At 62.1% G+C, this 56,248-nt stretch carries 53 protein-coding genes and 1 pseudogene; 16 read left to right on the plus strand and 38 right to left on the minus strand.

The features are described from left to right. Positions 1-240: 240 nt before the first annotated feature. From ACQKP4_RS04930 to ACQKP4_RS05025, 20 genes are all read right to left on the minus strand, one after another. On the minus strand, positions 241-1,101 hold the full coding sequence (locus ACQKP4_RS04930; protein ID WP_427630962.1) for a CsgG/HfaB family protein: 861 nt from the start codon (positions 1,099-1,101) through the stop codon (positions 241-243). Between the two features lie 31 nt (positions 1,102-1,132). Further along, a complete protein-coding gene (locus tag ACQKP4_RS04935; RefSeq protein ID WP_427630964.1) occupies positions 1,133-1,552 on the minus strand; it encodes a curli assembly protein CsgF in 420 nt (139 codons plus the stop codon). Further along, positions 1,549-1,941 (minus strand): curli production assembly/transport protein CsgE, encoded by a 393-nt coding sequence (gene csgE / locus ACQKP4_RS04940; protein ID WP_427630966.1) that lies wholly within the window; start codon positions 1,939-1,941, stop codon positions 1,549-1,551. Before csgE ends, ACQKP4_RS04935 begins: the two co-directional genes overlap by 4 nt. After that, positions 1,938-2,477 (minus strand): type II secretion system protein, encoded by a 540-nt coding sequence (locus ACQKP4_RS04945; RefSeq protein WP_427630968.1) that lies wholly within the window; start codon positions 2,475-2,477, stop codon positions 1,938-1,940. The genes csgE and ACQKP4_RS04945 overlap by 4 nt, the downstream gene beginning before the upstream one ends. Then, positions 2,452-2,826, minus strand: a complete 375-nt coding sequence (locus tag ACQKP4_RS04950; RefSeq protein ID WP_427630969.1) for a type II secretion system protein — start codon at positions 2,824-2,826, stop codon at positions 2,452-2,454. The genes ACQKP4_RS04945 and ACQKP4_RS04950 overlap by 26 nt, the downstream gene beginning before the upstream one ends. 4 nt (positions 2,827-2,830) lie before the next feature. After that, positions 2,831-3,304, minus strand: a complete 474-nt coding sequence (locus ACQKP4_RS04955; protein ID WP_427630971.1) for a type II secretion system protein — start codon at positions 3,302-3,304, stop codon at positions 2,831-2,833. A gap of 5 nt (positions 3,305-3,309) precedes the next feature. Next, positions 3,310-5,133 carry a secretin N-terminal domain-containing protein gene (locus ACQKP4_RS04960; protein WP_427630973.1) on the minus strand — a complete coding sequence of 608 codons (1,824 nt, stop codon included), beginning with the start codon at positions 5,131-5,133 and terminating at the stop codon, positions 3,310-3,312. After that, complete coding sequence (locus tag ACQKP4_RS04965) at positions 5,130-5,648, minus strand: hypothetical protein (protein WP_427630975.1); 519 nt, start codon at positions 5,646-5,648, stop codon at positions 5,130-5,132. The genes ACQKP4_RS04960 and ACQKP4_RS04965 overlap by 4 nt, the downstream gene beginning before the upstream one ends. Continuing rightward, complete coding sequence (locus ACQKP4_RS04970) at positions 5,648-6,196, minus strand: GspMb/PilO family protein (RefSeq protein WP_427630976.1); 549 nt, start codon at positions 6,194-6,196, stop codon at positions 5,648-5,650. Before ACQKP4_RS04970 ends, ACQKP4_RS04965 begins: the two co-directional genes overlap by 1 nt. Next, a complete protein-coding gene (locus ACQKP4_RS04975) occupies positions 6,183-6,728 on the minus strand; it encodes a PilN domain-containing protein (RefSeq protein WP_427630978.1) in 546 nt (181 codons plus the stop codon). Before ACQKP4_RS04975 ends, ACQKP4_RS04970 begins: the two co-directional genes overlap by 14 nt. 1 nt (position 6,729) lies before the next feature. Beyond that, on the minus strand, positions 6,730-7,533 hold the full coding sequence (locus ACQKP4_RS04980) for a hypothetical protein (RefSeq protein ID WP_427630980.1): 804 nt from the start codon (positions 7,531-7,533) through the stop codon (positions 6,730-6,732). Then, entirely contained in the window at positions 7,514-9,220 is a 1,707-nt protein-coding gene (locus ACQKP4_RS04985; RefSeq protein WP_427630982.1) for a GspE/PulE family protein, read from the minus strand. Before ACQKP4_RS04985 ends, ACQKP4_RS04980 begins: the two co-directional genes overlap by 20 nt. Positions 9,221-9,304: 84 nt before the next feature. Then, complete coding sequence (locus ACQKP4_RS04990; RefSeq protein WP_427630984.1) at positions 9,305-9,838, minus strand: response regulator; 534 nt, start codon at positions 9,836-9,838, stop codon at positions 9,305-9,307. Between the two features lie 219 nt (positions 9,839-10,057). Continuing rightward, entirely contained in the window at positions 10,058-11,011 is a 954-nt protein-coding gene (locus ACQKP4_RS04995) for a foldase protein PrsA (protein WP_427630986.1), read from the minus strand. A gap of 19 nt (positions 11,012-11,030) precedes the next feature. After that, complete coding sequence (locus ACQKP4_RS05000; protein ID WP_427630988.1) at positions 11,031-12,578, minus strand: ABC transporter substrate-binding protein; 1,548 nt, start codon at positions 12,576-12,578, stop codon at positions 11,031-11,033. Positions 12,579-12,587: 9 nt separating this feature from the next. Then, a complete protein-coding gene (locus ACQKP4_RS05005; protein WP_427630990.1) occupies positions 12,588-13,208 on the minus strand; it encodes an SCO family protein in 621 nt (206 codons plus the stop codon). Next, positions 13,205-13,861, minus strand: coding sequence for an SCO family protein (locus tag ACQKP4_RS05010; RefSeq protein ID WP_427630992.1), 657 nt, complete (start codon positions 13,859-13,861; stop codon positions 13,205-13,207). The genes ACQKP4_RS05005 and ACQKP4_RS05010 overlap by 4 nt, the downstream gene beginning before the upstream one ends. A 13-nt stretch (positions 13,862-13,874) precedes the next feature. Next, positions 13,875-15,809, minus strand: a complete 1,935-nt coding sequence (locus ACQKP4_RS05015) for a YncE family protein (RefSeq protein ID WP_427630994.1) — start codon at positions 15,807-15,809, stop codon at positions 13,875-13,877. A gap of 61 nt (positions 15,810-15,870) precedes the next feature. Continuing rightward, positions 15,871-21,690, minus strand: coding sequence for a manganese-oxidizing multicopper oxidase MnxG (gene mnxG / locus ACQKP4_RS05020; protein WP_427630996.1), 5,820 nt, complete (start codon positions 21,688-21,690; stop codon positions 15,871-15,873). A 206-nt stretch (positions 21,691-21,896) separates the two neighbouring features. Beyond that, on the minus strand, positions 21,897-22,508 hold the full coding sequence (locus tag ACQKP4_RS05025) for a lytic transglycosylase domain-containing protein (protein ID WP_427630998.1): 612 nt from the start codon (positions 22,506-22,508) through the stop codon (positions 21,897-21,899). Between the two features lie 192 nt (positions 22,509-22,700). Here ACQKP4_RS05025 and gspG point away from each other — a divergent pair, with 192 nt between their 5' ends. From gspG to ACQKP4_RS05040, 3 genes are all read left to right on the plus strand, one after another. Then, complete coding sequence (gene gspG / locus ACQKP4_RS05030; protein WP_427631000.1) at positions 22,701-23,135, plus strand: type II secretion system major pseudopilin GspG; 435 nt, start codon at positions 22,701-22,703, stop codon at positions 23,133-23,135. A 12-nt stretch (positions 23,136-23,147) separates the two neighbouring features. Next, on the plus strand, positions 23,148-24,335 hold the full coding sequence (locus ACQKP4_RS05035; protein WP_427631002.1) for a type II secretion system F family protein: 1,188 nt from the start codon (positions 23,148-23,150) through the stop codon (positions 24,333-24,335). A 149-nt stretch (positions 24,336-24,484) separates the two neighbouring features. Beyond that, positions 24,485-25,150 (plus strand): hypothetical protein, encoded by a 666-nt coding sequence (locus tag ACQKP4_RS05040; RefSeq protein ID WP_427631003.1) that lies wholly within the window; start codon positions 24,485-24,487, stop codon positions 25,148-25,150. 203 nt (positions 25,151-25,353) lie between these two features. Here the strand turns inward: ACQKP4_RS05040 and ACQKP4_RS05045 are convergent, their stop codons facing one another. Then, positions 25,354-26,250, minus strand: a complete 897-nt coding sequence (locus ACQKP4_RS05045; protein ID WP_427631005.1) for a LysR family transcriptional regulator — start codon at positions 26,248-26,250, stop codon at positions 25,354-25,356. 158 nt (positions 26,251-26,408) lie between these two features. Between ACQKP4_RS05045 and ACQKP4_RS05050 the strand changes: the two genes are divergently transcribed. Beyond that, positions 26,409-27,428, plus strand: coding sequence for an alpha/beta hydrolase (locus ACQKP4_RS05050; protein ID WP_427631007.1), 1,020 nt, complete (start codon positions 26,409-26,411; stop codon positions 27,426-27,428). A gap of 102 nt (positions 27,429-27,530) precedes the next feature. After that, positions 27,531-28,967 carry a mechanosensitive ion channel domain-containing protein gene (locus tag ACQKP4_RS05055; protein ID WP_427631009.1) on the plus strand — a complete coding sequence of 479 codons (1,437 nt, stop codon included), beginning with the start codon at positions 27,531-27,533 and terminating at the stop codon, positions 28,965-28,967. Between the two features lie 118 nt (positions 28,968-29,085). Here the strand turns inward: ACQKP4_RS05055 and ycaC are convergent, their stop codons facing one another. The 4 genes from ycaC to ACQKP4_RS05075 all read right to left on the minus strand — a co-directional run bounded on the left by ycaC (position 29,086) and on the right by ACQKP4_RS05075 (position 32,638). Beyond that, positions 29,086-29,712 carry an isochorismate family cysteine hydrolase YcaC gene (ycaC, locus tag ACQKP4_RS05060; RefSeq protein WP_157714602.1) on the minus strand — a complete coding sequence of 209 codons (627 nt, stop codon included), beginning with the start codon at positions 29,710-29,712 and terminating at the stop codon, positions 29,086-29,088. Between the two features lie 67 nt (positions 29,713-29,779). Continuing rightward, positions 29,780-31,618 carry an amidohydrolase gene (locus ACQKP4_RS05065; RefSeq protein WP_427631011.1) on the minus strand — a complete coding sequence of 613 codons (1,839 nt, stop codon included), beginning with the start codon at positions 31,616-31,618 and terminating at the stop codon, positions 29,780-29,782. A gap of 14 nt (positions 31,619-31,632) precedes the next feature. Further along, positions 31,633-32,229 (minus strand): antibiotic biosynthesis monooxygenase, encoded by a 597-nt coding sequence (locus ACQKP4_RS05070; RefSeq protein WP_427631012.1) that lies wholly within the window; start codon positions 32,227-32,229, stop codon positions 31,633-31,635. Next, on the minus strand, positions 32,222-32,638 hold the full coding sequence (locus ACQKP4_RS05075) for a DoxX family protein (protein WP_427631014.1): 417 nt from the start codon (positions 32,636-32,638) through the stop codon (positions 32,222-32,224). Before ACQKP4_RS05075 ends, ACQKP4_RS05070 begins: the two co-directional genes overlap by 8 nt. A gap of 126 nt (positions 32,639-32,764) precedes the next feature. Between ACQKP4_RS05075 and ACQKP4_RS05080 the strand changes: the two are divergent. Continuing rightward, positions 32,765-32,854 (plus strand): annotated as a pseudogene (locus ACQKP4_RS05080) (hypothetical protein); the annotation flags it as partial. A 163-nt stretch (positions 32,855-33,017) separates the two neighbouring features. On the opposite strand, the gene ACQKP4_RS05085 reads toward ACQKP4_RS05080, so the two are convergent. Beyond that, a complete protein-coding gene (locus ACQKP4_RS05085) occupies positions 33,018-33,938 on the minus strand; it encodes a LysR substrate-binding domain-containing protein (protein WP_427631016.1) in 921 nt (306 codons plus the stop codon). Between the two features lie 296 nt (positions 33,939-34,234). Between ACQKP4_RS05085 and ACQKP4_RS05090 the strand changes: the two genes are divergently transcribed. After that, positions 34,235-34,666 (plus strand): helix-turn-helix domain-containing protein, encoded by a 432-nt coding sequence (locus ACQKP4_RS05090; RefSeq protein WP_427631018.1) that lies wholly within the window; start codon positions 34,235-34,237, stop codon positions 34,664-34,666. Positions 34,667-34,851: 185 nt separating this feature from the next. Here the strand turns inward: ACQKP4_RS05090 and ACQKP4_RS05095 are convergent, their stop codons facing one another. Then, complete coding sequence (locus tag ACQKP4_RS05095; protein WP_427631020.1) at positions 34,852-35,427, minus strand: flavodoxin family protein; 576 nt, start codon at positions 35,425-35,427, stop codon at positions 34,852-34,854. Between the two features lie 417 nt (positions 35,428-35,844). On the opposite strand from ACQKP4_RS05095, the gene ACQKP4_RS05100 reads away from it, so the two are divergent. After that, positions 35,845-38,697, plus strand: a complete 2,853-nt coding sequence (locus ACQKP4_RS05100) for an ATP-binding protein (protein WP_427631022.1) — start codon at positions 35,845-35,847, stop codon at positions 38,695-38,697. Here the strand turns inward: ACQKP4_RS05100 and ACQKP4_RS05105 are convergent. Then, positions 38,662-40,146, minus strand: coding sequence for an ATP-binding protein (locus ACQKP4_RS05105; RefSeq protein WP_427631023.1), 1,485 nt, complete (start codon positions 40,144-40,146; stop codon positions 38,662-38,664). The two genes, ACQKP4_RS05100 and ACQKP4_RS05105, sit on opposite strands and share 36 nt — an antisense overlap. 184 nt (positions 40,147-40,330) lie before the next feature. Continuing rightward, positions 40,331-41,281: a GlxA family transcriptional regulator gene (locus ACQKP4_RS05110; RefSeq protein WP_427631025.1), complete on the minus strand. Its 951-nt coding sequence runs from the start codon at positions 41,279-41,281 to the stop codon at positions 40,331-40,333. 342 nt (positions 41,282-41,623) lie between these two features. Here ACQKP4_RS05110 and ACQKP4_RS05115 point away from each other — a divergent pair, with 342 nt between their 5' ends. Beyond that, positions 41,624-42,346 (plus strand): pirin family protein, encoded by a 723-nt coding sequence (locus ACQKP4_RS05115; protein ID WP_427631027.1) that lies wholly within the window; start codon positions 41,624-41,626, stop codon positions 42,344-42,346. A gap of 228 nt (positions 42,347-42,574) precedes the next feature. On the opposite strand, the gene ACQKP4_RS05120 is transcribed toward ACQKP4_RS05115, so the two are convergent. Continuing rightward, positions 42,575-43,450: a LysR family transcriptional regulator gene (locus ACQKP4_RS05120; protein ID WP_427631029.1), complete on the minus strand. Its 876-nt coding sequence runs from the start codon at positions 43,448-43,450 to the stop codon at positions 42,575-42,577. Between the two features lie 113 nt (positions 43,451-43,563). On the opposite strand from ACQKP4_RS05120, the gene ACQKP4_RS05125 reads away from it, so the two are divergent. From ACQKP4_RS05125 to ACQKP4_RS05135, 3 genes are all read left to right on the plus strand, one after another. Next, positions 43,564-44,877, plus strand: a complete 1,314-nt coding sequence (locus tag ACQKP4_RS05125) for a YbfB/YjiJ family MFS transporter (RefSeq protein WP_427631031.1) — start codon at positions 43,564-43,566, stop codon at positions 44,875-44,877. A gap of 57 nt (positions 44,878-44,934) precedes the next feature. Next, positions 44,935-45,936: an NAD(P)H-quinone oxidoreductase gene (locus tag ACQKP4_RS05130; RefSeq protein WP_427631033.1), complete on the plus strand. Its 1,002-nt coding sequence runs from the start codon at positions 44,935-44,937 to the stop codon at positions 45,934-45,936. Between the two features lie 193 nt (positions 45,937-46,129). Next, on the plus strand, positions 46,130-47,083 hold the full coding sequence (locus tag ACQKP4_RS05135; RefSeq protein ID WP_427631035.1) for an alpha/beta hydrolase: 954 nt from the start codon (positions 46,130-46,132) through the stop codon (positions 47,081-47,083). Here the strand turns inward: ACQKP4_RS05135 and ACQKP4_RS05140 are convergent. Together ACQKP4_RS05140 and ACQKP4_RS05145 are read right to left on the minus strand one after the other, a co-directional pair. Further along, on the minus strand, positions 47,055-48,857 hold the full coding sequence (locus tag ACQKP4_RS05140) for an ABC transporter ATP-binding protein (protein ID WP_427631037.1): 1,803 nt from the start codon (positions 48,855-48,857) through the stop codon (positions 47,055-47,057). The two genes, ACQKP4_RS05135 and ACQKP4_RS05140, sit on opposite strands and share 29 nt — an antisense overlap. Further along, the gene (locus ACQKP4_RS05145; RefSeq protein WP_427631039.1) at positions 48,854-49,873 is read right to left on the minus strand and encodes an AraC family transcriptional regulator; all 1,020 of its coding nucleotides are present in this window, start codon (positions 49,871-49,873) and stop codon (positions 48,854-48,856) included. The genes ACQKP4_RS05140 and ACQKP4_RS05145 overlap by 4 nt, the downstream gene beginning before the upstream one ends. 165 nt (positions 49,874-50,038) lie before the next feature. On the opposite strand from ACQKP4_RS05145, the gene ACQKP4_RS05150 reads away from it, so the two are divergent. The 4 genes from ACQKP4_RS05150 (at position 50,039) to ACQKP4_RS05165 (ending at position 52,268) form a co-directional block, all read left to right on the plus strand. Continuing rightward, positions 50,039-50,890 carry a 3-hydroxybutyryl-CoA dehydrogenase gene (locus ACQKP4_RS05150; protein WP_427631041.1) on the plus strand — a complete coding sequence of 284 codons (852 nt, stop codon included), beginning with the start codon at positions 50,039-50,041 and terminating at the stop codon, positions 50,888-50,890. Beyond that, positions 50,877-51,482: a TetR/AcrR family transcriptional regulator gene (locus tag ACQKP4_RS05155; protein WP_427631043.1), complete on the plus strand. Its 606-nt coding sequence runs from the start codon at positions 50,877-50,879 to the stop codon at positions 51,480-51,482. The genes ACQKP4_RS05150 and ACQKP4_RS05155 overlap by 14 nt, the downstream gene beginning before the upstream one ends. A gap of 149 nt (positions 51,483-51,631) precedes the next feature. Continuing rightward, positions 51,632-52,045 carry a VOC family protein gene (locus tag ACQKP4_RS05160; protein ID WP_427631045.1) on the plus strand — a complete coding sequence of 138 codons (414 nt, stop codon included), beginning with the start codon at positions 51,632-51,634 and terminating at the stop codon, positions 52,043-52,045. Between the two features lie 46 nt (positions 52,046-52,091). After that, positions 52,092-52,268 carry a hypothetical protein gene (locus tag ACQKP4_RS05165; RefSeq protein WP_427631107.1) on the plus strand — a complete coding sequence of 59 codons (177 nt, stop codon included), beginning with the start codon at positions 52,092-52,094 and terminating at the stop codon, positions 52,266-52,268. Between the two features lie 32 nt (positions 52,269-52,300). Here the strand turns inward: ACQKP4_RS05165 and ACQKP4_RS05170 are convergent, their stop codons facing one another. The 6 genes from ACQKP4_RS05170 to ACQKP4_RS05195 form a co-directional block, all read right to left on the minus strand. Further along, positions 52,301-53,320 (minus strand): ABC transporter substrate-binding protein, encoded by a 1,020-nt coding sequence (locus ACQKP4_RS05170; protein ID WP_427631046.1) that lies wholly within the window; start codon positions 53,318-53,320, stop codon positions 52,301-52,303. Between the two features lie 87 nt (positions 53,321-53,407). After that, positions 53,408-53,623 (minus strand): TOBE domain-containing protein, encoded by a 216-nt coding sequence (locus ACQKP4_RS05175; protein ID WP_427631048.1) that lies wholly within the window; start codon positions 53,621-53,623, stop codon positions 53,408-53,410. 148 nt (positions 53,624-53,771) lie between these two features. Next, positions 53,772-53,972 (minus strand): hypothetical protein, encoded by a 201-nt coding sequence (locus ACQKP4_RS05180; RefSeq protein ID WP_427631050.1) that lies wholly within the window; start codon positions 53,970-53,972, stop codon positions 53,772-53,774. Between the two features lie 77 nt (positions 53,973-54,049). Beyond that, on the minus strand, positions 54,050-54,886 hold the full coding sequence (locus tag ACQKP4_RS05185; RefSeq protein ID WP_427631052.1) for an alpha/beta fold hydrolase: 837 nt from the start codon (positions 54,884-54,886) through the stop codon (positions 54,050-54,052). A 259-nt stretch (positions 54,887-55,145) separates the two neighbouring features. Beyond that, complete coding sequence (locus ACQKP4_RS05190) at positions 55,146-55,544, minus strand: hypothetical protein (protein WP_427631053.1); 399 nt, start codon at positions 55,542-55,544, stop codon at positions 55,146-55,148. Positions 55,545-55,615: 71 nt separating this feature from the next. After that, positions 55,616-56,104, minus strand: coding sequence for an Hcp family type VI secretion system effector (locus ACQKP4_RS05195; RefSeq protein ID WP_427631054.1), 489 nt, complete (start codon positions 56,102-56,104; stop codon positions 55,616-55,618). Positions 56,105-56,248: the final 144 nt, after the last annotated feature.

The raw sequence follows: 56,248 nt of genomic DNA on the forward strand, positions 1-56,248 counted from the left end.
ACGCCGAGCCTAAGCGAGGGGCCGGACGCCGGGGCGAGACTTTTTGGTTCCTTTTGTGGCGTTTGACAAAAGGGACTCGCCGTAAGGGCGAAACCCCAAGCCGCCGTTACCGCAGCAACGGATATGTACACCATCAAAAAATCCACCCCGCAAAACAGCCTTCGCGAGCAAGCCCGCTCCCACAGATGAATCGGGCCACACAAAGGAACCAGGTCGGCCCGAAGGCCGCCTCGGCCAAACCTACTCCCCCTCAGGAACAACCTTGTTCTGAGACAAATACCGATCCAGCGTCGCATTGTTATCCGGCGAAGAATTATCCCCCGCCACCTGCCACAAATGCCGCTCAATCCCCTGCGCCAACAAATGCCCCACCGCCGCCTCAATCGCCGACAACACACACAACTGCGCCGGCTCATTCGTCGTATACCCGACCTCAGCCTCAAGCAACTTCTTGAACTCAATAAACTTGAACACCCCGGCACTGCGCGCCACCGAATAAATCGTCTTACTGGTCATCACATTCGCCAACACCTGCCCACTGCGCACATCCACCGCCCGCAAATTCACCGTGACCTGATCCACCCGATACTCCCGAGAAAGATCAATCCCCAGATACCGCGCGCCCTCCCCACCACTGCGCACATTGGTGTCATAAGCGATGATCCCGCCCTCAAGCATCATGTTCGCCGCTTGCAGCGGTGGCAGCTCACCCTGAATGTTCACCGGCGTATTCGGCTTCTTCTGCGAAGCGCGGATGATCTTGCGCTCGGTCAGCAGGTTTTGCAGCCCTTCACGCTCCAGCACCACAAACCAGCCACTGGCCTGCAACGCATCCATCAACATGCTCGCCGCGCCCTGGGTCACGCTGGTCGAAAACGAACTGGCCGGCGTCGGCTTGTATTGCCCGGTCTGATCGCGAAAACCGTACACCACCGCCATCAACCGGCCCTTGGGCCGCGGCATGCTCAACAAGTCGTAATAGGTCGACGCCCGTGGTGTCAGGGTCGGGGTTTCGCTGTCCTGCTCGGCACCCATCGGCTCGCGCAGTCCACAGCCTTGCAACGTTGCCAACATCAGCCCTAGCGCTATTATTTTTTTCATGTCCTTCACTCCCCATCGACCCGAATCCCCGTTACGGGGCCAGGCCATTCACCTGGATTTCCGACACTTCACCGCTCGCGCGATCGGTCACTTCAATGGTCAGTGCACCCGAATCGTCGACCACGTTGACGATGAACGCGTCGGTGGAAAGGCTCCCCGTGTTGCCCGTGGAGATGTTGTCCAGCAATTGCCCCAGCAACCGCGATTGCAACTGACTGGTAAAGCGCTCCAGCGCCGAAGTGCCGGCCACCGTGGTGCGGTTTTTCAGATCGGGGTCGTCGTAGTCGTTTTGCGCCTGGGCGTTGTTCAGCAGCCAGGTGCCGTTCAACGGGTTGCCGCCGAACGAAGGGTTGATCGGCGTGTAGACCAGCTCCGTGGCCTGGACCAGGCTGCAACTGCCCAGCCCGATCAACCAGAGCCCGAGGTGGCGTGAGACTGTGTTGGTTTTCATAGTTCGTCCCTCTCAAGATCGGTTGTGTCCTGCAACAAGGTCTCCAGCTTGCGCTGGACAATCTGCCCGCGAACCCAGTCGGCGGCGTCGTAGGCGTCGTCCTTGAGGTCCACGGTGTTCGGCGGCAGGAAACGCCGATAAACCAGGCGCTGCTGATATTCCACGGTGACCAGGCTGCCCCAGCGCGCCGAAGGTCGTTCGCGCACCACCAGGTTGAAATCCATCGGGCTGGTGGCGCGCAGGCGTTCACTGAACGAGTAGTAAAAGTCGTGGCCGATGTGCGAGATCGTGTCATCGACGATAAAACCGAGCATTTCGTCCTCTTCGCCGGCGCTGGCCAAGGTCGCCACGCACGACAGCATCAACGCGCACAGCCATTGCCGGTTCATGGCTGCAACGCCTGAGGCAATGCCGACTGGCTTTTCGCCGGGCCCGACGCGCCATCGAGGAAGGCCTTCTCGGCGACGAATTGCCAATCCTTGTAGCTGGCCATGCCGGTGAAATCCGACCACTGACTGGGGAAGTCCGTCTGCTTCAACGGTGTGTCGGTCGACGGACTATTGAGGCCGGTGATGCGCCCGTCGAAACCGCGCATCAAGGTCCATTCACCCCCGCCGATCGGGTCCGGGTACAGCTGACGCAGGTGGTGTTTGGGCGTCGGAAAACGCTCGTCCTGCAACAGGTCTTCGAGGTCTTTGGGGTACTGCGCCAGGCCCGGCGAACTGCGGTAGTAACTGCGCAAGGCCTGGGCGTATTGCGTGCCGACCCAGAGCAATTGCCGTTCACGGTCACGGCGCGACGCGGTGGCCCATAACTCGCCGGCACTGGCCAGGCCCATGCCCATCAGCATGATCAGCAACAGCACGCCGAGGTAGGTGAACCCTGCCTCGGTGCCAGGCTTACCACTCGGAATAGAGGCTGCCATCGCGCGCCCTCCCGGTGGCTCCACTTTTGATATCGGCGACCCCGCCCGCCACGCCGTCTGGCGGCGCGACCAGCACCCAGGTGTCTTTGCGCTCGGCAATCGGGTCCATCGGCGAATTGCGCAGGTAACGCTGTTCGACCAGTTGATCGAGGGAATCGGGGTAGTGGCCGGTGTCGCCGTAATAGTGATCGAGCGCTTCACGCATGGCCGACAGGCTCTGGCGCAAGGTGGTTTCTTTCGACGCTTCGAGGCTATTGAAATAGCGCGGCAAGGCAATGGTCATCAGGGTCGCGATGATTGCCATGACCACCATCAGTTCCAGCAGGGTAAAACCCTTTTCCCGGCGCATAAGTTCACCACTCACGGTACGCGATGCCGTTGAGCCCTTTGCCCCGGGCCTTGGAGTAAACGTCGAAGATGTCTTCGCCTTCACGCGGGTTTTGCGCGGTGCTGTCATACGAGCGCAAGCCCCAACCGCCATTGTCGTCACGCTTGACCGAGGTCAACGGGTCGTGGGGCACGCGGCGCAAAAAGTAGAACTTGGCACCCTTGGCGCTGCGCACATCGCGCACGCCGTCCACCAGCACTTGCAGGTTGGGCGGGTAGCCGCTGCTGTTCAGCGATTTCTCGATGTAGCCGGCGTCGAAGGCGCGTTTGTAGGCGTCGATGGCGTCGCGGATCTGGTACAGCGATGCCCGCAGATCCTGCTCTTTGCCCCGGCGCACCACGGTCTCGGTCAGCGGTGCGGCCATGCCGGCCAGCAGGCCGATCAGGGCCAGCGTCACCACGACTTCGATCAGGGTAAAACCGCGCTGCGAGGCGTTCATGATCCCTACTTCCCGACGGTGACAGTGGTGGCAATCGGCGCGCTCATGCCTTCGGTCTGAACCGTGGTGCTCATGGAGCGGTCCGGTGCCTGGATGTGCATGCTGGTTTCGGTGCCGGTCGGGAACTCCATGTCCGACGGGCTCTGGTACGGCAGGTTGCGCACGATCCGTGGCGTGATCGACAGCACCAGTTCCGACTTGCCGACAGTGTCCTTGTTGCTGCCGAACAAGCGGCCCAGCCCCGGAATGTCGCCCAGGCCCGGAATCTTGTTGCCGGTAGCGCCGTGGTCGTTGCGCACCAGGCCGGCGAGGATCTGGGTTTCGCCGTCATGCAGGCGCAGGGTGGTCTGGGCGTTGCGGGTGTCGACCTGAACCGGAATCGTGCCCTGACGGGTCGGTTCCAGCGGCGTGGCGTTACTCACTTCCAGCGCGATCTTGATCGCGACTTCGTTGTTCAGGTGCACGATCGGCTGCACTTCGAGCTTCAGACCGACGTCGAGGTAGGTCACGCTCTCGGTAATCACCGGGCCCTGTGTCGACGGCACCGACGTGGCGCTGATGATCGGCACGCGCTGGCCGATGTGGATGCGCGCCTGTTCGCGGTTGCTGACGCGAATCACCGGGCTGGCCAGGGTGTTGATGTCGTTGTCCTGGGCGTTGATCTTGGCTTGCGGCGACGGCGAGATCGAGATGCGGCTGGAGTCGATGTGCTTCAACTGGTCGAGAATGGTCACCGCCGAACCGTCGGTGTTGATCACGCCGAAGGTGTTCGGCCATTGCAGCCCGAGGTCGAGAATCCGCTGGCGGGCGACTTCCATCACTTCCACTTCCAGCACCACTTCGGGGTTGGACTGGTCTTGGGATTGCAGAAGTTTTTCCGCCATGCGCACCGCGTCTTCGGTGTCGCGCATGGTCAAGGTGTTCAGGCGTTCATCGACGAACACGTCGCGGGTCTTGAGCATGGTTTTGATCATGTTCAGCGCGGTGTTGGAATCAATGCTGGTCAGGTAAAACGTGCGCATCACCAGCTCTTGGTAATCCTTGAGTTTTTGCGGCGAGTCCGGGTAGATCAGCAAGGTGTTTTCGTTCACCACTTTCTGGTGCAACTGATTTTGTTGGAGCAGCAATACCACGGCATCTTCGATGCGCACGTCGCGCACGAAAATCGTGGCTTTCATGTCCGGGCGCAGGTCCTTGTCGAAGATGAAATTCAGACCGGCCACCTGGGACAGCACTTCGAAAATGGTCTTGAGGTTGGCGTCGCGAAACTCCAGGGTCACCGGCCGGTCCAGCCGGGTGCGCAGCTGTGGATACGGCACCACGTTGCGGCTTTGCACCAAACGGATGCTGCCTTGCAACTCCAGCGCACCGTCATTCTTCGGGTCCAGTTCGAGGATCTGTTTGACCTGACGGTCGGCGCCGTAGATGTCGCCGCGCCGCAGGTCGCCACGGGCCAGTTCGAGTTTTTCATCCATGCTGCGCAGGTAGTCGAGTTGGCGCAGCGCGTCCTGGGCACGGCGGTTGTTCGGTTCGATGTTCAACACCCGACCGTAGGCCATGCGCGCCGAAGGAAAGTCACGCCGTGCGCGGTCCATGTCGCCCTCGCTCAATAAATTGGTTACCGCCAGCGCACGTCCGCTATTGAGGGCCAGGTGCAACTCGGTATCGCGAGGGTTTTCGCGCAACCCTTCCTCGATACGCGCCAGGCCGGCCTCGTACTGCCCCGACTCGATCAGCGCCGAGGCTTCCGTGTTCGCGACCTGCGCCGAACTGCACGCGGCCAGCGCGGCGACGATGCAGACGCTCAACAGCAAACGGGATCTGTTCATTGCGTACTCCCCACAGACAAAGTCTGCGACACATGCAAAGGCAGGTAGACAAAGCGGAGTTCCGCGTCGGAAATCCCCTCGATCCGCCAGGTGTCGTCGATCACGTCCCCTTTGCGCACGACGTATATTTTTTCGCCGTTCTGCAAAAACACTTGCAGGTCGGAACGGTCATCCAGCTTGCCGACAAACTGGAACGGCATCGGTGGCACGCTAGGGGCTTGCACCACCGCAATTCGGTTGACGGGTTGTTCCGTGACGCTGGCCAGCACCGGCGCGGCCTTCCAGCTGCGGGCGGCGAACAGGTCGCCAGCCGGGCTGAGATCCTTGATCACCACCGGGGTTTTGCCGGCGAGTGCCGCCGGTTGCGCCGTCGGGGCCAGGCCTTTTGCCGGGGCAGCGGCGACGACCACCGAGGTGTCAGCGTCGTCTGCGCTTTTGAAGTAGTCGGGGCCCCAGGTCAGCGCGGCCGCTACGCCGAAGAACGCCACCCAACCCGCTGCGCGTTTGCTCTTCATCATGACCTCGACAGGTAAAGGGTCATGCGGATCCGCCCGGTCAGGTCGGTGTCGGCGATCTTCTTGCGCTGAAACTCCACGTCCTCCACCACCACCGCTGGCAACTGGCCGAGCAAGGCGTGCAGGAAGCGCCGCAGTTGCGGGTAGCTGCCCCGCACCGGCAGCAGAATCTGATAACGCGCCAAATGGGTTTTCGGGTCGATGCCGAGGGAATATTCACCGCGCGCCAGGGTGATGTGTTCCTGAGTGGCCAGCGCGTAGATCTTGTCGATGGCCACGGTGGCCTGAGGCTGCGACGGCAATTTACTGCGGAAATCGTCGAGCTGACGTTGTGGCACCACCGGGGCGGCGATGCTGCCGTCTTCGACCTTGGCCAGGTACTCGGTGGCTTCGCGGGTGTCCTGGTTGAGTTGTTGCAGCGACTGCCAGTCCGGGAGCAAACCGGCGACGCCGTAGGTCAGCGCCAGCAGCACCATTGCCAGCCCTGCCAGGCCGGGAATTCCGAGGCCTTGCAGGTATTCGTGGACGATCAATCTAGGGATTTGCATCGCCGATCTCCCAACTGGCCGACAGGTTGAATTGCACCGGGTGTTCCGGCACGTTGGCGACGATTTCGTGGCTGAGCAGCGACACATCGGACAGCTCGTCGCTGGCTTCGAGGCGTTGATGAAATTCGAGCATCGCTTCCAGGTCGCGCGCTTCGGCGCTGATCCGCACCTGACCTTTGCGCGCGTCGGGAGTCAGGCTGAGCAAGGCGATGTCATCACGCGGCATCGCTTCGAGCATGGCGAACAAGCGCTCCCAGGGCCGGCGCAGTTGCTGCGAGACTTTGCGCATTTCCGCCAGATTGGCCGCTTGTTCGCGGGTCTCGGCCGGGCTCAGGCTGACCTTGCCGCCCTTGTCGCCCGTCAGCACCCGTTGGGTGGTTTGCAAATGACCTTGCTGTTGCGCCGCCTCGCCACTGAGGTGTTGTTGCACCAGCACGCAACCCAGCGCCAGTACCAGGCCGCCGGCCAGCAGGCTCCAGCCCAGCGGTCCCGAGCGGCGGCGCGGTTGGAAGTCGAGCATCAAGGCGCGCATCTCAGGCCACCGCCCGGGACATCACGTACAGGCCATCGCGCACCGGGGCCCGGTCCTCTTCAAGGGTGCGTAATTGCACGCCCGGCACATCCGGCTGCGAGTCGAGGCGCGCCGGCGCGTGCAGATACAAGTTCAGTGGCCGTTCGCTGGACGACGCCTGCAACTGGCGTTCGCGACCGATCAGCGCGGTCAGCGCCGCATCGCTGTCACCGCAGCCCACCGAACGCACGGACGCCCAGCGCCCTTCCCGTGCGAGCAGCAAGACACTGCGCACCGGCTCGGCGACCACGAACAGGAAGTCGCCGCCGTCGAAGCTTTTGTCGAAATGATTGAACGCCGCCATCAGGTACGGCTGCACCGAGCGCAACTTCAGGCCGCGACCGCTGACCAGCGTGCGCAAACGGTCAAGCAGATCCTGCGGCAGTGCGGCGGCGATCCGGTCGTAACCGGCCGGTTCCGCCGACAGCACCATGCTCCAGGGCTGGGTCGGCGCGCCGTACAAGTCTTCGAAGCACAGCTGGGCAAACCCGAGCAATTCGCCAGGGCTGCTGATCTGCTCGCTCCACGGCACCAGGCAAAAACGGCTGAAGTGCCCGGAGACGACCACGCTCAATTGCGCGCCGGCCGAGGCGTGCTCGCCCAGCAAGCGGTCGAGGGTTTCGAGGGCGACGGCCCAGGCGTGGAAGCCTTCGTCGATAAACCCGACGCTGCCCAGCCACAGGGTCTCGCTGCCACGACGCTGGCCGAGGCCGACACCGCTGGCGCCGAGGACGGCGACAAAACGATCACGAGACAAAAGTGACACGATTGATCTCCTCGAGCGTGGTCCGCCCCTCTGCGACCAGTTCCAGTGCCGACTCGCGCAGCAGGCGCAAGCCACGGGCACAGGCCAGGGCTTTGATTTTTGAAATGGGTTGGCGCTCGACGATCATCTGCCGCAGTTCATCGTCCAGTTGCAGCAGTTCGGCAATCGCGGTGCGCCCGCGATAGCCGGTGCCCCGGCAATTGCCGCAGCCCTTGCCGTGCACAAAGCGGTAGTGATCGACCTGCCGCGGATCGAGCCCGGACAGGCGCAATTCGTCGTCGCTCGGGTGGTGGGGGGCGCTGCAACTGGCGCACACCAGACGAATCAACCGTTGCGCCAGCACCGCGTTGAGCGCGGACACCAAGCTGTACGGGTCGATTTCCATTTGCGTGAAGCGGCTGATCACGTCGAACACGTTGTTGGCGTGAATGGTGGTGAACACCAGGTGCCCGGTGAGCGCCGATTGCACGGCGATCTGTGCGGTGTCGGGGTCACGGATTTCACCGACCATGATTTTGTCCGGGTCGTGGCGCAGGATCGAGCGCAAACCCCGGGCGAAGGTCAGGCCTTTCTTTTCATTCACAGGAATTTGCAGCACGCCCGGCAGCTGATATTCGACCGGGTCTTCGATGGTGATGATCTTGTCCACGCCGTGGTTGATCTCGGTGATCATCGCGTACAGCGTGGTGGTCTTGCCGCTGCCGGTGGGGCCGGTCACCAGCACCATGCCGTAGGGCTCGGCGGCCAGCCGGCGCAACTGGTGCAGGGTTTCGTCTTCAAAGCCCAGCGCCTGTAGCTGCACGCCGCTGACCTTGTCCGCCAGATCCTGTTTGTCGAGCACCCGCAGCACCGCGTCTTCGCCAAAAATGCTCGGCATGATCGACACCCGGAAGTCGATCTGCCGACCACTGATGCCGATCTTGAAACGACCGTCCTGGGGCACGCGTTTTTCGCCGATATCAAGTTCGGCCATGACTTTGACCCGGGAAATCACCTGCTCGGCGAACTCGTTGCCCTGGATCTTGCTGATGTTGTTGAGCACGCCGTCGATGCGGTACTTGATCACCAGGCCGCTGCCGGTGGTGCCCAGATGAATGTCGCTGGCGTGCATTTTCAGCGCGTCGTACAGGGTCGAGTTGACCAGTTTGACGACCACGCTCGCGTCTTCGCTGATGCTGGTCAGCGACAGGCTTTGCAGGGTGTCGATTTCGACATTGGCGTCGGCCTGGGCGTTGAGCGATTCCACCGCGTGGAAGCTTTCTTCGTGGCGCGCCAGGTAGGCTTTCAGGTCGTCGGCATGCACCAGATACAGCGGCGCGCCGTGCAGGCAGTCGTCGATCCAGGCCAGGCGCGAGGTGTCGAAGGGATCGGCGAACACGCCAATGACCGCATCCTCGTGGCGCAGCAGGATGAATTCGCGCTTGAGGCATTGGGCCAGGGTGACCCGGTCGAACACCGGGGTGGCTTGAAACAGCGTGTCGGTGTCGAGCACCGGATAATGCAGGGTCGCGCCGAGGCACTGGATGAAGGGCATGGGGGCCAGTTCGCACAACACGCCGAGGGCATCGAGCACCCGTTCGCCGGAGGTGGCGGCACGGGAGCGAGCCTGGGCCAGTTGCTCACTGGAAAAACGAGACGGTACGCAGTCCAACAGCGCCGGTTCTACGGCTAGGGATAGACGGTCCATGGCTTGCTCTCCAACGCCGGGGGCTTTGAGCCCTGTCGACGCGGCGAGCAATTACGGCGTGTACCGGAACGGCTTGTCGCGCCTTTACTCCCCGGTGAGCAATTGTCCGTCGTCTGGTGCCATGGAAGCCGAAGATCGTCGGCGGTCCGCCAGCACCCAACTGCCGTCGTACAACTGCAGCGGGAAACTCTCGATCCTGCTCTGGCGTCGTTCGACGAAGCCTTCGGAGGTGCTCACGCCTGCCTTGGGTTCGCGCTCCATCCCTAAAAGGTCACAGACTGCACGGGCCAGTTCCGCCAGGGGAAACGGTTTGAACAGGATGTGGCTGACGCCAAGTTGCCGGGCCCGCTCACAGACTTCAGCGGTTGGATGCCCTGTAATCAGCACAAAATGGCAATTCCTGTTCTGTTGGCGGACCGCGTCGAGAACGTCGAAACCTTCCATATCGGGCAAGCGGTAATCGAACACCATCACATCGGGCGCATAACCCTCGGCGTCGCCGATGGCCTTGGCCCCTTCGTGAGCTATCCGGACTTCCAGCCCTTGCGCCGCCAGATAATCCTGGAGGTTGTGTGCAAGCAGCTGTTCGTCTTCAACAACCAGTACTTTGTTTAACAAGGTGGACTCCTTGAAACCACAGGTCCGAAATTCGTGCCTGGGAGTACGCGCCTCAATCAGGCTAACGCACACTTCATGCCAGGCTGAGCGCCGGTTTTTGACCGTTGCACGTGTTTGATTTCCATGACAAAACCTTTTCGCCCAGAAACCCCGTCCCCCAAAGGCGGGGAAGCGCACGGATTTGCCCTGAAGCTTTCCCCACAATTGGGGGGTGAAGCCTCAGTCATCATCAATCCGCTCGATTCGATTGCTCGATCGCAGTTGCGCCAGGGCCTGAAGACGAGCCTGGGCTTGTTGCTGTCGGGCAAGGTACGCCCGAACCATTTCAAGCCCCTGCATTTCTGTGACATCGCTGGCCTCCAAGTGGTTCGTCTGGACAATCAAGTGCCAGCCCAGCGGTGTGCGTACCGGTGAACTGACGACGCCCGGTGCCAGGGCAAACGCTGCCGCATCGAACTCGGGCATCATGCGCCCGCGAGGGAAGTACCCCAGATCCCCGCCCTCGCTGGCGGTCGCGTCTTCGGAACCGGCCCGGGCGACGCTGGCAAAGTCTTCGCCCTGGCTGATTTTCACGCGCATCTCCTCTAAGCGTAGTCGCGCTGCTTCAACTGTGGCGGCATCGGCCCCTTGAGGCACTTTGACCAGGATATGCCGGGCCTGAATCTGCTCGGGTTGACGCATCTCTTCACGGTGCTCCTCGAAGAACGCGCGGACCTGTTGTTCATCCGGCTCATTGACCCGGGTCAGTTCGGCAAACACTTGCTGGGCGGCGAGTTCGCGACGGGTGTACTCGGCGTAGGCGGCCTCGTCGAAACCGGCGTCTTGCAGGCGCCGGATGAACACTTCAGCACCGCCCATGGCCTGGCGGGTCTGCTCGACCTGGCTCTGCACCGTTTCGTCGCTGATCACCACGCCGCGCTTGACGGCTTCCTGCCACAGCAACTCCTTGTCGATCAACGCCGTGAGCGCCGCCTGCCGCAGCTGCTTGTAGGCCTTGGGATTACGGATGCTGCCCACCGCGCGGCCCTGATCTTCGAGGAATTCAGCGAAATAGCGCTCCAGGCGAAACTCGGAAATTTCCTCGCCATTGACCCGCGCGGCGGCCGGGCCATTACTCGCGAACGCCACGGGCACCCACAGCGTCAGCAGGATCAGCAGAGTCTTGAGCGTCATGATCGAGGCCTCCATTTATTCAAGGGGTCGCAGCAATCGGTTTGTAAGGGGCGACCAGGTAAAAGCGCTGGTCCGGCAGATCCACAGTCACCACATGGGCGCCGCTCAGACCCAGGCGCCGGCCCGGGCCGAAGCTGATCAGTGGCGTCAGCCCGGTGTCGAAATCGTGCAAGCCTTCGAGTGCGCTGATCAGCTTCTCGCGGCTGGCGTCGCGCCCGGCCTGCTTCATGCCTTCGCTGAGCAGCAGCATCGAACTGAACGCGCCCACTTGCAGCACCGCGTGCTGACCGCCGAGGCCCTGATGCTCGCGCAACTGGGTCAGCGCCAGACGGCCAGCCAGCGTCCAGTCACTGGGCACGAATGGATAAGCCAGAAACACTCGCCGGGAAAAACCACTGGGCACCTGCAACAGATCGCCGGCCACCTGATTCGACGCGGCGAACAGGTAAGGCACCTGCCCCGCCGCTTGCAAGCGTTCGGCGAGGCGACTGAACCCGCCGCCGCTGCCCAGATAAAACACCGACCGCGAGCCCAGCGGCAGTTGGTCTTGCGCCGAGTCGTAGGCGTGCAGCGCGACGTTCTGCCAGCCGTGATCTCGCAGGTACTGGCCGAGGTTTTGCGCCATCTGGCGCTGGCCGGGCTCGTCCGGAAAAGTAATCAACGTCGGCCCTTGCAGCACCCGCAAGCTGGCGGTGGCGTAATCGGCGAGCGCGATCATCTGCTCGCGCAGCCCCGGCAGCGGTTCGAAAATCTGCCGACCGGTTTGCGCGGCGCCCAGCGCCAGCGGCCCGATCAGCGGCACCCCGGCCTGCTCCAGCCGCGCCGCCAGATCCGCATCCAGCGCCGGGGCCAGTGGCGCAATCAGCGCGAACACTTGCTCCTGGGTAAGCAACCGTTCCAGCGCCTGCTCGGCACTGGCGCGGTCCGGGCCCGGATCGACAATGGTCAGGCGCAGTTGCCGGCCATGAATCCCGCCCGCCTCGTTGATCTGCGCCACGCTGCCGTTCAGTACTGCCGCCACCGTCGCGCCCTCCTCCGCCAACGGTCCCTGACTCGGCAATAGAGTCCCCAGTTGCAGGGTGTCGTCGGTGAGGCCGGGATCGCGATCATCGGCCAGACGCTTCAGATACGCGGTGAGGTTGCGCTGATCGTTCATCGACAACACGAAGCGCGGCATGGCTGGGTCGAGCCGGTTATTACCCGGATCGCGTCCCTCCTGAATCACCCGCGCCAACGTGCCTTCGGTGTACGCCGGGTACTGGCGGCCATTGATCTGCTGCTGACCGTAGGTGCTGGTGAGCCGCGACCAGTTCAGGTCCGGCGGCCGCACCCCGCCTTCGGGTCGGCCCTGGCCATCGGCGCCGTGGCAATTGGCGCACGGCAGGCTGCTGGCCGGCAGCAACATGTCCGCCACGCCGATCCGCGCCATGATCGGCTCACCGCTGCTGGACACGCCCTCGCGATACAGCCGTTTGCCGGCGCTTTCGCTGGGGTTCAGCGGTAACGCCTGGGCGGCGAGGCTCACGCCGCACAGCAGAATCAGGCTGATGACCAGGGACGTGTTCATGGCGTGCGCTCAACGGCCGGCCACGGGCATTGTCAGCAACTGCAAGCGCTGGGCAATGGCGGCGGGCGGTGCATCGGGACGGATTTTGCTCCAGCGTTTGTTGGCCACGTCGCCCACGATCAACTGTGTTGAATGCTGCTCGGGGGTCGGCACGATCTGGCCGATGCGCCCCAGTACAAGGTCCATTTGCACCTTGTCGCCAGTAAGAAAAAGCCAGTGGGGCCCATCAACGCCCTGCTTCAAGGTGTAAGCCTTGAGTACCGCCGGGGTATCGCGCAGCGGATCACTGGTAAGGGAGATAAAAGTGATGCCGTCGGCCTTGTCGCCCAGCAGCTCACGCACTTCCTTGAGCTTGCGGGTGATCAGCGGGCAGGCGTCATTGCAACTGGTGAAAATCACGTTCAGCAGCACCACGCGGTTGTGCAGCGCGTCGCTGTAGAAGCGCAAGGTCTGGCCGTTCTGGTCTTGCAACGGCGTGTCGGTGAACCAGGTTTTCGCGTCGTGGGTGCCGCTCGCCGGTTGCGCGGCCGCCACCGCCGGCACGGGCGCCGCGTGGTCTTCATGGGCCAGCGCAATCAAGCTGAACAGACAAAAACACATGGTCAGGATGATCAACGGGAGGGCTTTCATGGCTGTTGCTCCATGGCAATGGCAGTGTGCTTGGCGTGGGCATTGCGCTGGCCGCTGAGTTTTTCCACTTCGCGGGTCAGCACGGCCGGGTCGGTGAAGCCGTAATAACGCGTCCAGTGCCGACTGTTGCCGTCGCCGACCAGAATCAGCGGTTGATGGTTTTTGAAGTCGCCGCTGAAGGTGCCGAGGCCCTTGAGGGTTTCGTTGATCGATTGCGCAGTGCCGGTCAGCCAGCTCCAGCCCGGACCTTTCTGGAAGTTGCGCGCGTAGTCGTTCAGACGCCGGGCGTCGTCGCGTTGCGGGTCGATGCTGATCGACACCAGTTGCACCTCGCTGCCGACCCGCGCCCCGAGCTGTTTCTGTACCTTGCCCATGATCGACGACACCACCGGGCACACCGTGGTGCAACTGGTGTAGATGAAGCTCATGACCACAATCTTGTTGGTCACCAAGTCTTTTTCGAGACGCACCGGTTTGCCGTTCTGGTCCACCAGCGCGACGTCGGCGAATTTGACCTGGGCGCTTTCCGAGGTAGCGCTTTTGGCGGGCATGTCGTGCCCGGCATGCTCGTCCGTCGAGTGCGCCAGGGCTTGGCCGATGCCGAGCGCCAACAGGCAGAACGTCAGCAGGCCACGGTGTGCGAATCGGTTCATGTCGATTTCCTCTTCATTGGACGTCGCCGGGCAACACCCGAACGCTGGCAAAGGTCTTGTCATCGAAACTCGCGCCGAGGGACGCCGCACGCACGTGCAGGTACCAGGCGCCGTGCTGGTCGAGGCTCACCGGGGCTTCATAAATGCCGTTGCCGACTTCCAGCGCGGCGACTTGCTGCGCCCGTGACGTCGGCGCGCGGAAGTAGCGCACCTGCACGTCTTTCACGCCGCTGCGCTGCGCCTTGTGCTGGCCCTGGACGATACGGAAACGCACGGTGTACGGACTGCCGAGAGTCGCCGTCGCCTTGTCGAGCATGAATTCCACTGTCGGCACGCCGGGACGTGGATCGAGAGTGGTGTCGGGCTCAACCTGCGCGGTGAAGCAATGGATGATGTTCGGCTGGTTGAGCAGGAACGCCACGTCGAAACGCCCCGCCGCCGGCAGCTTGATACGCGCGCTGTACAGCCCCGGCTGGACCTCGCGCAGGCTGCGGTCGATGACCATCGCCGCCCGCGCCACTTGCCCGCGATTGGGGTAACCGGACATCGGCGCGTTCATGCCTTCGGCGTAGAAGTAGGTGGTGTTGTCCACCGGGTTGACCACGAACACCGCGTTGTCATCGCGCGACACCGCGAGGCTCGACGCCAGCGGCAAATCGCCGGCCAGCCGTGGCATCTGCGGCCCGGCTTCGAAGCCCTGGCTGATCGGCATGCGACCTGCGCCGAGGGACGACAGGTTGATCATGGTGACTTTGGCCGAGGCCAGGCCGCGCACGTAGGCGTAAGCCTTGGTGAACACCACTTGGTAGGGTTCGGCGGCGACGTCCAGTTCATGGATCATCGAGTCGGTGGCGGCGTCGATCACCGCCGCCTGGTTTTCCAGAGTGTTGAGGACCACGCCAAAACGCCCGTCCGCGCTGAAGCCCATCGGGCCCAGGCCTTGCTTGAGCTTGATCACCCGGCGCACGGCCAGGCTGCTGCTGTCGACCACGGTCACCGTGCCGTCCTCACCGTCGGCCACGTACACCGCCCGCGACAGTGGCGAGTACGCCACCGACAGTGGGTGAGTGCCGGTTTTCAGTTGCTTGCTGATGGTCAGGCTGGCGATATCGATGATGCTCAGCGTGCCGTCGTCGCGGTTGCTGACGAAGGCATGGCGGCTGTCCTTGCTGAAGGCGATTTCGTGGTGGCCGCCGCCCGTGGCCAGGTGTTTGAGCGGCTTGAGGCTGGCGGTGTCGATCACCGTGACCCCGGACTCTTCGGCCTTCGACGCGTTATTGCCGACCCACAGCAGGCGCTCGTCCGGTTGCAGGGCCACGCGCACCGGCTGGTTGCCGGCGGCGACCGAGCCGAGCAACTTGAATTGCGCGCTGTCGATCACCGCGACTTCATTGGCGGTCGGCATCGACACGAACACCCGTTTATTGTCCTTGGGCGTCACCCAATCCATCGGCGCTTGCTTGAGGTCGATCCGCGCCATGGTGCTGGTGATGCCGCCCACCGATACCGACGGATCGACCACCGAGACGCTGGCGTCACGGTTCATCACCAGCAGGAAATAGCTGTTGAGGTCGAGCAGCGGCCGCGCGCCGATGCTCGATTTGAGGAACACCCCGACCCGTGACTTGCAGCTCCGGTCACGGCCCTGGGCCTGGTCGGCGGCGAGGGTTTGCGGGTCGAGCCAGGCGCCGGGATTGACCCCGGACAAGGGCTGGCCGGAAGCGCTGTCAGTGACCCGGAACTGCACGTCGGCAAACCCGCCTTCGCGCAGCACGCCGTCCTCGGCCAGCGGCTTGACGTCGAATGTGATCGACACGCCATCGCGGGACAGCTGCTGGCCAGCGGCCGCGCCCACCGTGTCCGGTGGCGCGGTGCGCCAGACGCCGAGGGCAATCAGCGCCACCGCGACGGCCAGCGCGCACGCGCTGATTTTGATGATCCTGTTCATGACAACACTCTCCTTCAGATCTCGGATCGCCTCAGGGGGTGCCATCCCCCCATCCCTGGCGTTACGGCGCCGGGGCCGGTTCGGGTTCGTTGGTTACGCGCAGCAACCCCCACAGCCCGGCGGTGTTGCCGAACGAGGCGTTGTCGCGGAACAGGTAGTCCCCAGGAATCGCATTCACTCCCCCGGCGCTCGGGTGCATGGAGCTGTAGTGCGCCGCTGGCAACAGGCTTTCCCGGGCACCGACGTACATCGACATCGGGTTAAGGCCAAACCGCACCGAACCCACGCCCGGCGAACCCATCGGGTAGCCACCGGTGTCGCTCTTCTCCGACAGGAACGGGTTGACCGACCACAGGTGGCCATCGAGCTGGAACGTCGAGCCGCGACTGCCACCGGACGGCATCAACGTGTGCAGCCGGAACGGTTGACCCGGTTTCGCGTAGAGCACCGGCGTCTGCGGATCGCCGCCCACCAGCGCGTTGCTGTAGGCCATGTGCGCATTGGGTACGTCGCCATAACCATGGCCATCGGCGCGGCCGAACGGCGCATCCGGGGCCAGGCCGAAGCGATACCACAGCGGTTCGGCCTTGTAGTTGATGGCCATGCCGGCGTTGTCTTTCGGGTCGTTGGGCACGCCGTTGCCTTCCGAGGCAATGCCTTCCACCGGCCGACCGTTGGCCCAGCGCAGGTTCAGGGCTTTTTGCCAGACCAGCGCAAAGTCGCGGTAAGCGGTCAGCCCCGGCGCCGTGACCGTCGCCGACACTTTGCGGGCATCGTCGGCCCAGGTCGCGCCAATCGGCAGGATGCTCATCGCCCCGCCCAGGCCTTTTTGCGGCTGCTTGATCACGTCCGCCGGCGTGATGTTCAACCCGCCGAACTCCACCGCCGTGGCGTTGATGTTGTCGACGCTGCGGCCCACTTGCGACACCGGTTTGCCTTCGCGCTCCAGGTGCCCGGCGTAGTACTGATACGTGCGGGTCGGGTACGCGCCGCTGTTGCCGACGCGCGGTGGCACGGTCTGGATCGGGTTGGCGCCGACGTTGGTGCCATCGGATTTGGTGATGTCGTACGCCAGCAGTTGCGCATGCAACCCCACGTGACTGGACGGGCGCAGCAAGTTGTTGTTGAAGGTGGTCGAGCCTTGGCCGTCGTTGCGATCACGTTTGGCCAGGCCCTGCAGGATCGCGGTCTGGGCCAGGTCCGGCATCACGCTCGGCAAGCGGTTTTCCAGGGTGATGTTGATGCAGTCACCCGCCGCCGCACGCAGCACCAGCGGTTCGACAGGCACACCGGGCTTGAGCTTGCCGGTGGCGGTGTCGAGATCGGACTTGCGCACATACAGGATCGCGGTCGGGTCATGCAACGGCCCGCTTTGGCCACCGATGGTGAAGGTTTCACCATCCTCGGGGTCGGTCACCGTGACCTGTGGAATGCTCACCGCTCGCGAGTTGAACACCAGGGTGCCGCCCGCCGGATTCAGCGGCCCGCCGACATGCTGACCCAACCCCGCCGGGTCGCCGATGGCCAGGCCCAGTGGGTTGGCGAGGATGTCGTTGGCCAGCGCCGCCACCACTTCATAGTTGCGTTGCACCGTCGGCCGGGTGCCGATGCCGTTGGGGTTGGCGCTGATCCGTGGGCAGGTGCCGTCGAACGCCACGGTGTTGCGCATGCCGGCCGGTTTCGGGTTGTTCGGCAGTGCGAACAGATCGTTGCGTTGCGCGGTGTAGTTGCGCATCACGCCCCAGATACCGTTCCAGTAGCCTTCGATGGAAGCGTCCATCGAGTACAGGTAGTCACCCGTGGTGGCCGCTGAACTGGAGAGCATCGACACCGGCGCAATAAAGCCCATCTGCTCGGAGATCCCGACCATCTGCGACGCGCGCCAGCCCGAGTTGGAGCTGTTGCCGTAACCGGAACCGCTTTGCAGCCACTTCACGCCGTGCAGGGTCACGTTGTGTTCTTCTTCATGCCCCCCGGCGTGTACCCGCAGCCGCACATTGTCACCGGTGTAGGTACGCAGCATCGGCGTGAACGGATCACCGGGTTCCGCGCCGCCACGGTTGATGTGCGGCGGGAACAACGTGGTGCCGCCAGTGGGGCCGGTGGCCGAGGTGATCAGGTTCGGTGCCAGGTTCAGCGCCGGGATCGCGCGGTCGGTGCGGCTGTGCATGGCGTACGCGAGGTCGCCGCCGAGACCATCGGCCTGCATGCCGCGCTTGCCGTCCGGGCCGACCTTGTTCGGGTCGAACACCCGCAGGGCCAGCGGCTCGTTGCGGTAATTGACGACGAACATGCCCGGGTCATCGACCGAGATCGCCTGTGGGCATGGCCGGCTCGGGCAACCGGGCTTGACCCCGCCGCGCAACTCGACCACGGCTTCGAGCAAGGTGCTGGTGTTGTCCCGCACCGGCGGGTTGATCGCGTAGCGGAAGCTGTCAGCCGTGGCCGGGAACGCCTGCGGGTCCGGCACTCCATTCGGGCCGGCGCCCACATACACCCCGGCTTCATAGGCGTGCTGAAAGTCGCTGTATTCGAGGAAGAATTCGCGGAAGCTGTCGTTCTTGCCGTCGCCGTCCAGGTCACCGGTGGACACCACCGCTTGCCATGAAGTCGGGCCGCCGTCCTGGCGCGCGCCGCTGTACAACGGTTCGCCGGTTTCGGCATGGAACCAGGTCGAACCGGCCGGTTCCGCGAGTACCGTGGCGTACAGGCCAATCTGTTGGTGCGTCGATGGACCGAGGTGGTCATGGGTGAAAATCGTCCCCAGCCCACGGTCGATACCTTTGGTGTTCACCACCGGGTCGACAAACCAGCGCTGCATCGCCGTCCGTGCACCGAGCCAGTCCGCCCGGCCAAACTGGCCGAAGTACGGGTGATTTTTGGCTTTCGGGCACGCCGGGGTACCGTCACGCGGATCGGTGCCTTCGCATTGGTTGAACTCACGAATGGCGTGGATGCGCTCGACCACGGCGCCGGGGGAAAGCACGCCGTCTTCGTAGTTCCAGCCGTTGGACGAGCCGTCGGCCGACACCAGATCCCATTTCGGCAAGTGAATGTGCTGGCCGATCACGTCGGTCGGCGTACGCACCTGGTAATCGTCCATTTCATAGGTGGCCGGCACCAGGTTGGTTTGCTGGTATTGCACGCAGTCGAAGGTGTTCATGCGCATCACCAGCGGTTCCGGCGGACGCTGCTTGGTGATCACCGGCCAGGCGTCTTCCCACAGCGCAAGAATGCGCGCCTGCGGGAAGTGGTAGCCGACCTTGTTGTACACCGCGTCGAACTGGATATTCGCCGCTTTGTAGATCCGCGGACGGTCGGCGGTGAAGCTCGATGAGCCGGTAAAGGACATGCCGTCGACCCGCTCGCCGCTGGCGAACTCACCCGTGCCGGCGCTGGCGGTCAGGCGTTTTTGCCGGTCATCCATGCACGGTTCGTAGTACGGCGCGCCGGCGATCGGCAATGCGCCGTTGGTGCGGAAGTTACGCGCGACAATCTGATTGCCGGGCAGCAACGCAAAGCTGGGGTGATCCTTTTTCGCGTGGAAGGCCATGGCCGCCTGTTCGACTTCGGTGCCCTCTTCCGGCATGTAAATCGGTTTGGCCCGCGTGACTTCCTTGGAGAAATCCAGCGAGGTGGTAACGGTGCGCGCCGCGCCACCGGAGGAGAAACCGTCCAGCGAATGCCGGCCCAGCCCGCCGTCCCAACCACCGGATTGAGCCGGATCGAGATTGGCCCACAAGCTGTTGCCGCTGCCTTTCAAGGCTTGGGCCTTGGCCGCGTCGAGCATGTCCAGCGGCGGTGTTGGCGGGCGTTGGCCAACGGAACTTTCCATGCCGCCGATCCAGAATGGATAACCGGGGTTTTTCAGACTGCCGTCGGCATTGCGGTTGGCTTCGCTGCGATCCACCAATGCCAGAGAACCGATGGCTTGCGTGGCACCGCCCTGATGCTCGCCGTCGTCGTCATCGTCGTTGCCCGCCACCTGCGTTTCACCGATTTTCGGCACCACGGCAACTTTGCCCGGCATCGGCGCCATGGCTTTGCCCGGCAGCGGCACGACAGCAGGAATGGGTGTCCCGGCGATGATCTCGCCATCCGGCAAGGCCCGCGCGCCGGCGGCCGGTTTGCCGCTGCGCAGGGCGTACGGTTCGCTGTGGAAGCCGTCGGCGCCCTGTTGCGATACCTCGAGTCTGGTGCCTTCTTCAAACACATCGTGCACCCGCCACATGCTCCACATGCCTTGGGCGAAGTGCGGGTAGAAGTGGCAGTGATAGATCGCATCGCCCGCCACCCGGTTTCGGTTGCCCGAACCACCGTTGGCAATTTCATAGGTGTAGCCGGCACCCGGACCGATGCCCTGGGCGTCCAGATAATCGGTGTTGTCGTCGTTGGGGTTGTACAGCCACTGATGACCGTGCAGGTGAAAGATGTGGTGCTCGTAACCGTTGTGCGTGTTGCGGAATTTGACGAAGTCACCGATGTAGCTGTGGTTGACGTTGGACGGTTCGGACGGGTACAGCGCCATGGTCGCTTTCACCCCGACCTGATCGGCGCGCGGGGTTTCGCCGGGACGAATGTTTTCCAGGCCGGTGTTGGCCGGCACGTCCACCAGCATCGCCACATCGCCGACGGTGTGCGAACTGAGAAAAAATTCCTCATAGGCGCAGGACAGACAGTCGTGCATCGGCCCCACGCCCAAGCGGTTGGCGAGCACCTCGGCGCCCATGCCACCGGAGCCATAGTTGATCATGAACGAGTCGCGGGTCGGCTCCAGCACATGGCCCATCACCGGGTCCGCAAAGTAGGCGGGAAAGGCCTGGGTCACCGCCGTCTCATCCTGGAACTGCGCGGCGAAATCGCGGAACGGCTCCAACCGGTTGGGCAATGCCGGGTTGCGTTTGCCCATGGCTTCCAGCGGATAGGTCGCGGGCGGGAAACTGCCGTCGGCGTTGCTGCCCATGACGATGGCATCACTCTCGCCAGAAATGATTTCCGAGCCATCCACCATGCCGATGATGGGCAGGCCGGCCTTGCCTTCACGGATCCACGGCTCGCGCTGCGGGTAGCGCGCCTGGTAATCGACAATCGGCTGACCGGCCGGCGTGCGACCGGTGCTGGCCAGGCGCATCTCTTCTTCGGTCACCGTGTTGCGATAGGTGCGGCCGCCCTTGGGCACTACCACCACTTGGGCGAAAAGACCGTTGGCGTTGTTGCCCGCCGCGCCTTCACCGCCGAAAGTGGCGCCACGGCTGCTGACGTCAAACGCGCCTTCGCGCTCGGCGTACAAGGTGTAGGAGCGCGTCGCACCGGGAGCGATCAAACTGTTGGCGTTGCGGCCGGTAAAGGATGCGATGTCATCGATACTGTTGACCGCTTGCAGGCCGTTGACCTGGAACCCGACATGACGGTCGGCCACCTGCTCATCGGCCTTGAAGCCTTCACCGCCACCGCCGCCAATACCTTCTGCCCCACCCTCTTCCTCGCCTTCATCGTCATTCTCGAAGTGATTGTTCGGGTTGGCCTGATACGCCAGCAGGTTTTGCAGGTTGATGGCCAGGCAATCGCCGGCCGCCACGCGCAGCACCAACGGCCGCGGACGCTTGTCGGGCCGCAGCGACACCTTGCCCGGCACGGCAGCGCCGCCCTGGGCCAGGGACAGGTTATGGTCGTCGACCACATCGCGGCGCAGGGCGAACATCATGCCGTTGACGTTCTGCGCGCCGAGGCGGTTGAACATCAGCGGCTGGTCCAGCGCCACGACGTTCGCCACCAGAGTTCGTTCGCAGCGCGCAGCGGCTTCGGCCAGCTCGATGCCGAACAGCGGCGCGAAAAACAGCAACAGATTAACCAAGTGATGAACGTGGGGTATGCCGGTCATGATCACGGTCCTCGCTGTGGATGCTCACAGGAATAATTCTCGACAAATGCCCTTGAGCAATCTGCATGCCATAAATAATTCTGTTTATTTTCAGCTAGTTATGAGAACGAGTTGATAAGCCGGGGGATATTCCCCACCCATTCCCCACTTTCCCGCCGGGGCCACCATGCCCCCAATGTTGGGGGCGATCTGCCGTGGGTGGCCGCTCACAGCGGCGCGTCCACGGCCAGCCCTTGCAAGCGCCGGTATTGGCGCAACACGCTGGGCACGTAACGCTGGGTTTCGGCGAAGGGCGGAATGACCCCGCCACGGCTCAGCACCGCTTGCGGCCCGGCGTTGTAGGCGGCCACGGCGAGGGCGATGTCGTTGTCGAACAGGGTCATTAAGTGCTTGAGGTATTTGGCGCCGCCCTGGATGTTGGCCTTGGGGTCGTATACGTCCGTGACCCCCATTTCACGGGCGGTCTCGGGCATCAATTGCATCAGTCCACCGGCGCCTTTGGGCGAGGTCGCGTCGGCGTGGTAGCTGGACTCGGTCTTGATCACCGCGTGCAACAGCGCCGCCGGTAATTCATTGGCCGTGGCCGCCGCTGACACCAGTTCGGCATAGGGCTGATCGGCGATCATCTGCGGCTGCTGATCGAGGCTGACGACGGCGGCGGCAGGCTCGTGAATCACCCGTTCATAGTGGCGGCCAGGACGATGGACGTTGGACAAGACGTAGCTGCCGTTGGCGTCCACGGAGACGAACACATCGGCCTGCGCGACTCCGCTCAACAGCAGACAACCGAGCAGCCCTGTGGTGAGTGACTTGTGCATTGCGCCTCCCCTGGCCAGCCCCGAAAAGTGGGGGTAATGCCCCAATGGCCGGTCGTGAATCAGCCATACGCAAGCACTGTGCCGAAAGCGCCAAGCCGCGTAGTACGGGGCATGCAGAAGGATGCACAAGCCTTTGCATGGCTATTGCATACGCCTTGATGGCGACTCTTCTGCCGACTGTGTGAGGTCATCATGAATCAGCGTCTGTGTTGTGCCCCGCGTGCTCAAAGCGGGTTCACCCTGCTCGAACTGTTGGTGGTGCTGGTGGTGCTCGGGCTATTGGCCGGGATCGTCGCGCCGAAGTATTTCGCCCAGCTCGGCCGCTCCGAGGTGAAGGTGGCCAAGGCGCAAATCGAAGGCTTGGGTAAGGCGCTGGATTTGTACCGGCTCGAGGTCGGCCACTATCCGTCCACCGAACAGGGTTTGCAGGCGCTGGTCACCGCGCCCAGCGAGGAAACCCGCTGGACCGGCCCGTACTTGCAGAAAAAATTGCCGCAGGACCCGTGGGGCCGTAACTACAGCTACCGCTACCCCGGCGAAAACGGCGAGTACGATTTGCTGTCCCTGGGCAAGGACAGCCAACCCGGTGGCGAAGGCGAAAACGCCGACATCACCAGTTGGCAATGACGGGAGCCGACCATGCGCTTTCATCTCAAGGCCGTGGGCAAGGCCGGAGTGGTCTCGATGACCGTCGAGGCGCCCGGCCACAGCGAAGCCCGGCGCATCGTCGAAGACCAAGGCTTGCGCGTCGTCAGCCTGCAGGCCGAACGCCATTGGCGCGCCTTGCGGCTCAAGCAGCGCGAGACCTTCAACCTGGTGTTGTTCAGCCAGGAGCTGACCACGCTGCTCAACGCCGGCCTGCCGTTGATCGATGCGCTGGAGAGCCTCGCCGAAAAAGAAACCGCGCCACAGGCCCGCAAAACCCTGAGCGAGCTGGTGCGCCTGCTGTATGAAGGCAAATCCTTCTCCCAGGCGCTGGGCCAGTTGTCGGCGGTGTTCCCGCCGCTTTACGTGGCGCTGGTGCAGTCCAGCGAGAAGACCGGCGCCGTGGGCGAAGCCCTGGGCCGGTATGTCAGCTATCGCCAACGGATGGACGAAGTTCGCCAAAAGATCGTCAGCGCTTCGATCTACCCCGTGCTGTTGCTGGTGGTGGGCGGTGGCGTGGTGTTGTTCTTGATGGGTTACGTGGTGCCGCGTTTCAGCCTGGTGTTCGAAGGGCTGGGTGACAACCTGCCCTGGCTGTCGCAAGTGCTGATGAACAGCGGCATGTTCCTGCACGCCCACCAAGGCGAATTCTTCGGCAGCGTGCTGGCGATCATCGTCGCCCTCACCTTCCTCCAGCGCCAACCGGCGTTTCGTCGGGGCGTCGACCGTTTGATCGAAAAACTGCCCGCCGTGCATCAACGCATCTTCATGTACGAACTGGCGCGCTTCTATCGTTCGCTGGGGATTCTGCTGCAAGGCGGCATCCCGCTCGTCACCGCCATGGGCATGGTGCGCAACCTGCTCACCGTGGCCTCGCGCGCGCGGCTGGACCAGGCGTGCGAGCGCGTGCGCGAAGGGCAATCGCTGTCGACCGCGCTGGAGCTCAATCATTTGGTGACCCCGGTGTCCCTGCGTTTGCTGCGGGCGGGCGAACAGTCCGGCAACCTCGGGCAAATGATGGAACGCAGCGCCGACTTCTACGACGAAGAAATCAGCCGCTGGATCGAATGGTTCGTGCGCCTGTTCGAACCCTTGCTCATGACCTTCATCGGCCTGCTGATCGGGGTCATCGTGATCCTGATGTACATCCCGATTTTCGAACTGGCCTCGAGCATTCACTGACCCGCGTAACCGGGTCGAGCTGCGCGCTGCAGTGTTTGTCGATTTTGCAAATGAATAAATATTCAGGTTGCGGTGTTTATCAACTGAATGCAGCGGCACGTTGCACTGTTCATCAACGTTCCAACCCGAATGAAAAGACGGAGAACGACATGCACATCAACAAGCTTTTACTTGCAGTAGCTATTGGCGCGGTTCTGTCGGCGTCTACCGTATTGATTCCGGACAGCCTGTCCGGGATGTCGAGCGCTCAGGCCAAGGATGGGGGTAGCGGAGGTGGTGGTTCTGGAGGCGGCGGCGGTTCCGGCGGAGGGGGTGGCGGTGGATCGGGCGGCGGTGGTGGCGGTAATGGCGGCGGCGGATCTGGCGGCGGTGGCGGCGGCAATGGCGGTGGCGGTGGATCTGGTGGCGGCGGTGGCGGCGGTGGCGGCGGTGGCGGCGGCAACGGCGGCAACGGCGGCAGTCACGGTGGCAGCGGCAGCGGCGGTAACAGTGGCAGCGGTGGAAACAGCGGCAGTGGCGGCCATAGTGGCAGCAGCCACGCCGGCAGCGACCATGGCCCCGGCCATTCCGGCGACAACGCCTCCTCCGGACGCAACGGCACGCATGCCGAAGCGGGTGACGATCATGGCGTTCATGCCAATGGTGAACCGGGCGACAATCACGGCGTTCACCACGCCGGTGAATTAGGCGATGACCACGGCGTCCACGCCAACGGCCAGGTCGGCGATGACCATGGCGTGCATGCCAACGGCGAGGTCGGCGACGATCGCGGCGTTCACGCCAACGGTGAAGTGGGCGATGACAAGCGCAGCTGATCACAGCTAAAGCAGAAACCCCATAAATCCCTGTGGGAGCGGGCTTGCTCGCGAAAGCGGTGTGTCAGCCAACATCACTGGTGAATGACACACCGCCTTCGCGAGCAAGCCCGCTCCCACAATGGATGGTGTGAGCCATTGATCTCCCACAATGGATCGTGTGAGCCATTGATCTCCCACAATGGAGGGTGTGGGCCATTGATCTACAACACACCCTCCGCCTGATCCAGCCGCTCGCGTAAAAACTCGATCAGTGCCTGCACCGGCCGCGAGCTCTGACGATGCTGCGGATACACCGCCGACAACGTCAGCGGCGCCGGGCGGAATTCATCCAGCACCGGCACCAGCCGCCCGTCCTTCAGCGCCGCGCCGACAATGAACGTCGGCAAGTAGGTAATCCCCATCCCGGCCACTGCCGCGTCCCGCAGCAACTCGCCGTTATTGACCCGCATCCGCCCCGTCACCTGCACGGTCAATGGCTTGCCCTGTCCGTCGAACCGCCACTGCACCTGGCGCCCGTGGCCGTAAGGCAAACAGTCGTGCTGGTGCAGGTCTTCAGGTTTGAGCGGTGTGCCGCGTTCGGCCAGGTACGCCGGACTCGCGCAATACACCCGTTGCATGGACGCGATGCGCCGCGCAATCAACGTCGAGTCTTCCAGCGTGCCAATGCGCAGCGCCAGGTCATAACCCTCGCTGAGCAAATCCACCGGGCGATCGCTCAAATCCACCTCCACGGTGACGTCGCGGTAGCGCTGCAAAAACAGCGGCAGCAGACAGCCCAGATGCGCCACCGCAAACGACAACGGCGCGCTGATGCGGATGGTCCCGCGCGGCTCGGTGGTCTGGCCGGCGATGCCCTGCTCCACTTGCTCTACTTCGCTGAGCAGGCGCAACGCCGACTCGTAATAACTCTGGCCCAGCGGCGTCACGTCCAGCCGGCGCGTGGAGCGGTTGAGCAAGCGCACGCCGAGGCGTTCTTCGAGCTGCATCAAACGGCGGCTGACGAACTGCTTGGACAGGCCCAATTGGTCAGCGGCCGAGGTGAAGCTGCCGGACTCCATGACCTGGCAAAAAATACGCATATCTTCGAACGGGTTCATTGTCACGACCTGGTTGACAGTTAAACGCTTTATAGCCGCTTTTTCCCTTGGCGGCACCCTATTAATCTGTGTCCACGGTGTTGCTGAGGCCTGAACCACAGCGCCAACAGCGACCCGGACCTTAGGTGACCAACTTCTTATTAAAAAGGATTTCCCCCATGAACCTCGTCAAAAAAACCCTGACCGCTTCCCTCCTCGCCCTGGCCGTTGGCAACGCATTCGCTGCGGGCAGCCCAGGTGTTGAACACAACACCCAGGCCTTCCTCGAAGCGCTCGCCGCGGGTGGCGGCAAGCCACTTGAGCAACTGAGCCCGAAAGAGGCCCGCGCGGTTCTGACCGGCGCGCAAAACTCGGTCAAGGTTGATTTGTCGGGGGTGGACGTCAGCGACCGTGCGATCAAGGTCGATGGCCAGACCATCAACCTGAAAATCGTGCGGCCGGCCAAGCTCAAAGGCGAATTGCCGGTGTTCATGTTCTTCCACGGTGGTGGCTGGGTGCTGGGCGATTACCCGACTCACCAGCGTCTGATCCACGACTTGGTGGTCGGCTCTGGCGCCGTCGCGGTGTATGTCGATTACACGCCGTCGCCAGAAGCGCACTACCCGACCGCGATCAACCAGGCCTACGCCGCCACCCGTTGGGTCGCCGAGCATGGCAAGGAGATCGGAGTCGACGGCAAGCGCCTCGCGGTGGCCGGCAACAGCGTCGGCGGCAACATGGCAGCCGTCGTGGCGTTGATGGCCAAAGAACAGCAAACCCCGGCGTTGCGCTTCCAGTTGTTGATGTGGCCCGTGACCAACGGCCAGTTTGACACTGGCTCGTACCAGCAATTTGCCGAAGGCCACTTCCTGACCAAAGGCATGATGAACTGGTTCTGGGACAACTACACCACCGACCAGGCCGAGCGTGCGCAGATCCATGCGTCGCCGCTGCAAGCCAGCGCCGAACAACTCAAAGGCTTGCCGGCAGCCCTGGTGCAAACCGCCGAGTTCGACGTGTTGCGTGACGAAGGCGAAGCGTATGCCCGTCACCTCGATGCGGCCGGCGTACCGGTCACGGCGGTGCGCTACAACGGCATGATTCACGACTTCGGCTTGCTCAACCCGCTAAGCCAGATTCCGGAAGTGAAAGCCGCGGTTCGCCAGGCGGCACTGGAACTGAAGACTCACCTGAACTGAGCCCCCTCACCTCACCTCACCACACAGCAATGTGTGGCGAGGTTGTTTGTGATCTGTGGCCAGCCACAAAAAAGATTGGTCAACCCTTTGGAGCTTCCGCTCATGTCCTTCATCCTCGCTCACCTGCTGTCCTGGAGTGCCCTGCTGCTGGTGATCGACGCCGTGCTCTGGCACCTCGCGCCGTTCAAGCACCGTGTCACGCGGGTCGGCGTGCGGCTGGCGCTGTTTGTGCTGTTCAGCGCGCTGGTCATCAACGCCGGTGTCAGCCCGTTGCAGGCACCGCTGTTTGCCGCGGACCGGGTGGCGCAATTGGGCGCCACGGCGCTGGGTATTCTCTGGTGGCTGTACGCCGCGCGCGTGCTCACCGAAGTCATCGGCTTGGTGCTGATGCGCCGTGTCGGCCACAGCGGTCGGTTGCTGCAGGATGTGATCGGCGCGCTGGTGTTTTTGATCGCCATCGTGGCGGCGGCCGGTTATGTCCTGGAGTTGCCCGTGAAAGGCTTGCTGGCGACGTCTGGCGTCGTGGCGATCGTCGTCGGTCTGGCGCTGCAAAGCACCTTGAGCGATGTGTTTTCCGGGATCGTGCTCAACACCACCAAACCGTATCAGGTGGATGACTTTGTGGTGATCGACGGTGTTGAAGGCAAGGTGCTGGACATCGACTGGCGCGCGACGCACCTGCTGACCAGCGCCGGCACCACGGCGGTAGTGCCGAACTCGGTGGCGGCCAAGGCAAAAATCGTCAACCTCAGCCGGCCGAATAACATGCACGGCGTGTCGATCAGCATTCAACTGCCGAACAACATCCGTCCGCGCCGGGTGCTCGATGCACTCGAGCGCACGCTTCAGGGCAGCAGCAGTTTGCTGCTCAACCCGGCCCCCAAAGCCGTGCTCAAGGAGGCTGGCGAAACCATGTCCGAATACGTGGCCAGCGGCTTTATCGCCGACTTGAGCAAGAAAAGCGAAGTGCGCAATCAATTGTTCGACCTGGCGCATCGGCACCTCGAAGCGGCGGGTATTTCACGGCAACTCGATGGCGTGATTGAACCGACCTCCCGCGCACGGGCGTTGCTCGACGAGGTGAAAATCTTCCGTTCCCTGAGCGAGGATGAGCGCGATCAAATGGCCCGGTCGATGGTTGCGCAGCAATACGCGGCCGGCCAGGTGGTGCTGGAAGTCGGCGAAGTCCCGGAGAGCTTGATGGTGATCGCCACCGGTGTGGTCAGCGCAACCGTGCCGGACGGCGCCGGGCACACCGAAGCCGGGCGCATGGGCCCGAGTGAAGTGATGGGGGAACAGAGCATCCTCACCGATACGCCGTCGCAAGCGACCTTCACGGCGTTGACGTCGTGCATCGTCTACCGGATCGATAAATCCCTGACCCGCCATTGCATGGAACAACGGGTTGAAGTGGGTCGGGCGTTGAACAAGTTGCAGGCCGTGCGGCAGCAGAACAGCCGGCTGGCGTTGATGACGACGGCGACACCGATCAAGAAAGGAGGTTTTCTGGGCTGGCTGCAAAAACGCCCGACACAATAATCACTGTGGGAGCGGGCTTGCTCGCGAAGACGGTAGATCAGCCAACGTGTGTGTTGGATGTGCTGCCGCTATCGCGAGCAAGCTCGCTCCCACAGGTGATGTATTTACTTGAACGAACTTACTTCGAGGTCAACACCGAGTAGCTGTTCATCAGGTTGCGGTAGTTCGGAATGCGCGGCGACAGCAGGTTCGCCAGGCCTTCCATGTCGTTGCGCCAGTCGCCTTGCAGCTCGCAAGCCACCGAGAACCAGTTGACCAGTTGAGCACCGGCCGCCGACATGCGCGCCCAGGCGGCTTGTTGCACGGTTTCGTTGAAGGTGCCCGAGGCGTCAGTCACCACGAATACTTCAAAACCTTCAGCCAACGCCGACAGCGTCGGGAAGGTCACGCACACGTCCGTCACCACACCGGCGATGATCAGCTGCTTGCGGCCAGTGGCCTTGACGGCTTTGACGAAATCTTCGTTGTCCCAGGCGTTGATCTGGCCTGGGCGCGGGATGTACGGCGCGTCCGGGAACAACTCTTTGAGCTCAGGCACCATCGGGCCGTTCGGGCCGTTTTCAAAACTGGTGGTGAGGATGGTCGGCAGTTTGAAGAACTTGGCCAGGTCCGCGAGCGCCAGCACGTTGTTCTTGAATTCGTTCGGCGAGAAATCCTGCACCAGCGAAATCAGGCCGGTCTGGTGATCGACCAACAGGACAACGGCATCGTCTTTGTTCAGGCGTTTGTACGGAACGTTGCTCATGTGAAACTCCTCGATGGATGGGTATTACCGTGAGCGCCGACGCAGTGCATCGGCGCTTGTTGTGATGTCAGAAGGCGAAGCACGAGCAGCCGAAGGCGCCCCAGAAACCTGCAAAATCGCTGACCGGCGCGTTCGACAAGCGGGCCTTTTCATGGCTGTGGGAGTGCACGCCACACGGCCCGCTGCAATGGTGAACCTGCGCTTGCATCGGCGAGGTCGGGCGCCAGTGACCTGGCACCTTCACCACCGGCGACCAGTCCGGCAGCACCGGCACGCTGGCCGGTCCGAGTTTTTCGAAATCACCGGCGGCGTACACCACCTTGCCGCCGACCACGGTCAACACCGACTCGATCCATTTGATCGCCTCTTCATCGACGCTGAAAAAGTCCGCGCTCAACGCTGCCACGTCCGCCAATTGGCCGACCTTGATCATGCCTTTCTTGCCTTGCTCGGAAGAGAACCAGGCGCTGCCGTGGGTGAACAGCTCCAGCGCGGTCTGCCGCGACAGGCCCTCGGCGTGCAGCTCCAGGCCACCGACCGTGCGGCCGCTGACCATCCAGTACAGCGAGGTCCAGGGATTGTAGCTGGACACCCGCGTGGCATCGGTGCCGGCGCCGACCGGTACACCTTCGGCCAACATGCGTTTGATCGGCGGCGTCGCTTCGGCGGCTTTGGCACCGTAGCGTTCGACGAAATACTCGCCCTGGAACGCCATCCGGTCCTGAATCGCGATGCCGCCGCCCAGCGCCCTCACCCGCTCAATGTTGCGTGGGGTGATGGTTTCGGCGTGGTCGAAAAACCACGGCAAACCGTTGAACGGAATGTCGCGGTTGACCTTCTCGAACACGTCGAGCATGCGGCTGATCGATTCGTTGTAGGTGGCGTGCAAGCGGAACGGCCAGCGCTGCTCGACCAAGTGCCGAACCACCGGCTCCAGCTCGTCTTCCATGGTTTGCGGCAGGTCCGGACGCGGCTCAAGGAAGTCCTCGAAATCCGCCGCCGAAAACACCAGCATTTCCCCGGCGCCGTTGTGCCGCAGGTAATCGTCGCCCTGATGCAGGGTCACGCTGCTGGTCCAGTTCTTGAAGTCGCTGAGTTCTTCTTTCGGCTTTTGGGTGAACAAGTTGTAGGCGATGCGAATCGTCAGCTGCTGGTCTTTGGCCAACTGCTCGATCACCTGGTAATCGTCCGGGTAATTCTGGAAACCACCGCCGGCATCGATGGCGCTGGTCAGGCCGAGGCGATTGAGTTCACGCATGAACTGACGGGTCGAGTTGACCTGATATTCCAGGGGCAATTTCGGCCCTTTGGCCAGCGTCGAATACAAAATCATCGCGTTCGGCCGCGCCACCAGCATGCCGGTCGGGTTGCCGTTGGCATCACGGACAATTTCCCCGCCCGGCGGGTTCGGCGTATCGCGGGTGTAACCGGCAACGCGCAGCGCCGCGCGGTTGAGCAAGGCGCGGTCATAGAGGTGCAGCACGAACACCGGGGTATCGGGTGCGGCCTGGTTCAGCTCTTCCAGGGTCGGCATGCGTTTTTCGGCGAACTGGAATTCGTTCCAGCCACCCACCACGCGCACCCATTGCGGGGTCGGCGTACGGTCGGCCTGCTCTTTGAGCATGCGCAACGCATCGACCACCGATGGCACGCCTTCCCAGCGCAGTTCGAGGTTGTAGTTCAAACCGCCACGGATCAGGTGCAAGTGCGAGTCGTTGAGGCCGGGAATCACGCAGCGGCCCTTGAGGTCGATCACCTGCGTGCCCGAACCGCGCAGGGCCATGGCCTCAGCGTCGGTGCCCACCGCGACGAAACGACCGTCGCTGATCGCAACAGCACTGGCGCGCGGGTTTTCACGGTCAACGGTATGAAATTGGCCATTGAATAAAATCAGATCGGCGTTCATCGCGTTTCCTTGGGCTAAATGGAATGAGAAAGCCAAGGCGCAAACAGACGCGTGGCCATCGGCATGAACAGGTACACCACCGAGACGACGATGGTCAGCGTGATCAGGAACGTGGCGACCACGTAATTGGCGAGCAAGGGGTTGAGCCGCAGCAACGGCCCCCAAATCAGCGGCACCAGCAAGGTGTGCGGCAGAATCACCAGCAACGTCACCACGGCTTGCTTCCAGCGCGGCGGCGGTGGCGCAGCGGTGTCGGTCGATGGCGCGAACCAGAATTCATTGACCGGGTTGACCTCGGTCTGGTCGCCGTCCGCCAGCATCGGCGTGGCCAGGTTGACCAGGTCCAGCCGTTGCGGCGAATCGAGCCAACGCTGCATCGCCTCGGTGGTGCAAAAGCGCAGCACGCAGGTGTACATGTCGAGCCCGGCGCTTTTGCCGCGCATCACGTCCACGCCCAAATGCCCGTCCTGCTGCCCGGCGATGCTGACGATATTGCGCAGCCACGCTTCGTAAGGCACCTCATAACCGGCCTTGACCCGGTGCTTGATCACCAGGGTCACGACTTCCTCGAAACCCCGCACCGGCGTGTCAATCGAGTTGGTTTCAGGCATAACGCAACACTCCGCAAAAACGCACATTGAGCGCCAGCCGTCCCGGCCCGGCGATAAAAATGCTGGTGAAAAGAATCAGCAACAGCCAACCGAACTGCCCTTCTTCGAGGCTCCATTGCGGGTGCACCACCAGCAGCGCGATCAGCAACACAGACAAAATCGGCAAGCACGCCAGACGCACCAACACCCCGGCAATGATCAGCAGCGGGCAAAGCACCTCGGCGAAAATCGCCAGCATCAGCGTGACGTTCGCGCCCATGTGAAAAGGGTCTTCGATGACGTGCAGTTGAGCGCTGTAGTTAAGCAGCTTCGGCAAACCGTGCACCCACAGCAGCAACAAACTGCCGCTGAGTCGCAAAAATAACAGCCCGAAGTCCTGGGCCTGTTGATCCCGTCGCGAAGCGTTCATGGGCTACCTGCGCAAATGAAAAACCACCGGCAGGGAGGCGCCGGGATGTCATTCGATAGTGAAGGTGTGGCGGCGGGAAAAATTGGATGGGTGTGCTCTTTTTCGGACAGCGGGCCTGGAGTCAAACTTGAGCTGGTAAGCGAACGTTTTGATCTGGACGTTGAATCGCTGATGCACCGTTCGGCTTTTCTCGCTTTCGGCGCAGACGGCGGCGGCTGTTAGGCCGCTTTCGCGAGCAAGCCCGCTCCCACAGTTTTGATCGGGTGTATTCGGTAAAGAATGGGGGCGGCGGGCGGGCCGCTTTCGTGGGCGAGCCGGCTCCCACAATTTTTGATCGGTGTATTCGGTAGGGAATGGGGCGGCGGGCGGGCGGGCGCGATCAGGAAGAAAGCGGCAAAGGGCGGGACATGAACTCGGCGATCCGCGAGCGCAGCCATCGCTCTGCCGGGTCATTGTCATGCACGCCGCTCCAGGCCATCGACAACTGCGCCGCATCGATGGCAAACGGTGGATCTTCAGCGCGCAACCCACAGCCTTCCACCAGCGCACAGGCGGCATAGTCTGGCACGGTAGCGATCATCTCGGTGCCCGCGAGCAAGGCGCGCAAGCCGCTGAACTGCGGCACGCCCAACACCACGCGGCGGCTACGGCCAACCTTCGCCAGGTCCAGATCGATATTCCCGCTCAAGTCGCCAGAAAACGACACCATCGCATGCGGCCGCTCACAGTACTCATCCAGCGTCAGCGTGCCCGGCCGTTTATCCCCGCGCAGCACCTTGCACGGGATGTCGCGCAACTTCTTGCACTTGGCATTCGCCGGCAAATCCGTGGTGTAACTCACCCCCACCGAGATTTCCCCCGAAGCCAACAAGGTCGGCATCAACAGGTAATTGGCGCGACGCACCACCACCACGATCCCCGGCGCCTCTTCCTGCAATTGCCGCAGCAACGGTGGAAACAAGCCGAACTCGGCATCGTCCGACAGGCCGATGCGAAACACATCGCAACTGGTCGCCGGCTCAAACTCCTTGGCCCGGCTGACGGCCCCGGAAATCACATCCATCGCCGGCTGCAGTTCCTTGAGAATCGCCAGCGCCCGCGCCGTCGGCTCCATGCCGCGACCGTTGCGCAGCAACAGCGGATCGTCGAACAGGTCGCGCAAGCGCCCCAGCGCCGCACTGACTGCCGGTTGGCCCATGAACAGTTTCTCGGCCACACGGGTGAGGTTCTTCTCGAACATCAACGCCTCGAAAATCACCAACAGGTTCATGTCGACGCGGCGCAGATCGTTACGGTTCATGGGCACGGTTCCTGTGTGTGTGGTGAGCCAGAGGGACTTTACTCGATCAGCGGGACATTGGCCGCACGTTCCAACAGAGAATGTTTCATGCCCTTCACCTTTGATCGATCAAAAAAAGACCGCGCACAGCGCCGCCAGATGACCTCGATTCTGCACGTGCGGTCACGGCGGAAATTGCAGCAATGTGCTGAGTCAGGGCCGTTGTTCCTCCTGAACGATGACCGAATTAACAACGTTTAACTCGCCGCCCGGAGCCCTGCGCTCAAGAATGAAGCTCACCGACACGGACATTTGTCATGGCCCATTCTCAGCAAAACATCGCTCGCGCGACGATCACTGAAACGCGCAAGAAAACCACCGGTGGCCTGACCCCGTGGCGCGAAAGGCTGGCCAAGCAACTGATCCTCGAACGCCTCGGTGACAGCGTTGAAGTCACCGAACTGGCCAGCGCTTGCGCGCTCTCGCGCAGTCATTTCTCGCGTGCGTTCAAGTGCAGCACCGGGCTCTCGCCACAAGACTGGATCCGCCACCAGCGCATCGCCCGCGCCAAGCAATTGATCCAGAACACCGACCTGAGCCTGACGCAGATCAGCCTCGAATGCGGCTTTTGCGATCAGGCGCACTTCTGCCACATTTTCACCCGCAGCGAAGGCATCAATCCGTTTGCCTGGCGTTGCCGCACCGTGCGCACCCTGCCCACCCGCCCCGCCCAACTCCAAAGCCAATAAGCCCCCCGCTGCTGGCGCCCGATGCCAAAAAACCCGCCACCGCGTAATCCTTTCAGGCGAGCAACCCTGTGGCGAGGGGGCTTGTCGGATCGCCGCACCGCCCCGTTGGGTTGCGAAGCAACCCCCTACGTCCATTCAGACAAACCGAGTAGTCCAGATTTACAACTGCTTCGCAGCCCTGGGGTTCAAATCGGTGAGTGGCCCATGCGCTCGGCCAGTCGCGCTACCCGTTCGCCAAGGTGCGCGGCGGTGCAGCGGTCTTCGAGCGGAGGGGCAAATTCAGGGGATTGCTCGACGTTGGACTGAGCCATGGCGCCGAGCGAGCTGCCGAGGCGATTCAGTTGCCCGTCGAACACGCCGATGCCGGAGCGCGCCGGCAGCAGGTCGAGGCCGACCCAGATCATCGAATGCTGCGCGGCAAACACCGCCATTTGCAGCAAAGTGTTGAGTTTGTCGCCGCATAGGCAACCGGAGTTGGTGAACCCGGCGGCGAGCTTGTCGCGCCAGGGCTGCGCCAGGTAAAACGCCGCCGTGGCTTCCATGAATGCCTTGAACGGTGCGGACGCGCTGCCCATGTAGGTCGGCGCGCCGAAGATGATTGCGTCGGCGCGGTGCAGTTGGTCCCAGTGCTCGTCCACTTCCTCTACCGGAATCAACTGGCAGTTGCTGCCCAAGTGCCGTTCCACGCCTTGGGCCACGGCTTCGGCCAAGACGCGGGTGTGCCCGTAGCCACTGTGATAGACCACCACCACGTTGCTCATTGCGGCGTCCTCATGACTAGGCAATCCCTGTGCAACACGACCCAAAACCCTGTGGGAGCGGGCTTGCTCGCGAACGCGTTATGTCAGTCACCAACGATGTTGAATGTGCCGCCGCTTTCGCGAGCGCGCTCGCTCCCACAGGGTTGACGACGACTGACCGTTGAAGGATGAGAGTTTTGGGCGTAGACCGGTCTGGCGACGAGTTAAACGTTGTTAATTTTCAATCGCGCACCAAAAGCCGTAACCGCTGCTTTACTACGGTTGCACCCAACAAACGCGGCGCCTGCCCTGGGCACCGGGTCCAGGCGGTCAAAGCGAACACCGGACAGTCAGCCGAAGCCTCGTTGCGCTTACGGAAAAACCTGAGGAATATGCACGCAACCCGCGTACTAGACGGATGCAAGCAGGAGCGACACGTTGACCCTTTCCCCCGAACAGGCCCTGCATTTCGGCCCCTACCGGATCTATCCCGGACAACGTCTGGTGATGGAGGCCGACCAGCCCCTGCGCCTGGGTCGGCGGGCCATGGACATTCTGTTGATCCTGCTGGAACACGCGGGGAACGTGGTCAGCAAACAGCAACTGATCGCCGGCGTCTGGCCCAAAAGCGTGGTCGAAGACATCAACCTGCGCGTGCACATGGCGGCGTTGCGCAAAGCCCTCGGTGACGGCCAGGCCGGGCAGCGCTACATCGTGACCGTGGCCCAGCGCGGCTACAGTTTTGTCGCGCCGTATTCACTGGAACGGATCGAGCAAGCTCCCCAGACCAAAGGCTGCGACCCCAGCGGCCATAACCTGCCGGTGCGGCACACGCGCATGATCGGGCGCAAGACGCTGGTCGACAACCTGGTCGCGCAACTGCCACGCCAGCGCTTCATCACCCTCGTCGGCCCCGGCGGCATCGGCAAGACCACCGTCGCGCTGCGCGTCGCCGAACAATTGATCGGGCGCTACCGGGACGGCATTCGCCTGCTGGACCTGGCGCCGCTGCACGATCCGCTGATGATCACCACGCACTTGGCGACGCTGCTGGATTTGTCCTTGCACGACGGCGAACCGACGAACAGCCTCGCGGCGTTCCTGCGGGACCGGCAGATGCTGCTGGTGATCGATAACTGCGAACACCTGATCGACGCCATCGCCCTGCTCAGTGAAAGCATCCTGCGCGCCGCGCCAGAGGTGCACATTCTGGCCACCAGCCGCGAGAGCCTGAGGGCCGAAGGTGAATTCGTCCAACGCCTCGAATCGCTGGACTGCCCGCCGCCCATCGCCGTGCTCGACCGTGCGCAGGCACTGACCTTTTCCGCGCTGCAATTGTTCATCGAACGGGCGATGGCCAGTCACGACAGCTTTGAGCTGAGCGATGCCGAACTGCCGCTGTTGACTGAGATTTGCCATCGCCTCGACGGCATCCCGCTGGCCATCGAGTTGGCGGCCGCGCAGGTTGGCCACTTTGGCTTGAGCGGTTTGCTGACGCAGTTGCAAGGCAGCTTCCGCCTGCTGACCCAGGGCGGTCAGTCAACGCTGGGGCGGCACCAAACGCTGCGCGCCACGCTGGACTGGAGTTTCGAACTGCTCAACCCGTGCGAGCAAACCTGCCTGCGCCGACTGAGTGTGTTCCGCGGTGGCTTCACGCTGGAGTCAGCGGCCGCGGTGATCGTCGGCGAACACATCGAACCCGACAAGGTGTTCGGTTCGATCACGCAACTGGTGGCCAAGTCCCTGCTGAACGTCGAGGTCGGCGACGAAGAAGTGTTCTACCGCTTGCTCGACACCACTCGCGGCTATGCCCTGGAAAAACTCGACCAGACCAGCGACTTGCCGGACACCCGTGAACGTCACGCGCAACGCTGCCTGGCCTTGATGCATCAGGCGCAGCACGACTGGGAGCTGATCGCCACGGGGCTGTGGATCGAGCGTTACGCCCGGGGCCTGGAGGACATTCGCGCGGCCCTGGACTGGGGCTTGAACGGCAGCGGCCCACAACTGCTGGCGATCCGTCTGGCGGCGGCGTCCACGCCGCTCTGGCAGGAACTGTCATTGCTCAAGGAACATGGCGTCCATGTACGCAAGGCGTTGACCTTGCTCGACGCGTCAGCCACGCCCTGCCCACAGCTGGAAATGGCCCTCAAACTGGCCCTCGGCAGTTCCTGTTATCACACTCAGGGTGGCACCGCCGAAACCATCGACGCCTTCGTCAGCGCCAGAACCCTGGCCAAGAGCACCAACGACGTGGCCGGTGAATTGCGCGCCGTGTCCGGGCACATGGCGGTCAATCTCAGTTGCGGCAACTATCAAATGGCGCTGGAGCAGAGCCGGCAATTCGACCGATTGGGCGAGCCTGGCGATGACGTGCTGGCGTTGAGCACACACCGCTTGCGCGTATTGGCCCTGCACTTCGCCGGGGAACAGCGACTGGCTCGAATCGATGCGGATGCGGTGATCCAGCGCATGGCGCACAGCGGTCACCTCAATCGCTTTACCCACGGTTTTGGCGTGCAGTACGACCAGAGCGTCGCCTCGCTGACGATTCTGGCGCGCATCCTCTGGGTGCAGGGCCAGCCGGAACAAGCCTGGCGTACGGCCCGGCAAGCGCTGGACATCGCGCTGCAGATCAACCACGGCACGTCGATTTGCTACACCCTGGCGCTGGCGGGTTGCCTGATCGCCCATTACAACGGCGACGCGCACACGGCGCGCGATCTGGTGCGCCTGCTGCTGGAACAGGCCCAGAAACATTCCGTGCTGCTGTTCTACACCTGGGCGCAACACTATGCGCAGGTGATCGACCGCGCGGAAGCACAAGTGCCCGATCAGCCGGGCGCGGGCCTGATCAAGGAAATCATGGTCACGCTGGACGGCCGTTTTGTTGACGACGAGTTGCTGCACCGAGCCGATACGGGCGCGGCCGGCTGGAGCACGGCGGAGATATTGCGCGCACGGGCGGATAGCCTGTTGGCGGAGGACGATGTTCCGGACCTGCGTTGCTCAGCTGAAGATCTTCGCGAGCAAGCTCGCTCCCATACGGTGGACGCCGCCGAACAGGTGCTGATTCGGGCGTTGAACGTGGCGCGGCATCAGGGCGCCCTCGCCTGGGAATTGCGCAGTGCGACGTCGCTGGCGCAACTCTGGCAGCGCCAGGGCCGGCCGCAGCAGGCCCACGCGCTATTGGCGCCGGTCTACCAGCGGTTCACCGAAGGGTTTGCCACCCCCGACCTCGACAGAGTCCGGCGCTTACTCGACGAGCTCCATGGGCAGTTGAACGCCTGAAACCCAGCGCGCGCGGCTGATGTAATGCGCGTAATGGCGCTCGAACGCCCGCAGGTGGCCACTGCGTTCGAGCTTCTCCAGCGCATAGGTGCGTGTGGTGTTGAGAAAGCGGTACCGGTCGATGCCGTTGACGTGGTCCATCGACAGCAGGGATTTGGCCACCAGACGCTGCACCAGCGCCGTCAGCTGGCCGGGCTTGAGCACTTCGCAACTGATCACGCCGATGGCCGCGTCGAGGGTGAACGCCATCTTGAACACCGCCAACCGTTGCAACACGGTTTGCTCCATCAGGCTCAGTTGCTCATAGCTCCAGTCCAGCGCGGCTTTGAGGGTTTGGTGCCGGGGCACGGCGGTGCGACGGCCCTGGGTCAGTAACTGGAAGCAGTTGTCGAGCTGCGCTTGCAAGCCGACCAGGGCCAAAGCGTCGATCTGCGCAGCCGCCAATTCAATCGCCAGCGGCAGGCCGTCGAGGCGCCGACAGATTTCGCGCACGGCCTTGAGGTCCTGTTCGCGCAGGGCAAACCCTTGCTGACGGGCACGCGCGCGGCTGACAAACAGTTGCACCGCCGAATAGCCCATCGCTTGGGCCACGCAATGCAACGCCGACGTCGGCGGTACTGCAAGGCTCGGCAGACGCTGCACCGTCTCCCCCGCCGCTTGCAGCGGCTCCCGACTGGTCACGAGGATCGACAGCCGAGGCGCCGACATCAGCAAGTCCTCGACCAGCGTGCGACAACGCTCCAGCAGGTGTTCGCAGTTGTCGAACACCAGCAAGGTGTGTCGCTTGGCCAATACGTCCAGCGGAGTGCCGATCTCCAGTTCCAGGGTTTGGGTCAGGTGAGCGACCACGTGCGCCGGGTCGTCGATGGCCGCAAAATCCACCAGCCACACGCCGTCCTCATAGTGCTGCAACAGCAACTCCGCGACGCGTAACGCCACGGTGGTCTTGCCGATGCCACCGGGGCCGGCCAGGGTCATCAACCGGCGCACGGGCAATTGCCGGACCAGGCTGCCGACAATCGAGTCACGCCCGGTCACCGGCGTCAGCCGCGCCGGCAAATTGTGCTGGGGTTTTTGTGCGGCCTCGATCGACACCAGGGTGCCGACCGGCACGTGTGCCACCGGGGCGATGAAGCTGTAGCCGCGCTGCGGAATATTGACGATGTAGCGCTGGCCGTTCTGCCCGTCGCCGAGGGCCCGCCGCAATGCCGCGATGTGCACGCGCAGGTTGATGTCCTCGACCACCGAGGTCGGCCAGACGTGGGCAATCAACTCGTCCTTGCTGACCACGTGGCCGGCGCGTTCGACCAGCACTTGAAGGATGTCGAGGGCGCGCCCGCCCATGCGCAGCGGCCGATCACCCTCAAGGATCAGCCGTTGCCGCAGGTGGAACGCGTAGGGGCCGAACCGCAGCACCGCATCGCTGTTTAAATCTCTGAGGCTGTTCATGCACGTTCACGTGCTGAAAACCTGGCCCGTCTCACAGTGCATCCCTTCCATCGCACTCGAGCTTCCAGGCTCCCGCACCTCCATTGCAAAGAGTTCACAGACATCTTGGCAGGCCTCCGTGACGGAACAACGGCGTCGGAGGGAGCGTCACGGCCAACGCGGTGCGCGCAACGGCCACATCGCCCTAACTGAACTGCTTGCGGTACTGAACCGGGGTCAAACCGAGCTTTTCGCCGAACAGGAAACGCATGTGCCGCACGCTGCCAAAGCCACTTCTGAAGGCCACGGTCTTGAGCGGCAAGTCGCTGCTTTCCAACAGGTTTCTGGCCCGGTCGATGCGCGCGCTCTGGAGAAACTCCATCGGTGTCATGTTCACTTCACGGACGAACATCCGGGCGAAATGCCGCGCACTCATGTTCGCCAGGCTGGCCATGCCGTCAATGGTGAAGCTTTCCTCCAGGTGCTCCAGCACATGGTTCTGCACGCGGGTGATCGGTGTTTCATGGGGCCCGACAGCGGCCATCAACGGGCTGAATTGCGCTTGGCCGCCCTGACGTTTCATGACCACCAGCAGCACTTTGGCCACGTCCTGGGCGACTTTCTTGCCGTGGTCCTGGGCGACGACCGCCAGCGCAAGGTCGATGCCGGCAGTGACGCCACCGGAGGTGATGAGGTTGCGGTCCTGCACGTAAATCTGATCGGTGGCGACCGTGGCCTTGGGGAATCCCTTGATCAGCCGCTCGGTGTAATGCCAGTGCGTGGTCACGCGGTAGCCGTCGAGCAAACCGGCATGCCCGAGCACGAACGCGCCGGTGCAGATCGAACCGTAACGCTCGGCGCGCCCCACGGCTGCCTTGAGCCAGGACAACAAGGGCGGATGCCTTTCGTTGTAGGCACCGGGGCCGCCCGGCACCAGCAGCAAATCATGGCGTTCCACTGCCTCGTCCAGGTGCAGATCGGTCTGCACGTACACGCCGTTGGAGGCACGCAACGCACCGTGTTCCGTGCCGATGGTCGACAACACGTAATGCTGTTCCGCCGGCAGATAACGGTTGGCGATGGAAAACACTTCCATGGGGCCTGCCATGTCGAGCAGGAGAAAGTCCGGGAACAACACCATTGCCACGGTTTTCATGGGTCGAGATTCACTGAGGTCAAAAGAGAACTGGCAGACACCAACCCCTTGTGGGAGCGGGCTTGCTCGCGAAGGCGACGTGTCAGTCGCCGAAAATACTAAATGTGACACCGCCTTCGCGAGCAAGCCCGCTCCCACAAGGGGTCTGGTGCATGGCGTCGAAGGTGTTTGCATTATGGCCAAGTGTGGCGCCGGCGTCGGAGAAGAATACGTGATCGCCCGCACACTACTGTCAACCTGAGCGGGACAGTGTTTCAATTTCCATCTACTTATTGCCTCAGGCGATACACATTAACCTTCTCCTCACTCGGACGAATCAACGTCCCCACAGGAGATTCCATCATGCTGACCCTTCGCAAAGCCTCGGATCGCGGCGCCGCCAATCACGGTTGGTTGAAGTCGTTCCATACCTTCTCCTTTGCCAATTACCGCAACCCGAAAGAACAGGGTTTTTCCGACCTGCTGGTGATCAACGACGACCGCGTGGCGGCCGGCAAGGGTTTCGGCCAGCACCCGCATCGCGACATGGAGATTTTCTCCTACGTGCTGGAAGGTGCACTGGAACACAAAGATACGCTGGGCACCGGTTCGGTGATCCGCCCTGGCGACGTGCAACTGATGAGCGCCGGCAGCGGCGTGGCCCACAGCGAGTACAACCACTCGGCGACCAAGCCGGTGCACTTTCTGCAAATCTGGATCGTGCCTGAAGTCAGCGGCGCCAAACCGCGCTATCAGCAGGAGCACTTCAGCACCCAGAAAAAACGCGGGCGCCTGCAACTGATCATCTCGCCGGACGGCGCCAGCGGTTCGCTGAAAGTGCGGCAGGATGCACGGGTGTACGCCGCGCTGATCGACGGCAAGGAAAGCGCCACCCTGGAACTGGCCGCCGACCGCTACGCCTATGTGCACGTTGCCGCCGGCAGCGTCGAACTCAACGGCGTGCAGTTGCAGGAAGGCGACGGCGTGCGGGTGCGCAAGGAACAGGTCTTGACCTTGAGCAACGGCGTGGATGCCGAAGTGCTGGTGTTCGACCTGCGGCCGCAAGAACTGCCAGAAATGCCATGAGCGTGAACGAACCGGGGGCCTTTGGGCCTGATGCCAGCCAGTGAGGCGTCGAACACTGCAAAACCTGTGGGAACGAGCTTGCTCGCGAATGCGGTCGGCCATTCAACACCTGTGTTGTTTACCGGACCGCTATCGCGAGCAAGCTCGCTCCCACAGGATTGCGCTGTTCAATCCTTGAATGCTCGGCCCGCGGTTTTTTTGCTGTGGTGCAGGTGCCTGAAGCGTGTCTCAATCGCCCGTCCCTGAAAACACCGCCACTATCTGCTCGATCACCGCCCGCACTCGTGCGGTGTGCCGTAAATCGGCGTGGGTCACCAGCCACACGTCATACGGCGTCGGTCGCGTGCGCTCCGGCCACAGCCTGACCAACCCGTCACGCTCCCCCATGTACAGCGGAATTTCCCCCACTCCCAACCCCGCCGCTATCGATCGACGTACCAGCAGGCTGGAACTCAGACTGGCGACAATCCGTCCGCGCCCCAGCGGTTCCGAGACCAGCGTCAAGTCCTTGTTGCCTTGCAAGTACGGCTGATACACCACCAGATCATGCCCTTCGAACGCCGACCCCGGCGTCGGCACGCCATGGGCATCGACATAGCGTTGAGCCGCAAACAGGCCGACAGGCCAACGCGCAATGCGCCGGGCGATCAGGTCCGGGTTGTCTGGCCGGGTGTTGCGCACGGCGATGTCGGCTTCGCGTTTGGCCAGGCTCATCATTTGGGTGGACGCGTCCAGTTGCACCCGCACGTCGGGGTGCTGTTGATGCAGCTGCGCAATCGCCGGGATCAGAAAATCAATGGCCAGCGAGTCGGTGGTGCTGACCCGCACGATGCCGGTCAAGCGGTCATCCAGGCCTTGAACCTGCCGCTGCAGTTCCAGGGCGGAGTGCTCCATTTTTTCCACGGCCTTTAGCGCCGCCTCGCCGAGTGCGGTGAGCGCGTAGCCTTCTGATGTGCGCAAGAACAACGTCGCGCTCAACGACTTTTCCAGCGCCGTGATCCGGCGCCCGACCGTGGCCTGATCGACGCCCAGCACCCGCGCCGCGCCCCTCAGTGTCGATTCTCGGCACACCGCCAGAAACACCCGTGCGTCGTCCCAATTCATAGCAACCCCTGCCGATGCAAATTCGCATCACCATAGCGCAAAATCGCTGCGTTATTGCATCAACAAACAACGGTAGGCTGGAGGCCAGCGTAAAACCTCACAGGACATTTGCCATGCACAGTTCATCGACCACCCGCCCCGGCGCGATCTGGCTGCCGATTTTCGCCGGCCTCGCCGCCAGCCTGGTCAGCATTGGCCTGGCCCGGTTTGCCTACACGCCGTTGATTCCATCGTTGATTCAGGCGCACTGGTTTTCCGCCAGCGACGTGGTGTACCTCGGCGCCGCCAACCTCGTCGGTTATCTGCTCGGCGCACTGCTCGGCCGGCCCCTGGCCCAGCGCACCTCGAACAAAACCGCGTTGCGGCTGATGATGTTTGCCGTGACGCTGTCGTTCTTTGCCTGTGGTTTTCCGTTGTCGGTGAGCTGGTTCTTCGGCTGGCGCCTGCTGTCGGGCGTGGCCGGTGGGGCGATCATGGTGCTGGTGGCGTCGACCGTGTTGCCGCATGTACCGGCGTCTCGCCGAGGCTTGGCCAGCGGCGCGATCTTCCTGGGTATCGGCCTTGGCATCGCCGGCTCGGGAACGATTGTGCCGCCGCTGCTGAGCCTGGGCTTGCAGCAGACCTGGTTTGGCCTGGGTTTGCTGGCGCTGCTGTTGACCGCCGCGAGCTGGTTTGCCTGGCCGAACGAAGCGCACCACGAGGCCGTCGAAACCGTTGAAAAAACCACGACCCCGACCGATCCACGCGTGTACCTGCTGTTCGCTCAATACGCGTTCATGGCCGCCGGGCTGGTGCCGGCGATGGTGTTTTTGGTGGATTACGTCGCTCGCAGCCTCGGCGCCGGGCCGCACGTCGGCGCGTTGATTTGGGTGATGTACGGCCTCGGCGCGATCATCGGCCCGGTGAGTTATGGTTTTCTCGCGGATCAACTGGGGGCGAAGCTGAGCATTCGGTGGGTGCTGGTGCTGCAAGCGATTGCCGTGAGCCTGCTGTCGGTGTCGAGTTCGTTTACCGCGCTCGCCTTGCTGGCGGTCATCCTCGGTTCGTTTCCGCCGGGCATCGTGCCGCTGGCCCTGGCCCGGGTGCATGAGCTGATCCCGAACCATCACCAGCAGCAATTGGCCTGGAGCCGCGCGACGGTGTCGTTTGCCACGTTTCAAGCAATTGCAGGGTTTGCCTATTCGGCGCTGTTCAATGTAAGCGGCGGGCATCACGCCATGTTGTTCATCATTGCGGCCGGTGCCATTGTGGTTGCCTTGTTGCTGGAGCCAGCGATGCGATTGCTGAACAGGTCCACCGTGGGAGCGCCCGGTTTGGCGGGCCGACTTGCTTGCGAAAGCGCTGTCTCAGTCACCCACCGGGTTGGATGTGAAGCCGTCTTCGCGAGCAAGCCCGCTCCCACACTAGACCGGTGTGCATTGGACTGAATCATTCGTTGCCGCGTGCGATCCCATTACAGATGACTTTCTCTACAGGACACCGACATGACACTCCCGCAAACCATGACCCTGATTGAAATTACCGCGCCCGGTGGCCCGCAGGTGCTGAAGCCGCGCGAGGAACCGGTGCCGACCGCCGGTGAGGGTGAAGTGCTGATTCGCGTGCACGCCGCCGGGGTCAACCGGCCCGACGTGATTCAACGATCTGGCAAGTACCCGATGAAACCCGGCATGAGCCCGATTCCAGGCCTGGAAGTGGCCGGTGAAGTGGTGGCCATCGGCACCGGTGTCAGCGAATTTATCGTCGGCGACAAAGTCTGTGCGCTAACCAATGGCGGCGGCTATGCGCAGTATTGCGTGGCACCGGCCAGCCAGACGCTGCCGATTCCCGAGGGCATGGACTGGGTCCACGCCGCCGCCGTGCCGGAAACCTTTTTCACGGTGTGGGCCAACCTGTTCGACATGGGCGGCGCCAGCAAAGGTCAGCGCGCCTTGATTCATGGCGGCACCAGCGGCATCGGCACCACCGCGTTGATGCTCTGCCGTGAATTCGGGGTCAAGGCGTTCGCCACGGCCGGCAGTGAGGACAAGTGCGCGGCGATCCGTGCGCTGGGCGCCGAGGCGATCAATTACCGCGATCAGGATTTCGTCCAGGTCATCCAGGAAAAAACCGCCGGCAAAGGTGTCAACGTCATCCTCGACATCATGGGCGCCTCGTACCTGAATCAGAACATCGCGGCGCTGGGCATGGAGGGTCGCCTGGTGATGCTCGGTTTTCTCGGCGGCGCCCGGGCCAACGACGTCGACTTGCTGGGGATCATGGGCAAGCGCGCGATCATCACCGGCTCGCTGCTTCGCCCGCGCACCCGCGAAGAAAAAGCCTCGATTGCCGAACAACTGCGCGAATACGTCTGGCCAGTCCTCGCCGCCGGGCGTTGCCTGCCGATGATCGACAAGGTCTACGCCTACACCGATGCGGCGCAGGCCCATGCACGGATGGAAGCCGGCGATCACATCGGCAAGATCGTGTTGACGGTGACGCCTTGACACAGATCCTTGTGGGAGCGGGCTTGCTCACGAAGACGTCTGCACATCCAGCAACGATGTGACTGACCCTGCGCCTTCGCGAGCAGCCCGCTTTTCCACAGGGGGGGAACGTCACACGGCTGTCGAATTTATCCCCGTCCGCACCACGCTTCTGTTAAAACCCGACCTTTGTTTCTCATCCTCAGGCCCGCGCATGTTTTCCAACCTGATGAACCGCATGAGCCGCCGTTGGCTGGCATGGACGTGCATGGCCGCGCTGATCGTCGGCCTGCCCGTGGGGTGCGGGGTGCTCAAGTACAAAGAGCGCGAATTGCTGTTCCGCATCGAGCCCGGCACCGCGAGCTGGTATCGCGGTTTGCCGAGTGACGTACAGGAATTCGACATCAAACCCGCCAGCTTCAAGGCCGGGCAAAACCTGCACGCCTGGTGGTGGCCGGCCGCGCGTCGCGATGCGCCGTCGATCCTCTATTTGCACGGCGTGCGCTGGAACCTGACCGGCCAGGCATTCCGCATCGAGCAACTGCGGGCCATGGGCTATTCGGTGCTGGCCATCGACTACCGTGGCTTTGGCCAGAGCCAAGGCGATTTGCCGTCGGAAGCCAGCGTGTACGAAGACGCCCGAGTCGCTTGGGAGCGCTTCACGCAGATGCAGCCGGACGCCAGCAAACGGCTGATTTACGGCCATTCCCTGGGCGGTGCGGTGGCTATCGACCTCGCGGCGGATCTGGCGGCGCAGGCGAAAAAAGAGCAGGTCGCCGTGCCGGTGCGCGGGCTGGTGATCGAGTCAACCTTCACCTCGCTCGGCGATGCCGTCGCCGCCGTGGCTGACGAAAATCTGCCTGTGAACTGGCTGCCGGTGCGCTGGTTGCTGTCGCAGAAATTCGATTCCATCGACAAGATTGTCGACATCGACATGCCGCTGCTGGTGGTCCACGGCCAGGCCGATGCGTTCATGCCTTCGCGCTTCAGTCAGCAATTGTTCAACGCTGCCAGTGAGCCCAAGCGCCTGTTATTGGTGCCGGGTGGCACGCACAACAACAGCATGAGCCTGGGCGGAAACCAGTACCGCCAGGCCATCGAAAACCTGATGAAAGCCAAGCCACCGCAGATCGCCGGCCCTAGCGGTAACCACGGGCTTGCAGGTTGAACAACTGCGCGTAACGCCCGCCCGCGACCACCAGACTGTCGTGATCGCCGCGTTCAAGAATCGTCCCCTGATCCAGCACGATGATGTGATCGGCGTTGCGCACGCTGGAAAACCGGTGCGAGATCAGCAGCGTCATGCGCCCTGCGGTGTGCTCGCTGAAATGCTCGAACACCGCCGCTTCCGCCGCCGGGTCGAGCGCCGAGGTCGGCTCATCGAGAATCAGGATATCGGCGTCGCGGCGCATGTAGGCGCGGGACAAGGCGATCTTCTGCCACTGCCCGCCGGATAATTCCTGGCCACCGGCAAACCAGCGCCCCAGTTGCGTCGCGTAGCCTCGGTCCAGGCGCTCGATAAACGGCGCGGCCATGCCTTCGGCCGCCGCGGTCTGCCAGCGCTGCTCATCGCTGAACGCCAGCGTATCGCCGACGCCGATGTTCTCGCCGACAGAGAACTGGTAGCGGATGTAATCCTGAAAAATCACGCCGATGCGCCGGCGCAGCGCGTCCTCTTCCCAGGTCTGCAAATCGCTGCCGTCGAGCAAAATGCGCCCCTGATCCGGGCGATACAAACGGGTTAGCAGCTTGATCAGCGTAGTCTTGCCCGAACCGTTTTCGCCCACCAGCGCCACGCTGCGCCCCGGCACAAGGTGCAAGTCGATGCCTTCAAGCGCCGCACGGCTCGACCCCGGATAACGAAAGCCGACATTTTCAAACCGCAAGCCATCGCCGGGCACCGCGCCCACCGTGAGATGGCCGCTGTCGGCAAGCACCGGTTCAGCCAGGTATTCGTAGAGGCTCGACAGGTAAAGCCCATCCTCGTAGAGCCCGCTGATGGCACTCAAACTGCTGCTGACCGCCGTTTGCCCCTGCTTGAACAACACCAGATACATGGTCATCTGACCGAGGGTGATATTGCCGTGAACGGTATCGACCACCACCCAGGCATACGCCAGGTAAAACGCTGCAGTGCCCAGCAAGCCCAGGGCAAATCCCCAGCCATCGCGACGCAAGGTCAGCCGCCGATCCTCGCTGTACAGACGCGCAAACGTTTCGCGATAGCGCTTCAACAGCAGCGGCGCGAAGCCGAACAATTTGACCTCTTTGATATAGCCCTCATGGGAGAGCAGCGTCTCGATGTAACTCTGTTGCCGACTCTCCGGCGCCCGCCGCGTAAACAGCCTGAACGCGTCGCCGGAAAAATGCGCTTCGGCGAAAAACACCGGCAACGCCCCGACTACCAGCAGCACCAGCGCCCACGGTGAAAAATGCACGAGCAACACGCCGAAGCTGATCAGCACGATCAGGTTTTGAATCAGGCCCAGCGACTTCATCACCAACGCCAGCGGCCGCGTCGATGCTTCGCGTCGCACCCGGACCAATTTGTCGTAGAACTCGGAATTCTCGAACTGCACCAGCGACAACGTCTGGGCCTTTTCCAGAATCATCGTGTTGACCTTCTGCCCCAACTGCACGCGCAATAACGACTGCTGAACCGACAGCGCCCGCTGCGTCCCGGACAACAACGCCAGCACACCTGCCTCGAACAACACGTAACGCAGCACCGGCCACAACGGCGCACTGCCCTGCTGTGCGTGCAATTGCATGGCGGTGACGACCGCATCGACGATGCGCTGGCCCAACCACGCGGCCAGCGCCGGGAGCACGCCGGCGATCAGGGTGGCGAGGACCAGGCCGAGGAACAGCGCGCGAGAAGTGCCCCAGACCAGCAGCAAGGCGCGACGGGCCTGGTCGAGCAGTGAAACCAGGCGATTCACTCGGGGTGCTCGACTTGATAGCGCGCCCGATACCGCCCCGGACTCTCCCCCGTCCACTTCTTGAACGCCCGATGAAACGCGCTCGGCTCCTGAAAACCCAGTTGCTCGGCGATGTCGCTGATACTCGCGCGGCTCTCGCGCAATTGTTCAAACGCCACGCCGCGTCGCACCTCGTCCTTGATCTCCTGATACGAACAGCCTTCGCGTTCCAGTTTGCGGCGGAAGGTGCTGGGGCTCAGGTGCTGTTCGAGGGCGAAGGCCTGCAAGGTCGGCCATTGGCTGTAATGGCTGTTGCGCAGGCGCTGGTGCACTTGCGAGGCGAGGCCATGTTGATTGCGGAAGCGGATCACCAGCCATTGCGGCGCGGTGCGCAGGAAGATTTTGAGTGAAGCCAGGTCCTGCACCACCGGCAGGCGCAGGTAATGGCTGGCGAATTCGATCTCGGTGCGCTCGGCGCCGAAGGTCAGGTTGGGGCCCCAGAGCAAGCGGTCGTCACTGAGGGGAACGCGTTCGTGGCGAAAATCCGCACGGTCGATGGGGATACGCCGCCCGCCCAGCCAGCACAGCAGGCTGATCATCAACACCAGGAACGTCTCTTCGCCGAAGCGGCTGGCATCGTTGTTTTGCGCACGGGTTTCCAGGCTGATGATCGCGCGTTTGCCGCGCACGTTCAGCGTGCCGCGAAAATCGTGCAGGAACAGCGCAAAGTTGGCCAGGCATTGGCGCATCGCTTTGTGCAGGTCGGGTTCCTGGATCAACGCGCGGCAGATCAGGGCGAAGCTGCCCGGCGGCATGCCATGGGAGTCGAGCAGGAAGAACTCATCGTTCAATTCGCGGATCTGAATCAGCCACAACGCCGCGAACGCGCTGGCCGGGACTCGCGCGGTCGGCTGTTCGATCAGCGCCGGGTCAATCCCGGCCTCTTCGAGCGCCTTGTACGAGCGCTGCGGATTATCGCCCTGCCCATGAGTCATCGCCTGCACGAAGTAGGCCGCCACCGAGTCCTTTTCCCGCATGTGAACGCTTCTCTCCCCATCACCCGAATGGCAAAAAACACCAGCACCGTTGAACAGTTGCGGCATAGGACAACCGCGCTGCCGGTTCTAGACTCGCGGCCAATAGTACGCCTTCGGCCACTGTGGCGGCCAAGGTATCGCGAGGTTTGATCGGAAGGACGAAGCATGAATCTGCAAAACATCGGCGTGATCGGCGCGGGCACCATGGGCAACGGTATCGCCCAAGTCTGCGCCCTGGCCGGCTTCAACGTGACTTTGCTCGACATCAGCGAGAGCGCCCTGCAAAAGGCCCTCGCGACAGTCGGCAAAAACCTCGACCGGCAGATCAGCAAGGAAACCCTGACCGCAGAGCAAAAGCACGCCGCCCTCGACAAGATCCGCACCAGCACTGATTACAGCAGCTTGAAAGACGTGCAACTGGTGATCGAAGCCGCCACCGAAAACCTCGATCTGAAACTGCGAGTGCTGCAACAGATTGCCGCGCAGGTCAGCGCCGAGTGTGTGATCGCCTCCAACACCTCGTCGTTGTCCATCACGCAACTCGCCGCCAGTGTCAGCCAGCCTGAGCGCTTCATCGGCCTGCACTTTTTCAACCCGGTGCCGGTGATGGGCCTGATTGAAGTGATTCGCGGCCTGCAGACCAGCGACGCGACACACGCGCTGGCCCTGGACACGGCCACCACCCTCGGCAAAACCGCGATCACCGCCGGCAATCGCCCGGGCTTCGTGGTGAACCGGATTCTGGTGCCGATGATCAACGAAGCAATTCTGGTGTTTCAGGAAGGCCTGGCCAGCGCCGACGACATCGACGCCGGCATGCGCCTGGGCTGCAACCAGCCCATCGGTCCGTTGGCATTGGCGGACCTGATTGGCCTGGACACCGTACTGGCCATCCTCCAAGCGTTTTACGACGGCTTCAACGACAGCAAGTACCGCCCCGCTCCACTGCTCAAGGAAATGGTCGCCGCCGGCTACCTGGGACGCAAATCGGGGCGCGGCTTCCATGCCTATGCCTGAGCGTTGTGAGCGCTTTGCCGAGTACCGGGACAAGGTGCTGGAGTTGTTCGCCAGCAAGGGTTTCGGTCAGGTTGGCATGCGTGAGCTGGCCGCTTGCCTGGGGCTGTCCCCGGGCTCGTTGTATCACCATTACCCGAGCAAACAGCACTTGCTGCTCGACCTGATCGAAGAGTTCTACGAAGAGTTGCTGTCGACATTGGGTCGGATTGATAAAAAAGCGCTGGCGAAGCGCGACAAACTGCAAAACCTGATCCGCGTGCACCTCACTCTGCATCAGGAAATGCCTTGGCACTTCAGGCTGGCGGAGCGCGACAGCGGCTGCCTGAATGAAGAGCAACAAGAGCGCGTCCGGCAATTGCGCGAGCAATATGAACGGCAATTGCTGAAGATCCTGCTGGGATCAAAGCCCCGTCTGAATGACCAGGCGCAACAGGCCACCGGACACGCCATTGCCAGTTTGCTCAACAGCGCACCCGGCTGGCTGGCGCAGCCGTCCCTCGATGAACGGGACCGTGAAGAGCTGCTGGAAAATCTGGTGAGTGGGGCCATCGAGCGCCTGCTGCGCCCGTTGGTGCCACGCGTTGCGGCTTGACGCCATAAGCGCTGTGCTTTCAATAGAAAAAACGTCTAAACAAAACCTGCGAAACGCACTATCTAACGCTTTGCTAATGGGTCCAACCACAGCGGAGCCGGTAGTGAATGCTGCCTCCCTTCGCCTCATTCATTGCCGGGAGCGCCAACATGAAAATCAATCCCTACCTCATCTTCAATGGCGACTGCAGAGCCGCGTTCACGTTCTACGCCGAGGCCCTGCAAGGCCAGCTCGACGCCATGATGACCTTCGGCGAAAGCCCCGCGCGCGAACACGTGCCGGCGGACTTGCATAACCTGATCATTCACACCCGCCTGTCGGTGGGAGATCAGGCGATCATGGGGTCAGACACCACACCCGATCGGCCCACCGATGACATGGCCGGCTGCTCGATCTCGCTGAATGTCGACAGCATCGCCGAAGCCGAGCGAGTCTTCAGCGCATTGGCGGAAGACGGCAGCGTGCAAATGCCAATGGAGGCGACCTTCTGGGCTGCACGTTTTGGGATGTTACAGGACCGTTTTGGCGTGGCGTGGATGGTCAACTGCGAAAAGGACCAGTGAATTTTCCAAGGCATGAAAATAGCCCGACCTGCGAAGGCCGGGCTTTATGGACAGTCCCGAGAAACTTCGGGAAGAAGCCGCCAAGCTTGGCGGCGATGCCGTGGTGGTGGTTTACGACCATATTCAGCCGGTGGCCGCTTATGTCACTGGGCCGCTGTGGAGTCGTGATATCGAAACCATTCAGGGACGCAAGCTCAAGGGGATAGTGATCAAGTACCAGTGATCACGCGGCACGATGGATGAATACGGCAGCGCTTAGCTGCCTGCACCCCCGTAGGCTTCTTCGAAGAAGTAATCTTTCCAGCTGTCCGCCTTGTTTTTCAACACGCCCAAGGCGTGCAATTTCTCGGCGTAGATGAAGGTGCGCTGCGGAACAATCGTGAAGTCGATTTCGGGGTCGGCGACGATTTTCTCCACCAGCGGCAGCGGCAACTTCGATTGCTCCACACGGATGTAAGTCTGCGCGGCCGCCGGTTTGTCAGCCTTGATGATCTGCTCGGCCTCGGCCAACGCGTCGTAGAACGCTTTATAGGTTTTCGGGTTTTCGTCGTGGAATTTTTCGGTGGTGTACAGCACGTTGAATGTGGCCTGACCGCCCAGCACGTCGTAGGAACTCAACACTTTATGCACGTTGGGATTCAGCAGTTCCTGGTACTGGAACGGCGGGCTGGAAAAGTGCGAGTTGATCTCCGAGCCGCCAGCGATCAACGCCGCCGTGGCGTCCGGGTGAGCCAGGCTGATGGAGATGTCGTCGAATTTCTTGTAGTTGTCATTGCCGAACTGTTTGGCGGTTTCGATCTGCAGCGTGCGCGACTGGAAACCGACACCGGCGGCCGGTACGGCGATGCGATCTTTCTCGGTGAAATCCTTGAGGCTTTTCACGTTCGGGTTATTGGTCAGCAAATAATTAGGCATCGAACCCAGCGAGGCGATGGCCTTGACGTTCTGCTTGCCCTTGGTCCGGTCCCAGATCGTCAGCATTGGCGGCACACCCGCCGACACCACGTCCAGCGCACCCGCCAGCAGTGATTCGTTCATGGCCGTGGCGCCGGAAATACTGTTCCACTCGACCTTGATGTCGAGGCCCTGCGCCTTGCCGTGTTTCTCGATGAGCTGCTGGTCGCGCACCACGTCCAGGATCAGGTAACCGATACCGAATTGCTGGGCGATGCTGATTTTGCCTTCAGCCTGAACACCAGGGCTGAGCAACGCGCTCACGGTGGCTACAGAGACGGCCAATAGGGTCAACGCTGAACGTTTGAAGAGAGTCGCCATGAAAACCTCAAAATGACTGAACGAAAACTGCAGGATTTCGCGCCGAAAAAAAGCGGCCGAAGCCGCAGAATTTCAAACAGGATGCTTTCAGAGCTTGGCGATCGAGACTTCGGTGGATTTGACGAAGGCAATCACCTCGCTGCCGATTTTCAATTCCAGATCGCGCACCGAGCGTGTGGTGATCACCGAAGTGACAATTCCAGAGGCGGTTTGTACGTCTATTTCGGAGACCACTTCGCCTTGCACAATTTCCTTGATGACGCCCTTGAACTGGTTACGGACGTTGATCGCTTTGATGGTCATGTTGAGGCTTCCTTTCTGAAAACGAGTGAGTGCGCACGGATGTGCAGGCCCTCAAAGTGCGCCTCATGGATCGATATTAAAAGGAATATATAATTATCTATTTATAATTTTTAGGAATATAGGCCTTGATGCTCGGGCCGTTTTGACGTTAGCCAAAGGCCTGAGAAAAGGCGGCTGAAGACAGGTTTTTATCAAAGCGCATGATGACGTTCAGGGTTGCTGAAACCGAGGCAACGTAATCTTTCATGTTTCCAACGAAAAACGATGACGGGTAAAGATGGTCGCCTGACAACAGTACATTGTTCTTTTCATCATAGAGTGCAACTTCAGCTTCTGTGTGGCCTGGCATGCTGAGCAGTTACCAGTCGAGACACTTTGAAGGGTGCCAGGACGAACTTTGTTCGCACAGGAACTTTCTGGATTTTGTTATTCGAATTTTGCCTCAGTCAAAAATCGATCAATCAGATTATTTACTTCTTCCGGATTCTCCAGTGCGGCCAAGTGCGCCGTGCGCTCCATTACCACCCACTTTGCACCGGGGATGACTTGAGCCATTGCATGGGTTTCTTTCACCGCAAACGTGCGATCTTCCGCACCGGCAATCACCATGACCGGCGAACGGATGGTAGCAAGACGCGCGAGTTGATCAGGACGTCGGGGCACGACACTTTCAACCGCCCAAGCAATGGAGTTTATGTCGCACGAGGACAATGCCTGATGAATATGGGTCATCACCGCTGGTCGTTCTCGTTCAGTGGTAGGGCCGACAAATGCACGCGTGGCCAAGGAGCGCATACCGCCGCGAAATCCACCGAATAGTCGAATAATTCGGGCTAACAACGGGAACTCTATTCGATGCCGCCAACCCGCGGCCGAGCCGCTACAGTTCATTAATACGGCAGCGCCAACCCTGTTTGGATACATGGCCGTGAAAGTACCACCGATCATCCCGCCCCAAGAGTTGCCGACCAAGTGCGCCTTGTTAACAGCCAAAGCATCTAATACCTCGACAATGCAGCGTGCGCATTCTTCAAACGAGAATGCGCGGGTCAAGGTTGCGCTATCACCATGACCTGGCGGGTCGATAAGAATCACTTGATATCGTTGACTGAAGTATCGCGCCTGCGCCATCCACATCCCGCCGTTCATCAGCAGGCTAGACCAAAATACTATCGACTCCCCCTGACCCGCAGTGCGAACTCGCAGCCGACCAAGACACGTGGGAATATCCCGAAACGGGAGGTTTTCAAAAGCAGTCTGCATCTTAGGGGACTCAACAAACAGGTAGCCGGGGAATAGCAGCCTATACCGGTGAGGTGGTAAACGGATTTATTAATCATCATCAACAACGGTGATATTCAATAAAGTGGCGACCGCATCCTACTGCCCACCCGAGACAACTTATGCCGTGACGAATCGCGGACCTGTCATTTGAATTTCAGCTGTTGATTCCGAACTTAATGGGTAAGCGTTCGTCCTCGCCAAAACGCAACTGTGCCTTTAGCTAGTCCACACCGTTCAATCAGTCCTTCGCATACAGCGCAGACTGTGTACCGCTTTGGGCCCGGCCCCAGATTTCTGCATCGGTCAGGTGCGTTTCAATGAACTCCACCGGCATGCCAGCATTGTCGATGACAGCGACTTTGTAACCATCGATGGGTTCGTAAGGCCCAAGAATGACCTTGTGATCGACCACTGCCAACGCCAGGTCGTTGACCCGATAAGCGACATGCGGCGTGGTGCGCATGAGTATGTGCAGCGGACTGTCGTCGCTGAACCGGTGCCACTGCACGGGAATCGATCCCGAAAAATCGTCGGTGGTCCACATCCCCACCCGTTCGGCGTAGCGTTCGCCGTCACGCACCTGATCGGTCGGAATACCGACGTGGTGCAATTGATAGGTCACCCCTTCTCGCGTCATCGCTTACTCCTTGGAACAAGGCAAACAGCAAAAAAAAGGTCCCCGCCTGGGGCGGGGACCTCTTATTGCACTCAGGCTTTTGGTGCCAACCACGAGTCTTCGGCTTCGACACCATCCGGCACCCAGGTCCAGACGATCTTCTCGTAAGTCAGGCCGATGTCTTCCATGTGCCCCATTTGCTTGAATTCAGGATCCAGCACGTTGGGCACCCAGGTACGGGTCGAGACCAGCACGGCGTTGGACAGGACAATGGTGTAGTACTTCTCTTCGGTGCCTTTTGGCGAGATGCGGTAGAACTCAAGGGTCACGGTCTTCAGTTGTTCGCCCGAGGTCAGTGCCTGGAACAGCTTGGGCGAAGACTTGTCGATTTCCTTGGTCAGGGTCATGCCCTGGTGTACACGTTTGCCTGCCGGCAAGCCGGTTTGCGGATTCTTTGGAATATCGACCAAGTGTTCAACGGCTTGGACGAGGATCATTCCTTCGTGGCCGGTGACGGTACTCGAACCTTCGATCTTGCCTTGGTTCTGGCCTTCGATACTCACATAGCATGGCATTGGCATGGTTGCTTCTCCGATCGCTTACTTGATAAATGTGTCCGCCGGTCTGGGCTTGCTGCCCGGTTCGTTGTGCGGTGAGTTCATCTTATGCAGCGATCGGTAGTTTGCCCCTCGGGTGAACACCCGAATCCTCCATGGCTGATCCCG

This window comes from Pseudomonas sp. NPDC086278, from assembly GCF_050280905.1.
Classification (GTDB): domain Bacteria; phylum Pseudomonadota; class Gammaproteobacteria; order Pseudomonadales; family Pseudomonadaceae; genus Aquipseudomonas.

Bases quoted from the DNA above. Each gene is read 5' to 3' on its own strand.
- ACQKP4_RS04930 (WP_427630962.1), bottom strand. From the start codon at position 1,101: ATGAAAAAAATAATAGCGCTAGGGCTGATGTTGGCAACGTTGCAAGGC.
- ACQKP4_RS04935 (WP_427630964.1), bottom strand. From the start codon at position 1,552: ATGAAAACCAACACAGTCTCACGCCACCTCGGGCTCTGGTTGATCGGG.
- csgE (WP_427630966.1), bottom strand. From the start codon at position 1,941: ATGAACCGGCAATGGCTGTGCGCGTTGATGCTGTCGTGCGTGGCGACC.
- ACQKP4_RS04945 (WP_427630968.1), bottom strand. From the start codon at position 2,477: ATGGCAGCCTCTATTCCGAGTGGTAAGCCTGGCACCGAGGCAGGGTTC.
- ACQKP4_RS04950 (WP_427630969.1), bottom strand. From the start codon at position 2,826: ATGCGCCGGGAAAAGGGTTTTACCCTGCTGGAACTGATGGTGGTCATG.
- ACQKP4_RS04955 (WP_427630971.1), bottom strand. From the start codon at position 3,304: ATGAACGCCTCGCAGCGCGGTTTTACCCTGATCGAAGTCGTGGTGACG.
- ACQKP4_RS04960 (WP_427630973.1), bottom strand. From the start codon at position 5,133: ATGAACAGATCCCGTTTGCTGTTGAGCGTCTGCATCGTCGCCGCGCTG.
- ACQKP4_RS04965 (WP_427630975.1), bottom strand. From the start codon at position 5,648: ATGAAGAGCAAACGCGCAGCGGGTTGGGTGGCGTTCTTCGGCGTAGCG.
- ACQKP4_RS04970 (WP_427630976.1), bottom strand. From the start codon at position 6,196: ATGCAAATCCCTAGATTGATCGTCCACGAATACCTGCAAGGCCTCGGA.
- ACQKP4_RS04975 (WP_427630978.1), bottom strand. From the start codon at position 6,728: ATGCGCGCCTTGATGCTCGACTTCCAACCGCGCCGCCGCTCGGGACCG.
- ACQKP4_RS04985 (WP_427630982.1), bottom strand. From the start codon at position 9,220: ATGGACCGTCTATCCCTAGCCGTAGAACCGGCGCTGTTGGACTGCGTA.
- ACQKP4_RS04995 (WP_427630986.1), bottom strand. From the start codon at position 11,011: ATGACGCTCAAGACTCTGCTGATCCTGCTGACGCTGTGGGTGCCCGTG.
- ACQKP4_RS05000 (WP_427630988.1), bottom strand. From the start codon at position 12,578: ATGAACACGTCCCTGGTCATCAGCCTGATTCTGCTGTGCGGCGTGAGC.
- ACQKP4_RS05005 (WP_427630990.1), bottom strand. From the start codon at position 13,208: ATGAAAGCCCTCCCGTTGATCATCCTGACCATGTGTTTTTGTCTGTTC.
- ACQKP4_RS05010 (WP_427630992.1), bottom strand. From the start codon at position 13,861: ATGAACCGATTCGCACACCGTGGCCTGCTGACGTTCTGCCTGTTGGCG.
- ACQKP4_RS05015 (WP_427630994.1), bottom strand. From the start codon at position 15,809: ATGAACAGGATCATCAAAATCAGCGCGTGCGCGCTGGCCGTCGCGGTG.
- mnxG (WP_427630996.1), bottom strand. From the start codon at position 21,690: ATGACCGGCATACCCCACGTTCATCACTTGGTTAATCTGTTGCTGTTT.
- ACQKP4_RS05025 (WP_427630998.1), bottom strand. From the start codon at position 22,508: ATGCACAAGTCACTCACCACAGGGCTGCTCGGTTGTCTGCTGTTGAGC.
- gspG (WP_427631000.1), top strand. From the start codon at position 22,701: ATGAATCAGCGTCTGTGTTGTGCCCCGCGTGCTCAAAGCGGGTTCACC.
- ACQKP4_RS05035 (WP_427631002.1), top strand. From the start codon at position 23,148: ATGCGCTTTCATCTCAAGGCCGTGGGCAAGGCCGGAGTGGTCTCGATG.
- ACQKP4_RS05040 (WP_427631003.1), top strand. From the start codon at position 24,485: ATGCACATCAACAAGCTTTTACTTGCAGTAGCTATTGGCGCGGTTCTG.
- ACQKP4_RS05045 (WP_427631005.1), bottom strand. From the start codon at position 26,250: ATGAACCCGTTCGAAGATATGCGTATTTTTTGCCAGGTCATGGAGTCC.
- ACQKP4_RS05050 (WP_427631007.1), top strand. From the start codon at position 26,409: ATGAACCTCGTCAAAAAAACCCTGACCGCTTCCCTCCTCGCCCTGGCC.
- ACQKP4_RS05055 (WP_427631009.1), top strand. From the start codon at position 27,531: ATGTCCTTCATCCTCGCTCACCTGCTGTCCTGGAGTGCCCTGCTGCTG.
- ycaC (WP_157714602.1), bottom strand. From the start codon at position 29,712: ATGAGCAACGTTCCGTACAAACGCCTGAACAAAGACGATGCCGTTGTC.
- ACQKP4_RS05065 (WP_427631011.1), bottom strand. From the start codon at position 31,618: ATGAACGCCGATCTGATTTTATTCAATGGCCAATTTCATACCGTTGAC.
- ACQKP4_RS05070 (WP_427631012.1), bottom strand. From the start codon at position 32,229: ATGCCTGAAACCAACTCGATTGACACGCCGGTGCGGGGTTTCGAGGAA.
- ACQKP4_RS05075 (WP_427631014.1), bottom strand. From the start codon at position 32,638: ATGAACGCTTCGCGACGGGATCAACAGGCCCAGGACTTCGGGCTGTTA.
- ACQKP4_RS05085 (WP_427631016.1), bottom strand. From the start codon at position 33,938: ATGAACCGTAACGATCTGCGCCGCGTCGACATGAACCTGTTGGTGATT.
- ACQKP4_RS05090 (WP_427631018.1), top strand. From the start codon at position 34,235: ATGGCCCATTCTCAGCAAAACATCGCTCGCGCGACGATCACTGAAACG.
- ACQKP4_RS05095 (WP_427631020.1), bottom strand. From the start codon at position 35,427: ATGAGCAACGTGGTGGTGGTCTATCACAGTGGCTACGGGCACACCCGC.
- ACQKP4_RS05105 (WP_427631023.1), bottom strand. From the start codon at position 40,146: ATGAACAGCCTCAGAGATTTAAACAGCGATGCGGTGCTGCGGTTCGGC.
- ACQKP4_RS05110 (WP_427631025.1), bottom strand. From the start codon at position 41,281: ATGAAAACCGTGGCAATGGTGTTGTTCCCGGACTTTCTCCTGCTCGAC.
- ACQKP4_RS05115 (WP_427631027.1), top strand. From the start codon at position 41,624: ATGCTGACCCTTCGCAAAGCCTCGGATCGCGGCGCCGCCAATCACGGT.
- ACQKP4_RS05120 (WP_427631029.1), bottom strand. From the start codon at position 43,450: ATGAATTGGGACGACGCACGGGTGTTTCTGGCGGTGTGCCGAGAATCG.
- ACQKP4_RS05125 (WP_427631031.1), top strand. From the start codon at position 43,564: ATGCACAGTTCATCGACCACCCGCCCCGGCGCGATCTGGCTGCCGATT.
- ACQKP4_RS05130 (WP_427631033.1), top strand. From the start codon at position 44,935: ATGACACTCCCGCAAACCATGACCCTGATTGAAATTACCGCGCCCGGT.
- ACQKP4_RS05135 (WP_427631035.1), top strand. From the start codon at position 46,130: ATGTTTTCCAACCTGATGAACCGCATGAGCCGCCGTTGGCTGGCATGG.
- ACQKP4_RS05145 (WP_427631039.1), bottom strand. From the start codon at position 49,873: ATGCGGGAAAAGGACTCGGTGGCGGCCTACTTCGTGCAGGCGATGACT.
- ACQKP4_RS05150 (WP_427631041.1), top strand. From the start codon at position 50,039: ATGAATCTGCAAAACATCGGCGTGATCGGCGCGGGCACCATGGGCAAC.
- ACQKP4_RS05155 (WP_427631043.1), top strand. From the start codon at position 50,877: ATGCCTATGCCTGAGCGTTGTGAGCGCTTTGCCGAGTACCGGGACAAG.
- ACQKP4_RS05160 (WP_427631045.1), top strand. From the start codon at position 51,632: ATGAAAATCAATCCCTACCTCATCTTCAATGGCGACTGCAGAGCCGCG.
- ACQKP4_RS05165 (WP_427631107.1), top strand. From the start codon at position 52,092: ATGGACAGTCCCGAGAAACTTCGGGAAGAAGCCGCCAAGCTTGGCGGC.
- ACQKP4_RS05170 (WP_427631046.1), bottom strand. From the start codon at position 53,320: ATGGCGACTCTCTTCAAACGTTCAGCGTTGACCCTATTGGCCGTCTCT.
- ACQKP4_RS05175 (WP_427631048.1), bottom strand. From the start codon at position 53,623: ATGACCATCAAAGCGATCAACGTCCGTAACCAGTTCAAGGGCGTCATC.
- ACQKP4_RS05180 (WP_427631050.1), bottom strand. From the start codon at position 53,972: ATGCCAGGCCACACAGAAGCTGAAGTTGCACTCTATGATGAAAAGAAC.
- ACQKP4_RS05185 (WP_427631052.1), bottom strand. From the start codon at position 54,886: ATGCAGACTGCTTTTGAAAACCTCCCGTTTCGGGATATTCCCACGTGT.
- ACQKP4_RS05190 (WP_427631053.1), bottom strand. From the start codon at position 55,544: ATGACGCGAGAAGGGGTGACCTATCAATTGCACCACGTCGGTATTCCG.
- ACQKP4_RS05195 (WP_427631054.1), bottom strand. From the start codon at position 56,104: ATGCCAATGCCATGCTATGTGAGTATCGAAGGCCAGAACCAAGGCAAG.